Annotated in this window: 45 protein-coding genes, 2 tRNA genes and 2 pseudogenes (2 of these 49 running past the window's edge); 25 read left to right on the forward strand and 24 right to left on the reverse strand. The window is 34.7% G+C overall.

The annotated features are described in order from the left end of the window. The 3 genes in view from CL818_RS04825 to flxA are tightly spaced (at most 35 nt apart) and all read right to left on the reverse strand, a layout consistent with a single transcriptional unit that may run on beyond the window. On the reverse strand, positions 1-51 hold the 5' portion of the coding sequence (locus CL818_RS04825) for a beta-ketoacyl-[acyl-carrier-protein] synthase family protein (RefSeq protein ID WP_286971958.1). The gene continues 1,179 nt to the left of window position 1, outside the view; the window shows 51 of its 1,230 coding nt (coding positions 1-51); the start codon lies at positions 49-51; its stop codon lies off the left edge, out of view. Between the two features lie 18 nt (positions 52-69). Beyond that, positions 70-813, reverse strand: coding sequence for a flexirubin biosynthesis SDR family reductase FlxB (gene flxB, locus CL818_RS04830; protein ID WP_013186547.1), 744 nt, complete (start codon positions 811-813; stop codon positions 70-72). Between the two features lie 35 nt (positions 814-848). Next, positions 849-2,384: a flexirubin biosynthesis tyrosine ammonia-lyase FlxA gene (gene flxA / locus CL818_RS04835; protein WP_272972768.1), complete on the reverse strand. Its 1,536-nt coding sequence runs from the start codon at positions 2,382-2,384 to the stop codon at positions 849-851. A 98-nt stretch (positions 2,385-2,482) separates the two neighbouring features. On the opposite strand from flxA, the gene CL818_RS04840 reads away from it, so the two are divergent. Then, positions 2,483-3,730, forward strand: a complete 1,248-nt coding sequence (locus CL818_RS04840) for an NAD(P)/FAD-dependent oxidoreductase (protein ID WP_272972767.1) — start codon at positions 2,483-2,485, stop codon at positions 3,728-3,730. An 11-nt stretch (positions 3,731-3,741) separates the two neighbouring features. On the opposite strand, the gene galE is transcribed toward CL818_RS04840, so the two are convergent. The 4 genes from galE to rseP all read right to left on the reverse strand — a co-directional run bounded on the left by galE (position 3,742) and on the right by rseP (position 8,577). After that, the gene (galE, locus tag CL818_RS04845; protein WP_272972766.1) at positions 3,742-4,764 is read right to left on the reverse strand and encodes a UDP-glucose 4-epimerase GalE; all 1,023 of its coding nucleotides are present in this window, start codon (positions 4,762-4,764) and stop codon (positions 3,742-3,744) included. A gap of 88 nt (positions 4,765-4,852) precedes the next feature. Then, positions 4,853-6,919 carry a M13 family metallopeptidase gene (locus tag CL818_RS04850; protein ID WP_272972765.1) on the reverse strand — a complete coding sequence of 689 codons (2,067 nt, stop codon included), beginning with the start codon at positions 6,917-6,919 and terminating at the stop codon, positions 4,853-4,855. 152 nt (positions 6,920-7,071) lie between these two features. Next, positions 7,072-7,145: transfer RNA gene (locus tag CL818_RS04855), tRNA-Asn, on the reverse strand. Between the two features lie 115 nt (positions 7,146-7,260). Next, on the reverse strand, positions 7,261-8,577 hold the full coding sequence (gene rseP / locus CL818_RS04860) for an RIP metalloprotease RseP (protein ID WP_286971966.1): 1,317 nt from the start codon (positions 8,575-8,577) through the stop codon (positions 7,261-7,263). A 146-nt stretch (positions 8,578-8,723) separates the two neighbouring features. Here rseP and CL818_RS04865 point away from each other — a divergent pair, with 146 nt between their 5' ends. The 4 genes from CL818_RS04865 to CL818_RS04880 all read left to right on the forward strand — a co-directional run bounded on the left by CL818_RS04865 (position 8,724) and on the right by CL818_RS04880 (position 11,968). Continuing rightward, entirely contained in the window at positions 8,724-9,395 is a 672-nt protein-coding gene (locus tag CL818_RS04865; protein WP_283642602.1) for an SCO family protein, read from the forward strand. 84 nt (positions 9,396-9,479) lie between these two features. Next, complete coding sequence (locus CL818_RS04870; RefSeq protein WP_013186562.1) at positions 9,480-9,710, forward strand: FeoA family protein; 231 nt, start codon at positions 9,480-9,482, stop codon at positions 9,708-9,710. Then, positions 9,710-11,809, forward strand: a complete 2,100-nt coding sequence (feoB, locus tag CL818_RS04875; RefSeq protein ID WP_013186563.1) for a ferrous iron transport protein B — start codon at positions 9,710-9,712, stop codon at positions 11,807-11,809. Before CL818_RS04870 ends, feoB begins: the two co-directional genes overlap by 1 nt. A gap of 12 nt (positions 11,810-11,821) precedes the next feature. Further along, positions 11,822-11,968, forward strand: coding sequence for a hypothetical protein (locus CL818_RS04880; protein WP_013186564.1), 147 nt, complete (start codon positions 11,822-11,824; stop codon positions 11,966-11,968). Here the strand turns inward: CL818_RS04880 and CL818_RS04885 are convergent. From CL818_RS04885 to CL818_RS04900, 4 genes are all read right to left on the reverse strand, one after another. Next, positions 11,965-13,572, reverse strand: a complete 1,608-nt coding sequence (locus CL818_RS04885) for a S41 family peptidase (protein ID WP_013186565.1) — start codon at positions 13,570-13,572, stop codon at positions 11,965-11,967. The genes CL818_RS04880 and CL818_RS04885 overlap by 4 nt on opposite strands. Before the next feature lie 10 nt (positions 13,573-13,582). Beyond that, on the reverse strand, positions 13,583-14,014 hold the full coding sequence (locus tag CL818_RS04890) for a deoxycytidylate deaminase (RefSeq protein ID WP_286971973.1): 432 nt from the start codon (positions 14,012-14,014) through the stop codon (positions 13,583-13,585). Between the two features lie 60 nt (positions 14,015-14,074). Beyond that, complete coding sequence (locus CL818_RS04895; protein WP_272972761.1) at positions 14,075-14,656, reverse strand: HupE/UreJ family protein; 582 nt, start codon at positions 14,654-14,656, stop codon at positions 14,075-14,077. 143 nt (positions 14,657-14,799) lie between these two features. Further along, positions 14,800-14,881, reverse strand: a tRNA-Leu gene (locus CL818_RS04900). Positions 14,882-15,018: 137 nt separating this feature from the next. Between CL818_RS04900 and CL818_RS04905 the strand changes: the two genes are divergently transcribed. The 5 genes from CL818_RS04905 to CL818_RS04925 all read left to right on the forward strand — a co-directional run bounded on the left by CL818_RS04905 (position 15,019) and on the right by CL818_RS04925 (position 19,606). After that, complete coding sequence (locus CL818_RS04905; RefSeq protein WP_013186568.1) at positions 15,019-15,960, forward strand: ribose-phosphate pyrophosphokinase; 942 nt, start codon at positions 15,019-15,021, stop codon at positions 15,958-15,960. 27 nt (positions 15,961-15,987) lie between these two features. Continuing rightward, complete coding sequence (locus CL818_RS04910) at positions 15,988-16,641, forward strand: 50S ribosomal protein L25/general stress protein Ctc (protein WP_013186569.1); 654 nt, start codon at positions 15,988-15,990, stop codon at positions 16,639-16,641. Positions 16,642-16,710: 69 nt separating this feature from the next. After that, positions 16,711-17,340 carry an aminoacyl-tRNA hydrolase gene (pth, locus tag CL818_RS04915; protein WP_272973099.1) on the forward strand — a complete coding sequence of 210 codons (630 nt, stop codon included), beginning with the start codon at positions 16,711-16,713 and terminating at the stop codon, positions 17,338-17,340. Between the two features lie 2 nt (positions 17,341-17,342). Further along, the gene (locus tag CL818_RS04920; RefSeq protein WP_272972760.1) at positions 17,343-18,266 is read left to right on the forward strand and encodes a bifunctional riboflavin kinase/FAD synthetase; all 924 of its coding nucleotides are present in this window, start codon (positions 17,343-17,345) and stop codon (positions 18,264-18,266) included. Continuing rightward, positions 18,263-19,606, forward strand: coding sequence for an HTTM domain-containing protein (locus CL818_RS04925; RefSeq protein ID WP_272972759.1), 1,344 nt, complete (start codon positions 18,263-18,265; stop codon positions 19,604-19,606). The genes CL818_RS04920 and CL818_RS04925 overlap by 4 nt, the downstream gene beginning before the upstream one ends. On the opposite strand, the gene CL818_RS04930 is transcribed toward CL818_RS04925, so the two are convergent. The 4 genes from CL818_RS04930 to pyrH form a co-directional block, all read right to left on the reverse strand. Further along, positions 19,596-22,007 (reverse strand): efflux RND transporter permease subunit, encoded by a 2,412-nt coding sequence (locus CL818_RS04930; RefSeq protein WP_272972758.1) that lies wholly within the window; start codon positions 22,005-22,007, stop codon positions 19,596-19,598. The genes CL818_RS04925 and CL818_RS04930 overlap by 11 nt on opposite strands. 58 nt (positions 22,008-22,065) lie before the next feature. After that, positions 22,066-24,510, reverse strand: a complete 2,445-nt coding sequence (locus CL818_RS04935; RefSeq protein WP_272972757.1) for a DUF5686 family protein — start codon at positions 24,508-24,510, stop codon at positions 22,066-22,068. 111 nt (positions 24,511-24,621) lie between these two features. Beyond that, positions 24,622-25,179, reverse strand: a complete 558-nt coding sequence (gene frr / locus CL818_RS04940) for a ribosome recycling factor (protein ID WP_272972756.1) — start codon at positions 25,177-25,179, stop codon at positions 24,622-24,624. A 48-nt stretch (positions 25,180-25,227) separates the two neighbouring features. After that, the gene (gene pyrH / locus CL818_RS04945) at positions 25,228-25,935 is read right to left on the reverse strand and encodes a UMP kinase (protein ID WP_013186576.1); all 708 of its coding nucleotides are present in this window, start codon (positions 25,933-25,935) and stop codon (positions 25,228-25,230) included. A gap of 149 nt (positions 25,936-26,084) precedes the next feature. Between pyrH and CL818_RS04950 the strand changes: the two genes are divergently transcribed. Continuing rightward, positions 26,085-26,819: a spondin domain-containing protein gene (locus tag CL818_RS04950; RefSeq protein ID WP_272972755.1), complete on the forward strand. Its 735-nt coding sequence runs from the start codon at positions 26,085-26,087 to the stop codon at positions 26,817-26,819. 25 nt (positions 26,820-26,844) lie between these two features. Here the strand turns inward: CL818_RS04950 and CL818_RS04955 are convergent, their stop codons facing one another. The 6 genes from CL818_RS04955 to rplM form a co-directional block, all read right to left on the reverse strand. Beyond that, complete coding sequence (locus CL818_RS04955; RefSeq protein WP_272972754.1) at positions 26,845-27,501, reverse strand: DUF6705 family protein; 657 nt, start codon at positions 27,499-27,501, stop codon at positions 26,845-26,847. A 69-nt stretch (positions 27,502-27,570) separates the two neighbouring features. Continuing rightward, entirely contained in the window at positions 27,571-28,212 is a 642-nt protein-coding gene (locus CL818_RS04960; RefSeq protein WP_272972753.1) for a DUF6705 family protein, read from the reverse strand. Positions 28,213-28,374: 162 nt separating this feature from the next. Beyond that, complete coding sequence (gene tsf / locus CL818_RS04965) at positions 28,375-29,340, reverse strand: translation elongation factor Ts (protein ID WP_013186579.1); 966 nt, start codon at positions 29,338-29,340, stop codon at positions 28,375-28,377. A gap of 114 nt (positions 29,341-29,454) precedes the next feature. Beyond that, the gene (gene rpsB / locus CL818_RS04970; RefSeq protein WP_013186580.1) at positions 29,455-30,252 is read right to left on the reverse strand and encodes a 30S ribosomal protein S2; all 798 of its coding nucleotides are present in this window, start codon (positions 30,250-30,252) and stop codon (positions 29,455-29,457) included. A gap of 179 nt (positions 30,253-30,431) precedes the next feature. Further along, on the reverse strand, positions 30,432-30,818 hold the full coding sequence (rpsI, locus tag CL818_RS04975) for a 30S ribosomal protein S9 (RefSeq protein ID WP_013186581.1): 387 nt from the start codon (positions 30,816-30,818) through the stop codon (positions 30,432-30,434). Further along, entirely contained in the window at positions 30,819-31,274 is a 456-nt protein-coding gene (gene rplM, locus CL818_RS04980; RefSeq protein WP_272972752.1) for a 50S ribosomal protein L13, read from the reverse strand. Positions 31,275-31,446: 172 nt separating this feature from the next. Between rplM and CL818_RS04985 the strand changes: the two genes are divergently transcribed. The 6 genes from CL818_RS04985 (at position 31,447) to CL818_RS05010 (ending at position 40,073) form a co-directional block, all read left to right on the forward strand. After that, on the forward strand, positions 31,447-31,989 hold the full coding sequence (locus CL818_RS04985) for a DUF5004 domain-containing protein (RefSeq protein WP_272972751.1): 543 nt from the start codon (positions 31,447-31,449) through the stop codon (positions 31,987-31,989). A gap of 14 nt (positions 31,990-32,003) precedes the next feature. Continuing rightward, positions 32,004-34,358, forward strand: a complete 2,355-nt coding sequence (locus tag CL818_RS04990) for a TonB-dependent receptor (RefSeq protein ID WP_286971991.1) — start codon at positions 32,004-32,006, stop codon at positions 34,356-34,358. Between the two features lie 2 nt (positions 34,359-34,360). Further along, the gene (locus CL818_RS04995) at positions 34,361-35,635 is read left to right on the forward strand and encodes a DUF4374 domain-containing protein (protein WP_272972749.1); all 1,275 of its coding nucleotides are present in this window, start codon (positions 34,361-34,363) and stop codon (positions 35,633-35,635) included. Between the two features lies 1 nt (position 35,636). Then, a complete protein-coding gene (locus CL818_RS05000) occupies positions 35,637-36,659 on the forward strand; it encodes a T9SS type A sorting domain-containing protein (RefSeq protein ID WP_272972748.1) in 1,023 nt (340 codons plus the stop codon). Between the two features lie 199 nt (positions 36,660-36,858). Beyond that, entirely contained in the window at positions 36,859-39,492 is a 2,634-nt protein-coding gene (locus tag CL818_RS05005) for a DUF5916 domain-containing protein (RefSeq protein ID WP_272972747.1), read from the forward strand. An 11-nt stretch (positions 39,493-39,503) separates the two neighbouring features. After that, positions 39,504-40,073 carry a hypothetical protein gene (locus CL818_RS05010; RefSeq protein ID WP_272972746.1) on the forward strand — a complete coding sequence of 190 codons (570 nt, stop codon included), beginning with the start codon at positions 39,504-39,506 and terminating at the stop codon, positions 40,071-40,073. On the opposite strand, the gene CL818_RS05015 is transcribed toward CL818_RS05010, so the two are convergent. Then, positions 40,070-40,969: a histone deacetylase family protein gene (locus tag CL818_RS05015; RefSeq protein WP_272972745.1), complete on the reverse strand. Its 900-nt coding sequence runs from the start codon at positions 40,967-40,969 to the stop codon at positions 40,070-40,072. The genes CL818_RS05010 and CL818_RS05015 overlap by 4 nt on opposite strands. A gap of 18 nt (positions 40,970-40,987) precedes the next feature. Further along, positions 40,988-43,060 (reverse strand): methionine--tRNA ligase, encoded by a 2,073-nt coding sequence (metG, locus tag CL818_RS05020; RefSeq protein WP_272972744.1) that lies wholly within the window; start codon positions 43,058-43,060, stop codon positions 40,988-40,990. An 85-nt stretch (positions 43,061-43,145) separates the two neighbouring features. Here metG and CL818_RS05025 point away from each other — a divergent pair, with 85 nt between their 5' ends. The 5 genes and pseudogenes from CL818_RS05025 to CL818_RS05045 all read left to right on the forward strand — a co-directional run bounded on the left by CL818_RS05025 (position 43,146) and on the right by CL818_RS05045 (position 51,403). Next, positions 43,146-44,048: a S66 peptidase family protein gene (locus CL818_RS05025; protein ID WP_286972000.1), complete on the forward strand. Its 903-nt coding sequence runs from the start codon at positions 43,146-43,148 to the stop codon at positions 44,046-44,048. A gap of 75 nt (positions 44,049-44,123) precedes the next feature. Next, the gene (gene dgt, locus CL818_RS05030; protein WP_286972239.1) at positions 44,124-45,461 is read left to right on the forward strand and encodes a dGTP triphosphohydrolase; all 1,338 of its coding nucleotides are present in this window, start codon (positions 44,124-44,126) and stop codon (positions 45,459-45,461) included. A gap of 100 nt (positions 45,462-45,561) precedes the next feature. Continuing rightward, entirely contained in the window at positions 45,562-48,225 is a 2,664-nt protein-coding gene (locus tag CL818_RS05035; RefSeq protein ID WP_286972003.1) for a T9SS-dependent M36 family metallopeptidase, read from the forward strand. A 396-nt stretch (positions 48,226-48,621) separates the two neighbouring features. After that, positions 48,622-51,078 (forward strand): annotated as a pseudogene (locus tag CL818_RS05040) (T9SS-dependent M36 family metallopeptidase). Positions 51,079-51,082: 4 nt separating this feature from the next. Next, a pseudogene (locus tag CL818_RS05045) lies at positions 51,083-51,403 on the forward strand (T9SS type A sorting domain-containing protein). Between the two features lie 54 nt (positions 51,404-51,457). Here the strand turns inward: CL818_RS05045 and CL818_RS05050 are convergent. Beyond that, a complete protein-coding gene (locus tag CL818_RS05050) occupies positions 51,458-53,233 on the reverse strand; it encodes a 1-deoxy-D-xylulose-5-phosphate synthase (protein WP_286972006.1) in 1,776 nt (591 codons plus the stop codon). Positions 53,234-53,306: 73 nt separating this feature from the next. On the opposite strand from CL818_RS05050, the gene CL818_RS05055 reads away from it, so the two are divergent. The 3 genes from CL818_RS05055 to CL818_RS05065 all read left to right on the forward strand — a co-directional run. Then, entirely contained in the window at positions 53,307-53,756 is a 450-nt protein-coding gene (locus tag CL818_RS05055) for a nucleoside deaminase (RefSeq protein WP_286972010.1), read from the forward strand. Positions 53,757-53,891: 135 nt separating this feature from the next. Beyond that, positions 53,892-54,509 (forward strand): TIGR04282 family arsenosugar biosynthesis glycosyltransferase, encoded by a 618-nt coding sequence (locus tag CL818_RS05060; protein ID WP_502692212.1) that lies wholly within the window; start codon positions 53,892-53,894, stop codon positions 54,507-54,509. A gap of 62 nt (positions 54,510-54,571) precedes the next feature. Then, positions 54,572-57,671: the 5' portion of a SusC/RagA family TonB-linked outer membrane protein gene (locus tag CL818_RS05065; RefSeq protein ID WP_286972014.1), read on the forward strand. Its footprint extends 116 nt past the window's final position; the window shows 3,100 of its 3,216 coding nt (coding positions 1-3,100); it begins with the start codon at positions 54,572-54,574; its stop codon lies off the right edge, out of view.

Consider the following 57,671-nt stretch of genomic DNA (forward strand, 5'->3'; position numbering starts at 1 on the left):
TTTACCGATACAAGAATAAATACCCATACCAGTGATGACCACGCGTTTCATAATTTTAAATTTCTTGCATTATGAATAGATACCGCCATTAATATTAATGACTTCTCCGGTAATATACGAAGCATTTCTTGAAGCTAAAAAGGAGACTAAATGCGCAACTTCTTCTGCTTCTCCAAACCTATTGGCAGGAATTAACTTTTTAAGTTCCTTTTCATTAAGCTCACTTGTCATATCTGTATTTATAAAACCAGGAGCTACAGCATTTACGGTAACATTTCTTTTTGCCACTTCTTGTGCTAAAGCTTTAGTTGCAGCAACTACAGCACCTTTAGCGGCAGAATAATTGGTTTGGCCAGGTGTACCTTTTACGCCAGATACAGATACCATATTTATAATACGACCGTATTTATTTACCAATAATTGCTTAATAAGATGATTGGTGACATTAAAAAACCCATTTAAACTGGTATTTATAACACTGTTCCAATCTTGAGTTGTCATCCACATAAATAAGCCATCTTTATTTATACCTGCATTATTAACTAAAACTTCTATAACAGCTTCTGGGTTGCTTTCCTGCCAAGCATCTAAAGATTTTGATACACTTTCTGCATTGGCAACATCAAATTTTAAAAGTTCAGCTTTATTGCCTTCAGCTTCTACAGCAACTTTTGTCTCATTTGCTGCAGTTTCATTGCTATTGTAGTTTATAAGGATTTTATAATCACTGTCTTTTGCTAGTTGAATGCAAACTGCTCTGCCAATACCTCTTGAGCCACCTGTAACCAATGCATATTTTGTTTTTTCTGACATATATGTAGTTTCTGTTATACAACAAAAATAGAGTGTTAGTTTTGCTCTATTTCAGTTTCAATAATAAATGATTTTACCTTATTAACATAAGGATACATAACCACATCTTCTTTAAAAGCGGGAACTATTTCTCTTATTTGATCAAAGAAAACTTTTGTTTTAGAAGATACTTTGTCTTTTACATCTAAGAACTCAATGGCTTGAACAATAGTTATTAATTCAATAGCTACAACTTCAAAAGCATTTTCAATTACTTTCTTAGTAATTAAGGCAGCATTTGTGCCCATACTCACAACGTCTTGGTTGTCATTGTTGTTAGGTATGCTATGTACATACATTGGGTTAGAAAGCATTTGATTTTCTGCAGTTGTAGAAGTTGCAGTAAATTGAACACCTTGCATCCCAAAATTTAAACCAAGTTGTCCTAAATTCACAAAAGGTGTGAGAATATTATTTAGTTTAGAATTAAGCAGGTAATTAAGCTGTCTTTCTGCAAGCATACTCAACTTAGCGACTACAATTTTTAACTTGTCCATCTCTAAAGACACATAGTCGCCGTGAAAATTACCACCATGATATACTTGTTTATCTTTAACGTTTACAATAGGGTTATCATTTGCAGAGTTTACTTCTTCAATCAATATTTTTTCGACCATATTTAAAGTGTCTAACACAGGTCCTAATATTTGTGGAACACAACGTAAAGAATAATATTCCTGCACTTTTTCTTCAAAGACAGTAACGTTCTTGTTGTCCTTATACAGGTGATGCTCTCTTTTTCGAGTTAATTTACTATCAGATAAATGGTTGCGCATCATTTCTGCAATATCACGTTGCCCAACATGCTTTTTTGTATTATTAAGCTCAAAAGATAAATGATCATCATAAGCTTGTACAATTTCATTTATAGCAGAAGAACAGGCAACCATCCAATGTAAAAGACGTCTTGTGTAGAGTGTGTTTACAATGCCAATACCTGTCATAACAGAGGTACCATTCATAATAGCTAAACCTTCTCTCAACTCTACTTTAATAGGATTTAAATTGTCTTTGGTAAACACATCTTTGGTTAATAAGCGTTGGCCTTTAACAAAAACTTCGCCTTCACCTATTAAAACAAGAGCCATATGTGCAAGTTGTACTAAGTCTCCACTCGCGCCAACACCACCATGCTCATAAATTAAAGGTGTAATATCTTTATTTATTAGTTCTGCCATTAAAGCTACAACAGATTTGTGAACGCCAGAATTTCCTAAGCACAATGTGTTTAGTCTTGCTAACATTGCTGCTTTTACATAACGTTCTGTTAGTGGGTTGCCAGTTCCAGAAGCATGACTTCTTATTAAGTTGTATTGTAATTGTATGCGTTGGGAGTCTTCAATCTTATATTGTGCCATTGGGCCAAACCCAGTATTTACACCATAAATAACTTTATTTTCAGAAAACGATTTTAAAAAATTGAAGCTTTCTTCAACAAGCTCTGTAACAGATTTATCTATGGTAATCTGTTCTTTATTAAAAACAACTTGGTAAAAATCTGAGATTTCTAATTTACCCTTTAGTGTAAACATGTATTATAATTCTTAGTGTTCTATTCGGGAAGAATAAATTTTAAAAATAATTTGAGCTACAAATGTATACTAAAACTAAGTATCTGTAATTTTAGGGCATGAAAAATATAAAAACAGATGTTCTTGTTATTGGAGCAGGACCTTCTGGATGTGTTGCATCTGCATATCTACAGGCTAACAACATAGATGTGTTAGTTGTTGAAAAAAGTAAATTTCCAAGATTTGTTATTGGAGAAAGTCTTCTGCCTAGATGTATGGATCACTTCGAAGAGGTAGGACTTTTAGACTGTCTTAAGGCTGAGGGTTTTGAGGTTAAATCTGGCGCACGATTTATTAAAGGAAATAAAGTGTGTGATTTTGAGTTTGATAAGAAATTTAGTCCTGGTTGGGATTGGACATGGCAAGTGCCTAGAGCAGATTTTGACCACGCCCTAACAAACGAATTACAACGAAAAGGAGTTTCAATATATTTTGAACATGAAGTTGTAGACGTTGAATTTTATATGGATGGAAGCTCTAAGACTTCACTTAAAGACAGAAATGGTGTTATTACTGTGGTTGAAGCTAAGTTTGTAATAGATTCAAGCGGTCATGGCAGAGTTTTACCAAGATTATTGGGTTTAGACAAACCATCAAAAATACCTAAGCACTCGTCTTTATTTACCCATGTAAAAGATTTAAGAAGACCTTCTTCTGTAGAGGGAACAAGAATAACGTTTGATGTTATTAATAAGGATGTTTGGCTTTGGGTTATTCCTTTTTCTAATGGAATAACTAGTTTAGGTTTTGTAGGTCCTACAGATTACTTTGAAGATTTTAAGGGAACTACCACTGAAAAACTACAACAATTAATGGCACTTTCAGATTTTTATAATCCTAGATTTAAAGATATAGAATACGAGTTTGAGCCAAAAATGATTAAAAACATCTCAAAATCTGTAACACAATTATATGGTAATGGGTTTGCATTAACTGGTAATAGTGCAGAGTTTTTAGACCCAGTATTTTCATCTGGAGTTACTTTTGCTACAGAGTCTGGGCTTTTAGCGGCTAAACTTGCAGCTAAAGAGATTACTGGAGAGAAAGTTAATTGGGAAACAGACTATAAGGATTACATTCTTTCTGGCGTCACGGTATTTTCAACTTATGTAAGTGAATGGTATACAGGTAATTTGCAAAAAATATTCTTTTATGATAATATAAGCCCTAGTGTAAAAGCGCAAATTTGCTCTGTCTTGGCTGGTTATGTTTGGGATACTACAAACCCTTTTGTGAAAAACCATCATAGACTTGTAAAAACATTGTCTAAGGTCATAGACTTAGAAACTGAAGGCAATACAGATTAAACAATCTAGTCTTACTCTTTCTTGCTAAGGGCTAGTTCCCATTCCCAAGCACTCTTTAAAGCACTTTGTAAGCTGTATTTTGGTGTCCAGCCTAATACAGTTTTACTTTTAGTAGTATCTGCGTATGCTGCAATCACATCTCCTTTTCGTCTTTCTGCTATTTTGTAATTCAAAGATTTTTGATTTGCAGATTCAAAAGCATTTATAACCTCTAATACAGAATTTCCGGTTCCAGTTCCAATATTAAAAACTTCATAATTGTCTTTGCTTTTTTTATTAAGAAGACGCTCCAAAGCTACAACGTGAGCTTCTGCTAAATCCATAACATGAATATAATCTCTTATACATGTACCGTCTTGAGTAGGGTAATCATCTCCAAACACAGAAAGTTCAGCACGCTTACCAATAGCTGTTTGAGTGATAAATGGAACTAGATTTTGAGGTACACCTATAGGAAGCTCACCAATTAAAGCACTGGAATGAGCACCAATTGGATTAAAATAGCGTAATGCAATAGCAGAGAAATTTGGATTTGCATTGCAAGTATCCTCAATTATTTGTTCTCCAACTTTTTTTGTGTTTCCGTAAGGAGATTCTGCTGGTTTTATAGGTGCATTTTCAGTGATAGGAAGTTTGTCTGCTTGCCCATATACAGTACAGGAAGAGCTAAAAATTAGTGGTGCAGACGCTATCTTTTGTAATTCTTGTAATAATGTGGTTAATGTGCCTAAGTTGTTTTCATAATAGGCTAGTGGTTTATTTACACTTTCTCCAACAGCTTTAGAAGCCGCAAAATGAATAACACCATTTATATCTTTATGTTTTTCAAAAAAAGACACGACGTCTTCTTTTTGTCGCATATCTATTTTTTCAAAATCTGGAGACTTACCGGTAATTTCGGTAATTCCTGCTAATACATCTAATGAAGAGTTGCTGAGGTTGTCAATAATTACAACGTCAAACCCTTTATTTTGTAAGGCTACTACAGTATGTGAGCCAATATATCCTAAACCACCTGTAACTAATATTTTCATAAAACAATTATACGATTTTCTTTATTGAAGAAAACAAAAAACCCTAGCGTTTATAGCTAGGGTTTTTTATATAAGTTCCGAAAAATTATTACCAGATTCTCACTCGTTTCTCTGGCTCTAAATACATTGCATCTCCTTCTTTAATATCAAATGCTTTATAAAATGCATCTACATTTAAAAGAGGTTGTGTAGCTCTGTAACGACCTGGAGAATGTGGGTCTGTCTTAATTTGAGAACGTAACGCTTCATCACGTTGTTTTGTTCTCCAAACAGTTGCCCAACTCATAAAGAATCGTTGTTCTGGAGTAAAACCATCAATATTTTCAGGGCGACCATTTTCTTCATAATATTTCTGAAGTCCGTCATAAGCACCTAATAAACCACCAAGGTCACCAATATTTTCACCAAGTGTAAATTTTCCATTTATGTAAACACTGTCTAACACCTCAACTTGGCTGTATTGTTCTGCTAAAGCATTACCGCGTTCAGTAAATTTATCTAAATCTTCTTTAGACCACCAGTTAACTAAATTTCCTTCTGCATCAAAACGAGAACCGCTATCATCAAAAGCGTGAGAAATTTCATGACCGATTACAGCGCCAATTCCACCATAATTTACAGCTTCATCTGCTTTGTAATCGTAAAATGGTGGTTGTAGTATTGCTGCTGGAAATACAATCTCATTGTTAAATGGATTAAAATATGCATTTACAGTTTGTGGAGACATTCCCCATTCTTTTCTATCAACCGGCTCATTTATTCTATCTAAGTTGTCTTTAATTTGCCAAGCAGCAACAGCAACCATGTTGTCATAATATGATTTGTCTGAAGAAACCTCCATTGTTGAATAGTCTTCCCACTCGTCTGGATATCCAATCTTAACAGTAAATTTGTCTAATTTTTCGATAGCTTTTGTTTTTGTGCTATCACTCATCCATTCTAACTTTTCAATTCTTTCTTGATATGCTTCAATAATATTAGCAATCATTTTTTCTGCTTTAGCTTTAGCTTCTGGCGGAAACTGCTTTTCTACATATAATTTTCCTACAGCTTCACCAACTGTGTTGTTTACTGTTGCTAGAGCGCGCTCATCTGCAGGACGTTGTTTTTTAGTTTCATTAAGATATTTGCTGTAAAAATCCCAATTTGCTTTTTCAATTTCTGTAGTTAAATAACCAGCAGATGTATTAAGTGTAGCCCATCTAAGTAACGTTTTCCACTCATCAATATTTCCAGTATTAAGTTTTTGCTGTACAACTTCCATATACTTTGGTTGCATAACAATTAAAGTATCTACATCTTTTTCTACTCCCATATCCTTTAACGCTTCTTCCCAAGAAATTGCAGGCACCATTTTTTGAACTTCAGAAATAGAACGAGGATTATTAAAGTTTCTGAAATCACGACTTGCAACCTTATCTAATCTTGGTGTAGCTAGCTCTGTTTCTAATTTAAGAATAGTTTCTGCTTGTTTGCGAGCTTCTTCTTCTGAGTCTCCTAAAAACTGAAGCATTCTTGTAATATGGTTAACATATTCTAATCTAATTTCCTTTGACTTAGAATCTGTATTTGTGTAATAATCTCTGTCCGGTAAGCCTAATGAACCTGGCGTAAGATATGCCGAGTTAATTGATGAGTTATTTGGATTAGAGAATGCTGCAAGTCCAAAGAAAGGTTGTGCAACTAATACCGCTTCTTCTGTAATTACTTTTTGAAAGTCTTCGGTAGAGTTTATGTTTTCAATTAATTTTAAAGCTGGCTGTAATGGTTTAATACCTGCTTCATCTCTTGCTACAGTATCCAGTTCAGATTCAAAAATAGTTAAAGCTTTTGCTTGGTCTGTGCTTGCATCATATTTGCCACTTTCTTTGGCTTCTGCTAAGATATTAAGTACATTTTTATCTGTTGATTTACGTAAAACACCAAAACCACCCCAACGTGATTGGTCGTCTGGAATTTCAGTATTCTTCATCCAATTACCATTAACGTAATTGTAAAAGTCGTCTTTAGGGTTTACTGTGGTATCCATGTTTGAGAGGATGATACCGTGTTCTCCTTCATCTGCCTTGGCAACATCTTTGTTGTCTTTGCAAGACACAGTCACTAATGCAACAGCACAAGTAGAGAGTAAGAAAGTTTTGAAGTAGGTTTTCATTATTCTGTAGTTTGGTTTAAGTTATTTAAGAAAAATAATTAATTGCGACGCTAAAGTTACAGAATTGAAGCGATTTAAGTATAATTATTATAACATTGTTTGTTGAAGTAAAAACAAAAAAGCCTTAACTAATAAAAGTTAAGGCTTTTGAGCTCCCCTTCTTGGACTCGAACCAAGGACCCTCTGATTAACAGTCAGATGCTCTAACCAACTGAGCTAAAGAGGAATGTATTTTAAAATTTTTACAATCTTGTTGCAAAAAAGAACTAATGTTTCTTTCAAAACGGATGCAAATATAAAACAATTTTTAAACTCTCAAAATGTTTTCTTTTATTTTTTTGCTATTCGAAAATAGCTCTGTAAATATCATTACCGTTTGCAAATAAAACTAACGCAATAATAATAAAGAAACCAACAAGTTGTGCGTATTCCATAAACTTATCTCCTGGCTTTCTTCCGCTTATTATTTCATAAAGGAGAAACATAACATGACCACCATCTAATGCAGGAATTGGCAAAATGTTCATAAATGCTAATATGATAGAAATTAAGGCTGTTGTCATCCAAAATGCCTGCCAGTTCCAAGCATCTGGGAATAAGTTCCCTATTGCTCCAAAACCACCAACTTGTGTTGCACCTTTGGCTGTAAACACATATTTAAATTGTGCTACGTAGTCCCTAAGTGTGTCATAACCATAGCTAAACCCTTCTGTTATACTTTGTCCCAATGTATATTGCTTAGTTTCAATACTTACGTTTTGCTTTGCAGACAAGCCTAGGTTCTCATCTTTTTCGGCAATTAAATTTAAAGTTTGTGTTGCTCCGTTTCTTATTACACCTACAGTAAACTCATTAGTTTCTAGGTTTGCTCTTTTTCTTTTAAACTCATTAAAAGAAGTAACTTTTTCTCCATTTATAGAAGTTAAATTATCTCCAACCAGAAACCCTGCTTTATCTGCTTTTGTGTTTTTTCCTATACTATCTAAAGTTACAGTTACTAGAGGTTGTATAGGTGTTGTAAGACCAGACTGCCAAAGTGTGTCACCAATATCTTCAGGGATATTTAATGTTTCCCTTGTACCGTCACTGTGTAACACTGTTATAGTATTTACATCTCTTAGCATTAAGTCTCTGTTAATCGCTAAAGAGTTTTCGTAGTCTTTGCCATTTACTTGTAAAATTTGATCTCCATTTTGAAATCCGTATTGCTCAAACTCTTCAGCAACATATAAGCCGTCTGGCATTTGTTCTGGGCCAGTATAACCGCTTCCCCAAACAAATAAAACCATCATATATATTAAAAATCCTAATACAATATTTACAACAACACCACCAACCATAATAATTAGGCGTTGCCAAGCTGGTTTTGAACGAAACTCCCATTCTTTTGGTTCTTGGGCCATTTGTTCTTTGTCCATGCTTTCATCTATCATACCAGAGATTTTAACATAGCCTCCAAGTGGTAACCAACCGATACCATAAACTGTCTCGCCAATTTTCTTTTTGAAAAGAGCAAACTTCACATCAAAGAATAGGAAAAACTTTTCTACTCGAGTTTTAAAGATTTTAGCAGGAATGTAATGTCCAAATTCATGTAGGACAATTAATAGTGATAAACTAAGTAATAACTGTATAGCTTTTATAAAGAATGGACTCATTTCCATAGGGTTGTCTAAATTTTAGTGTGCAAAAGTAAACTTTTCAGAATTTATGTCTCTTTTAAAGACATTTAATTAGTAAAGATTTAGCAATCTGTGTTACAAAATATGTTGCTGGATTGTAATTTTGCACAAATAATTTTCAGATGCTTCAGTTTTTTTCAAAATACAAGTGGTTTTTTGTGGTGATGTTTGTGCTTTCAGCAATTATTATCTACACATTTTATACCGTTTTAAAACCAACAAAAAAGCTGCCAATTTATCAGCCTGCAGATGTTAATGTTGAGTTGGTAGATACTACTGTACAGTATGTAAGGAAGTATCATAAAATAAAAGATTTTGAGCTCATAAATCAAAACGGAGATATAGTTACTCAGCAGGTCTTTGCAAATAAAATTTATGTAGCAGATTTTTTCTTCACTACCTGTCAAACTATTTGCCCTATAATGACAGATCATATGGCTAACCTTCAAGAAGAGCTACTTAACAACGATAATGTTTTGCTGTTGTCACATACCGTACAACCTGAAGTTGATAGTGTGCCTCAATTAAAAAAATACGCAAAAAAGAAAGGTGTTATAAATTCTAAATGGCATTTAGTAACTGGTAAGAAGAAAGACATTTACGATTTAGCCAGAAAAAGTTATTTGGCAAGTAAAACAGATGGCAACGGTGGTCCTTATGATATGATACATACCGAAAACTTTGTTTTGGTAGACCAGCAAAGGCGTATACGTGGCTTTTATGATGGGACTAAGCCAGAAAGTATAACTGAGATTTTAGAAGATATTAAGATTTTAGAACGAGAAGTAGAGTAGTTATAGAAGTTTATCTCATTATATTTTCCAAACCACTATAAATCGACTACTTTTGCTTATCTAAATTCAATCTAAATAAAAAAGTTGAAAGTAACTGTTGCTCATTTAAAACGCGGCCAACGCGGTATCATAAAAGATATTTCTGCAGAGGTTATTCCTTTAAAGCTTCTAGAAATGGGATGTTTGCCTGGCAATGAAGTAACATTGGTACAAACTGCGCCATTTAAGGATCCTATGTATCTTAATATAAATGGGAGCCATTTGGCTATAAGAAAAGAAACAGCTTTAAATATTGAAATAGATATTATCTCGTAATGCCCAAAAACATCAACGTCGCTCTTATTGGAAACCCAAACACAGGAAAGACATCTGTCTTTAACCATTTAACGGGTTTAAATCAACAAGTAGGAAACTATCCAGGTATTACTGTAGAAAAGAAAGAAGGTATTTGCAAATTGCCACGAGGCCTTAAAGCCCATATTTTAGATCTTCCAGGTACTTATAGCTTAAACGCTTCATCCTTAGATGAAAATGTGGTAATTGAGTTGTTATTAAATAAGAACGATAAAGATTACCCAGATGTTGCGGTAGTAGTTAGTGATGTTGAAAACCTAAAGCGAAATCTATTACTTTTTACACAGATAAAAGATTTAGGTTTACCAACAATTTTAGTGATTAATATGGCAGATCGTATGAAACGAAAAGCCATTAGTCTTGATATTCCTCTTTTAGAGAAACAGCTTAAAACTAAGATTGCTTTAGTTAGTGCCCGTAAAAAAGAAGGAATAGAAGAACTTAAAGAGTTAATCACAAATTTTAAACATATATCCGACGAGCCCTGTGTAAATGCATCTGTAATAGCTCCAGATTATTTTGACAGGTTAAAAAAAGCATTTCCTAACCAATCCCTTTATAAGTTATGGTTGGTAATTACACAGGATGTAAATTTCGGAAAGATAGATAGAAAAAGGCCAGATGGTATTGCCTCTTTTAAAACCGAAAACACGAGCACTCTTAAACGGCTTCAGCAAAAAGAAACCATTTTAAGATATCAATTTATAAATGGCGTTTTAAGAGAAGGTTTAACTGTAGACAAAGAGAACGCTAAAGACCTTCGAGCAAGACTAGATAGGATATTAACCCATAAGGTTTGGGGGTACCTTATTTTCTTTGGAATCTTGTTGTTAATATTCCAAGCTATTTACGATTGGTCTAGCTACCCAATGGATTTTATTGATGGCACATTTGCCTCTTTGGGCGAATGGGTTAAACAAGTATTACCAGCTGGAGCATTTACTAACCTTATAAGTGAAGGAATTATACCTGGCTTAGGAGGTATTATCATATTTATACCTCAAATTGCCTTTTTATTTCTCTTTATTTCTGTTTTGGAAGAAAGTGGGTATATGAGTCGAGTGGTCTTTTTAATGGATCGAATAATGAGGCGATTTGGCCTTAGTGGTAAAAGTGTTGTTCCATTAGTTTCAGGTACTGCTTGTGCCATTCCTGCTGTTATGGCATCACGAAATATAGAAAGTTGGAAGGAACGGTTAATTACAATTCTTGTAGTGCCATTTACCACGTGTTCTGCGCGGTTGCCTGTGTATCTTATAATAATTGCTTTGGTGATTCCTGAAGAGAAGTTCTTATTCTTCAATTTACAAGGGTTAACCTTAATGTTGCTTTATCTCTTAGGATTCGGGATGGCTATATTTTCTGCATTTATCCTTAATAAAATTCTTAAAATTAAGAGTAAAACTTACTTTGTTATAGAAATGCCAAACTATAAGCTGCCAATGCTTAAAAATGTGGCTATTAATGTAATAGAAAAAACCAAATCTTTTGTTGTGGGTGCTGGTAAAATTATACTAGCAATTAGTATTGTACTATGGGTATTAGCTAGTTATGGTCCTGGCGAAAAGTTTGAAAATGCAGAAACCTACGTTACTGAAAATATAGCTGCAGCAAATGCTACACAAGATGAGATAGATAAACACGTTGCCTCTTATAAACTTGAAAATTCTTATATAGGAATTATGGGTAAGTTTATTGAACCTGCAGTAAGTCCTTTGGGTTATGACTGGAAAATAGGAATAGCTATTGTAAGTTCTTTTGCAGCAAGAGAAGTATTTGTAGGAACATTGGCCACAATTTATAGTGTTGGTAGTGATGAAGAAGAAACAATTAAACGCCGTATGGCTGCAGAAGTGAACCCAATTTTAGGAGGACCTTTATTTAATCTTGCAAGCGGAATAAGCTTGTTGTTATTCTATGCTTTTGCCATGCAGTGTATGAGTACCTTGGCAATAGTTAAAAGAGAAACCAATACCTGGAAATGGCCGGTATTACAACTAGGTATAATGACAGCTATTGCTTACGTTGCAGCATTGGTTGCTTTTCAATTATTAAAATAGTAAATTAAAGAGATGGAACAATTGCAGAATATACTCGTAATAATCACAGCTAGTTTAGCTGTAATGTATTTAGTGGGCAAGTTTATTTGGAAACCAGCTTTTTTAAAGCCAAAAGCATCTAAAGTTGGTTGTGGTGAAAATGACTGTGGTTGCCACTAGTCTAAAAATCGACTAGCATCTTCGGTAGATATCTTAATTACCTTCTTTATAAACGCATCATCTTCATTTACTAATTTCTCAAAAGCATTACTGCCATATAATTGTTGTGCCATTGTTGCTTTTAGGTAACGTTTTAGATCTGGTAAATGATTTTTAACTTGTAGCCTATAACCTTGGTTTGCCGTATAGTTTATAAATTCTTGAGCTGTAGCATTTGTAATAAGTTCTTTCTCTACAAATTCATTAAAACTTAAACTCGTATAAAAATCTCTGTTTTTTTCTAGAAGATTAAACACAAACCTGTTCATAAAGCCGCTTCGTAATAAAAAACGAATACTTTCACTTTCATATGAGGTGTCTTTAGGTATAAATATATCTGGTATAATACCGCCGCCACCATAAACAATTTTACCTTTTGGTGTTCTAAACTTTAAAGAATCTGCAACTGTTATACTGTCTTGGCTAATTAGCTCGCCATTTTTATATCTGTTTAAGTAATCACTAAAGTAAGCGTCGTTCCCATTTTCATAAGGTTTTTGGATGCTTCTTCCGGTAGGCGTGTAATAACGTGCAATGGTAAGGCGTACAGCGCTACCATCCCCTAGTGCCATTTCGCGTTGCACTAATCCTTTACCATAAGACCTGCGTCCTATAATTAATCCTCTATCGTTGTCTTGTATGGCTCCAGCTATAATTTCTGATGCAGACGCAGATGTTTCATCAATAAGCACATAAATACCACCATCTTCAAAGTTTCCGCTTCTTGTAGCGTAGGTGTTTTCTACCTTGCCCTTTTTGTTTTTTGTGAAAAGGATAAGCTTATCGTCTTCTAAAAATTCATCTATAATTTTAGTGGTTTGACCAATATAACCTCCAGGATTTCCGCGTAAATCTATAGCCAGTTCTGTGGCGCCTTGTTGTTGTAGGGTTGTAAGTGCCTGCTTAAATTCTGTATAGGTGCTTTCTGCAAAGCGGTTCATTTTTATATAACCCAACTCATCTGTTAGCATATAAAAGGCATCAACACTTTTTAGGGGAACATCACCTCGTTTAATTGTGGTTTTGAAGGTTTTGTCTTCACTAGGCCTATAAACCGTAAGCGTTACATTTGTATTTCTTTTCCCTTTTAGAAAATTTGAAAGAGAATCGTTAGTTACATTATTTCCAAATAGCTTTATATTGTCTGCATAAAGTATTCTGTCTCCGCCAACAATACCACTTTTTTCACTTGGGCCACCTTCAATAGTATTTATAACAGAAATTGTATCTCTTATGGTGTAAAAACTAACACCAATCCCTACAAAGTCTCCTTTCATATTTTCGGCAACTGCTTTGTATTCGCTTTGAGGTATATATGTTGAGTGTGGGTCTAAATTTTCTAAGATGCCATCTACAGTAACATCTACAATACTATCGGTATTAACTTGGTCCACATACTCATAGTCTATATAATCTATAAGTCTGTTTAGTTTTTCTTTTTTAGGGTTAGAGGCAAAAAGGCTTTCGCTTCCGTTAGAGAAGTTAAGTTTTGCGCCTAGAAATATTCCAAAAGCACAGGCTATGCCTAAAAAAAGTGGGAGATAAGATTTTTTGTAAAATTTCAAGTTGTTTGTGTTAGTCGTCTGGATTAGAAATATGTTCTATAAGGACGCCAGCTTTTTCTAAAAATTTCAATCCAGAGTTATCTTTATAGTCGTGTTGATATACAACGCGTTTTATACCAGATTGGTGTATGAGTTTGCTACAATCTTTACAAGGAGACATTGTTATGTATAATGTTGCGTCCCTACAGGATTGTGTGCTTCCGGCAACTTTTAAAATGGCATTAGCTTCTGCATGCAATACATACCATTTTGTGTAGCCTTCATCATCTTCACAATAATTTTCAAAACCAGTTGGGGTACCATTGTACCCATCACTTATAATCATCCTATCCTTTACAATAAGCGCGCCAACTTGTTTTCGTTTACAATGCGACAGCTGTCCCCATTCTCTAGCTATGCGTAAATAGGCTTTGTCGTATTTAAGTTGTTTTTGTTGAGACATTTAAGTGGGTTTAATACTTTTTAAAAGTAATAGATTTATTATAAAAAAGAATTTAAGAGCTTACCAAAGCCAGTTTTCAAAAAGTATTGGTAAAACTATACCTATTACTATAGAAGAGGAAACAATAATCCAATCTCTGCGACTTATGCTTAATAAAGACTGGCAAACAAAACTAATTCCTAGAACGGCTAATACTACAAGAATTTGAGATACTTCTATTCCAGCTGCAAACCCTACTAATGGCAAAACTTTTTGATCTCCAGTAGCTATCATTTTAAAATACGTTGAAAACCCAAAACCGTGTATTAACCCAAAGAAAAGCGTCGCAATGTATTGACCATAATGTTTTCTGACAGTTGTGTTATTATCCGCAATCTTTAAATTGTAAACAGCTGCTAGTATAATGGTTACGGGTATTAAAAACTCTATAATTGAGCTGTCAACCGTAAAAATACCGAATGATGATACTATTAATGAGAGTGTGTGTCCAATTGTAAACAGTGTAACCAGAGCAAGAACTTTTTGCCATTCCTTAAATGAATACACAGCTACTAATACAATAAAGAACAATACATGATCGTAGGCGTTAATATCTAAGACGTGAGTTAAACCAAGCTCAAAAAAAAGCTGTAATTGATTCATTGTTTTTAATAGTTTAATTGGAGCTTATAAAGGTACTTAATCTATAGAAGATACGTTAACAGCTATTTCTGAAGAATGATTAAAAAGTACTTTTCAATAAAAAACCCATAATAACAAATAGAATTTGCTGTTATGGGTTTTCGTACTCAAGGCGGGAATCGAACCCGCACAACCGAAGTTACTGGATTTTGAATCCAGCGCGTCTACCAGTTCCGCCACTTGAGCATTAATGGACGGCAAAATTAACAAATTATTTTATAGGTAACCTTAAATTTCACCACATTCTTTTACCTTAAACTCAAAGAATTACCTATTTTTGCACCTCATTTTGAAAACTTAAGCTTAACCAACTCAAAATCAATATGCCAGAGGTTACTACAGAAGCAAAAATCTTTGCTTGTACACAAAGTAAAACACTAGCTGAAAACATAGCAAGCCATTACGGTGTGCCAATTGGTAACGTTATAACATCAACTTATAGTGATGGTGAATTTCAGCCTTCATTTGAGGAGTCTGTAAGAGGTACAAGAGTTTTTATTATTGGGTCTACAAATCCTGGACCTAATAATTTAATGGAAATGTTACTTATGCTTGATGCTGCTAAACGTGCATCTGCAAGACATATAACTGCAGTATTGCCATATTTTGGATGGGCAAGACAAGACAGAAAAGACAAACCAAGAGTGCCAATTGCGGCAAAATTGGTAGCAAAAATGCTAGAGACTGCTGGAGCAACACGTATAATTACAATGGATCTTCACGCAGACCAAATACAAGGCTTTTTTGAAAGGCCAGTAGATCATTTATTTGCTTCAACAATTTTCTTGGAGCAAATTAGAGATTTAAACTTAGACAATCTTATGATAGCTTCTCCAGATATGGGAGGTTCTAAAAGAGCATATGCATACAGTAAAGCTCTTGAAAGTGAGGTTGTTATTTGTTATAAACAACGTGCCAAGGCCAATGTTATTTCGCATATGGAGCTAATTGGTGATGTTACAGGCAAGAATGTCATCCTTGTAGATGATATGGTAGACACTGCTGGAACATTAACAAAAGCTGCAGATTTAATGATGGAGCGTGGCGCAAAAAGTGTACGAGCAATATGTACACACCCAATTTTATCTGGGAATGCTTATGAGCGTATAGAGAATTCTAAACTGGAACAATTAATTGTTACAGATTCAATCCCTCTAACACAAAAAAGCAATAAGATAAAAGTGGTGTCTTGTGCTAAACTCTTTGCAGAGGTTATGACAAGAGTACACCACAACAAGTCGATTAGTTCGACATTTGTAATGTAATTTATTAATTAATCAAAATAGACTAATATGAAGTCAATTACGATTTACGGATCGAAAAGAGAAAGCCTAGGGAAGAAGGCAACTAAAGCCCTACGTAATGCTGAAGCGGTTCCTTGCGTATTATACGGAGGAGAAAAACCTGTACATTTTTCAGCAGAAGAAAAAGAGTTCAGAAACCTTATCTATACGCCAGATGTACACACTGTCGTAATTGAGTTAGATAATGGAGAAAAGTACAACGCAATTGTACAAGATCTTCAGTTTCACCCAGTATCAGAAGCTATCTTACACGTAGATTTCTACGAAATTGTAGATGGTCGTCCTATTACTATGGAAATTCCTATCCACAGTGAAGGTGTAGCAAAAGGTGTTAAGAATGGTGGTGTTTTACGTTTTAACCTAAGACGTTTAAAAGTTAAAGGTTTAGCTAAAAACTTACCAGATTATATCGTTGCAGATGTTACTAAACTTAAAATTGGTAACAAGTTATATGTAACTGAAGTTGCAAATGACGATTACAAAATCCTTCACCCAGATAACACGGTAATTTGCCAAGTTAAAACATCTCGTAACATTACAGCTCTTGATGATGAGGATGATGAGGATGAAGTGGCACCAGGAGATGTTCCAGCTACAGAAACAGACGATGTTGCTGCAGTTAAAGAAGGAACAGACGAATAGTCTTAAATCTCATAAGCAAATCATAAAACATCCGTCCATATGGCGGATGTTTTTTATTTTTACAGAAGTATGTTAGCATTCTTCGGAAGACTTTTTAGTAAACCAAAAGACGCTTCACCAGAAATTGACCCTATGCGAAAATTTTTGATTGTAGGCCTAGGTAATATTGGGCCAAAATATCACAATACAAGACACAATATTGGTTTTAAGATATTAGACCATTTAGCAGAACAAGAAGATCTTGTTTTTGAACCTAATAAATTAGGAGACACTGTAACCTATAAATTTAAAGGACGCACCTTTATACTGCTTAAGCCATCTACATTTATGAACTTAAGTGGAAAAGCTGTAAATTATTGGATGCAGAAAGAAAAAATTAGAACCAGTAATTTACTAATTATAACAGACGACTTAAACTTACCATTTGGTACTATACGTTTAAAAACTAAAGGAAGTGATGGTGGTCATAATGGATTAAAAGATATACAGGCACAGCTAAAAACAGTTGGTTATCCTAGGTTTAGGTTTGGGATATCTAATGAGTTTTCTAAAGGAAGGCAGGTAGACTACGTTTTAGGTGAATGGAGTGAGGAAGAAGAATCACAGATGAAAGAACGCTTAGATACCTCTGTAGAACTTATAAAATCTTTTGGCACTGCAGGCGTATCTATCACAATGAATACATTTAACGGCAAATAATTTTGGAGCAACACACAAACGCTAATACATTTTCAGGTTCTAAAAATACCGTTGTAACAATTGGTACTTTTGATGGTGTACACATAGGGCATCAAAAAATAGTAAATCGTTTGGTTAATCACGCTGAACTAGATTCTGTTATCCTTACATTTTTTCCGCACCCAAGAATGGTGTTACAGCAAGACAACACAATAAAGTTGTTGCATACCATAGAGGAAAAAACTTCAGTATTAGAGCAATTAGGTTTAGATCATTTAGTTATACATCCTTTTACAAAAGAGTTTAGTAGGTTAACGGCTCAACAATTTGTAGAAGACATTTTAGTGAATCAACTAAAAGCAAAAAAAATTATAATAGGTTATGATCATAGGTTTGGTAGAAATCGTACCGCAGATATAAGCACTTTAAAAGACTTTGGAGAACAGTATGGATTTGTGGTTGAGGAGATTACAAAGCAAGATGTTGATGATGTTGCTGTGAGTTCTACCAAGATAAGAACTGCGTTGCAAAAAGGTCATATAGAGAAAGCAAATGCTTTTTTAGGACAACCATATATGTTAACCGGTACTATTGTAAAGGGTAAAGGAATTGGTAAGACCTTAGGCTATCCCACAGCAAACATTCAAATTGAAGAAGCCTATAAGCTAATTCCTAAAAATGGAGTTTACATTGTTAAAACAAACTTTAAGGGAATCACATACTTTGGAATGATGAATATTGGGACTAACCCTACAGTTGGCGGTAAATCTCAAACAATAGAGACCTATTTCTTTAATATGGATACTGATTTGTATGGAAGTAAAATGACCATACAAATGCTTAAGCGTATTAGAGATGAAAAGAAATTTGCAAGCGTAGATCAACTTATTGAAGCGATGCAGAACGATGAGAAAATATCAATCAATTATATTGAAACGTTATCATGAACCTCAATAAACTCCTTTTTAAGCAAATAGACAACAGTGCACTTATCGTCTTTAGATGGATATTTGGGCTACTCATTACGTTAGAAGCTTGGGGAGCAATTTTTACAGGTTGGATAAAGCGCACCTTAATTGAACCACAACAAACCTTTAATTTTATCGGCTTAGATTTCTTACAGCCTTTACCTGGAGATGGCATGTATTATTACTACGCATTAATGGGACTTTTTGGGGTGTTGGTAATGATAGGTTATAAGTATAGGTTTAGTATGTCTTGCTATACAGTTATGTGGGCGTGTGTATATTTAATGCAAAAGTCTTCATATAACAACCATTATTATTTATTAATGTTGTTGTGCTTTATAATGATCTTTTTACCTGCAAACAGATGGGCTAGTGTAGATGCTTGGAAAAAACCTAGCATTAAGAAGATTAAAATGCCAAGATGGGTTGTACTATTTATAATAGTACAACTTTGGATTGTTTACACCTACGCATCAGTCGCTAAACTTTACCCAGATTGGCTAAACGCCACGGTAGCAGAAAACTTAATGAGAGGTAAGAAAGACTATTGGTTGGTAGGAGATTTTCTTCAACAGGATTGGGTACATTATTGTATTGCATATACCGGTATATTATTCGACTTACTTGTTATACCACTATTGCTAATTAAACGTACACGTTGGTTTATAGTTATTGCGAGTGTATTTTTTCATTTGTTTAATAGCTTTGTTTTTCAAATAGGTATTTTTCCTTATCTCTCATTAGCATTTATTTTATTTTTCTTCACGACAGAAACGATAAACAAAAGATTTTTAAAAGGAAAACCTCATTATTCTGAAGGTGAAATTATTATACCTAACTATAAACCAATCCTTATTGGTATTACTGGAGTTTGGTTTATTATTCAGATAGGGTTGCCATTAAGGCATTGGGTAATACCAGACAATGTTTTGTGGACCGAAGAAGGCCATAGACTTAGCTGGAGAATGATGTTGAGAAGTAAATCAGGAAGCACTTCTTTTGTGGTTGAAGAAAAGGATACAGGAAAAAGAACCCGAGTAAATTTAGAAGACTACTTGACTAGAAAACAACTTAGGACAGTGTCTTCCAAACCAGATTGTATGTGGCAATTTGCACAACGTCTTAAGAGTGAATATGCTTCCAAAGGCAAGGATATAGCGGTGTATGTAAATTCTCGTGTAAAAGTAAATGGTAGGCCTTTTCAGCAATTTACAGACCCTAATGTAGATCTTGCAAATACCAAATGGGATTATTTTGGACACGCCACTTGGATTATGCCAAGTAAATTAGAAGAGGTTAAACCTATGCTTAAGAAGTAGATTTTTCATTCTCTACATCTTCCATATCTTCTTCTTCTGCAATTATCCTTAAAGATGGTTCTCTCATAACCTCTTTATTTGCAATCACTTTTTCTAAAGATAGTAATAGCGCAGGCAATAAAATAAGGTTAGAAAGCATAGCAAAAAGTAGCGTAGCAGAAACCAAGCCTCCAAGCGCTTTTGTGCCTCCAAAATTACTAATCATGAATATTGAAAACCCGAAGAATAATACAATTGATGTATAAAACATACTTACACCGGTTTCTTTTAAAGCTGCATAAACAGACTTCTTAATACGCCAGTTATTTGCTTTAAGCTCTTGCCTATATTTTGCCAAGAAATGAATAGTATCATCTACAGAAATACCAAATGCGATACTAAATACTAAAATTGTTGATGGTTTTATAGGGATGCCTAAAAAGCCCATCATACCAGCTGTTACTAATAATGGTAATAGGTTTGGTACTAGTGATACAAAAATCATTCTAGCAGACCTAAACATCCAAGCCATAAAAACAGCTATTAGTAAAATGGCTAATGATAGTGAAAGGACAAGGTTGTTTACTAAATACGTAGTTCCTTTTTGAAAGATTAATGCACGACCTGTAAATGTTACATCATACCTGTCTTCTGGAAATATCTTATTAATTTGAGGCCATAACGCTTCCTCTATGCGCTCCATTTTTTCTGTGCCAATGTCTTTCATAAACGTAGTCATGCGGGCATACTGTCCTGTGGAGTCTACATAAGTGCTTAATATATTACCGTTAGCAGATGAGTTTTTGGTATAGGGTAAGATGAAGTTGCGCTCTTGAGAGGTTGGCAATTGGTAATACTTAGGATTACCATTGTAATATGCCTGTTTTGTATACTTTACCAAACTCACTACAGAGAGTGGTTTAGAAAGTTCAGGAACATCAACTAAAAGCTCTTGAAGTTGATCCATACGTTTAAGTGTGGCAGCTTTTAAGACTCCATTTTTGCGCTTAGTATCAATAAGAATTTCTAATGGCATAACGCCACCAAATTCATCTTGAAAAAACTCAATGTCCTTAAAAAAGCTAGCTTCCTTAGGCATATCCTCAAGTAGGCTTCCTGATAATTTTATGGTATAAATTCCTATAATACTTGTAACTAAGAGAATTATAGAGACTATATAAATCATTATACGTTTATGGCGCACAATGTTTTCTATCCAATTTACCCAACCTTCAACCCAACGTTTATTCAAATGCTCTAGGTGCTTTTCTTTAGGCATTGGTAAGTAACTATACAGTATAGGTATAATTAAAAGACTTAACAGGAAGATGGCTAATATGTTTATTGAAGCCACAACACCAAACTCTTTAAGAAGTGTGCTGTCTGTAAGTATAAACGTAGCAAAACCAGAAGCTGTAGTTACGTTTGTCATTAAAGTTGCATTACCAATTTTAGTAATTACACGTTGTAAAGACTTTGCTTTATTACCGTGATTTTTAATTTCTTGTTGGTATTTATTTATAAGGAAGATACAGTTTGGTATTCCTATAACAATGATTAATGGTGGTATTATGGCCGTAAGAACAGTAATTTCATAACGCAGTAGGCCTAAAAATCCAAAAGCCCACATAACACCTATAAGCACAGTAATCATAGAAATTAAAGTGGCTCTAAAGCTTCTAAAAAAGAGGAAGAAAATCAAGGAGGTTACAAATAATGCACCACCTACAAACAATCCAATTTCATCAATAATGTTTTGTGAGTTTAGGGTCCTTATATAAGGCATACCAGAGACATAAACATTAATGTCTTGGCTTTCTTCAAACTCCTCAATAATTGGAATGAGTTCTTTTAGTATAAAGTCTTTACGGGCTTTTTTATTTATAATAGCCTTGTCTAAATACAGTGCGGTTTGTACTGTATTGGTCTTCTTGCTATATACCAAGCCTTCATAAAATGGAAGCTTGTTAAATATGGTAGTTTCGTAGTTTTTTAATGAATCTGCATTTAAAACTTTTGGTGCAGCATCAACAAGCTCGAACCTGTTTGGGTCTGAAAATTTTTCTAACCTCTTAAGGTTGTCAACTCCAATTGTAGATTCTACTTCGCTGTAAGTTCTTAGTTTTTTGGTAAGAGCGTTCCAAGCTTCAAATTTCTTGGGTGTAAATAATGTTGAGTCATTTGTGGCAATAACAATAAGATTACCTTCTTCTCCAAACTTGTCTAAGAATTTATTGTACTCAATATTTATAGGGTGATCATCTGGTAGTAAATTGGCTTCAGTAAAAGAAAACTGCATGTGTTTCCATTGTGAACCAAGAAAAACGGTAGCACCAATTACTGCAATTAATATTAATAGACGATTTCGAAGTATAAATCGTGCAATTGTATTCCAGAACCCAAAACTGAATAGTTTAGCCATCAACTCAAATTAAGAGCTGCAAAGTTAGGCATTGTTAGGAATACTAAAGGATTATAACTTACAATTTAAGGTAAAATGTAAATTTAATAGAAAGGTTGTCTGTCCAGTCTGATAAATGGTAGGCACCATACCTATAAGCAAAGCTAGTTCCGAACCCTAAAAACAGTTTGTTTATCTCTAAACCGGCTTCATTATAACCGTGATTTAGTGTGTTGTATGGCCTACTGTGGTTCTCTTGGTTACCACTATCACCAATAGCGTGACGTGAAATAAGCACAACTTCTGGCTGAAACTTAGTTGTAAAATTAAGCGGTCTTAATGTGTGTCTTATTTGTAAGGTTGCAAGTTTATCACTAAAAAACTCACTAAAATACATAGTTTCAAAACTTCGTCTTCCGGCTACTGAAAAGCGTTGAAAAACAGTTTCTTTAGTTGGTGCGTTAGGGTAGGCGTGAAATAAATGCGTTAGTGGTATGTTACCAAAAGAATAATCTCCTTCTAGCAAAATAGCTGTGTGGCTTTTATTTAAGCGTTTTATCTGATAGTCTATTTTGGCGCCAATTTTTGTGTAATTGAAGTCACCTTCTAAAACACCATCAAAACTTTGAACTATTTGAGCAGAAAACTTAGGGAAATTTTCCTCAAACTCTATCGTCTTTCTCGGTCCTCTCAAAAACTTACTAAAAGGGCTCCATCTTACTGCAAAAACAGCTTCTGTTATGCGATAATCATTGTATAGCACGCCATCATCTAAAAAGCGGTATCCTGCTGTTTGGAAAATATGACTTCTCCTGAACATAGTTTCAGTAAGAAGCTTGGGAGTAAATTTATGTTGTAAGCTTGTACGCCACGTTTTATGCTGGTAGTAAAAATCTATATTAACCAATCTTGGTTCAAAAAGAGAATACACCAGCTTATCTGTGAGGTAAACAAAGCTACCAACCTCTGCAACATCACTTGTATAATTTACATTAAACCAAGAAGAAGACTCTTCTCGAAGCAGCACACCAGCACCAAAGCTATATTTAAAGGTGTGATCCTTAAAACCATACACACCGTAACCCTCTAGCCTAAAGTCTTTTGAAAATTTTTGATTGGTAATACCGCCAGTTCCCAAACGCATACCTTCGTAATTATTATATTTTACAAGGGTTCTTAAATCTACATCCCAAAAACCGATAGGGTAATAACCTTCATTAAAGTTTTGAATAACATCTATACGGCGTTCAATATTTTCTGCTTTAACTATACTGTCTACGCGTTTAGAGGTTGCTTTGTCTCTATCTGTAAATGGTTCTGACCTGTAAGTTTCCCAAAACGATTCAGGTTTATCTATTGCTTCTGGTAAGATTTCAATAGCGTAATTACCACGGCTAAGCGCTAAATCTGGATTTAAAATAACATCTGAAACTGTAGATGTTGAGCTTAAGTATAGCTTGTCTGCATCTATACCGCTTATGGTGTCATTTTTTTTAGTGTTTTTTCTTTGTAATTGCCCTACAGAAATATTTCCACCAAAAACAGAGATAGATTTACCTCCTTTTCCAGGTTTTATTGTCACAGATGACGACTCTGGAAACCACACATCTTGTGAGTCTAGATAACTAAACTCTTGTGTGGTTTCAATATTTACAACACCATTTAATTGTCCTATTGCTTTTTGAAGCGCTAAAGACTCTGTGTCTAAATAAAGAACTCCTTCTAAACCTGCAACTGCTCGCTGTCGTTTTGGCTTAAAGTAAATTACATAAGCTGGCCTACTACCAGTTGTGGTGTCTAGTATTTTATACCTGTAATTATTAAAGGGCTTTTTTGAAAGTGGGCTAGCATAGTCGGTTTCAAAAACAGTATAGTCTTCTTTATACCACGAGAGTGACTGTAGTTGTAATGCTAAAAGCTCATAAACTGGTTTCTCAAAGCCGGCAGTATTAGTACCCTTAACAGTTTCTTTTAATCCCTTTTCCTTAGAGTACTCGTAAGTACTTACCTTTTCTGAAAGATAGGCTCTACTTGAATTTAAAAGTGTTTCAATTTCAAAATTAGCAGAATCTACGTCAACTTTAAAATCTTCATTATCTATAATAAACTTATTATAAGAGGTGTATTTATAAGAAGACAGTTTTTGATCTGGATCGTTCTGAGTTTTATTTTTAATAGCTAATGCTATAATCTCATTTGCAGGATTATTTTGCTCTGTAAGAACAACCTCATTAAGCTGTTCTTGAGATGCTTTAAGGACAATGCTATAGTTAAATTTTGAGTCTTTTAGCTTAATAGTTTTTGGAGCAAAGCCAATATAGCTAACTGTAAACTCTTTAGCATAAGTAGAGTTTGTGAATTCAAAAACCCCATTAATATCTGTTAGGGTAACAGGATTATTGTTTATGCTTATTTGCGCAAATGCTAAAGGCTCTTTTTGTGTTGTAACTGTTCCTGTAATAAATTGTTGAGCAGTTCCCGTTATAGAGAACAAGCAACAAACAAAAACAAGCAGTCTTAGCATAACAATTTATTTAAAAAAAGACTGCCTAAAACATAAAGACATTCTTAATGATAACCATTAAGACAACGCATTAATGTTTTAGGCAGTATATAATGTCTAAATGAAAAATAGTTAGACTTTCATAATTTCAACCTCTTTTGCAGCATACACTTCATCTATTTTTGCAATGTATTTATCTGTAAGGTTTTGTACGTCTATCTCTGCGTTTTTCTTAAGATCCTCAGAAGCGTCTTCTAACTTCTTAATTTCTTGGTTTGCATTTTTACGGTCATTTCTAACCCCAATTTTAGATTCTTCGGCTTCGTTTTTAGCTTGTTTAGCTAATTCTTTACGACGCTCTTCTGTTAATGGTGGCACGTTTATAATTACGCTCTCTCCATTGTTCATAGGATTAAAACCTAAATTGGCATTCATGATAGCTTTTTCAATCTCCTGGATCATAGATTTTTCAAAAGGCTGAATAGATATTGTTCTTGCGTCTGGTGTATTTACATTACCAACTTGATTAAGAGGTGTTGGAGACCCATAATAGTCTACCATTACTCCAGATAACATTGCAGGACTAGCTTTTCCTGCGCGTATATTTATAAGTTGCTTTTCTAAGTGCTTTATGGCTTTCTCCATATCTTCCTTAGTGCTGTCTATTATAAATTTTAAATCGTCGTTCATGATATTTATAGTATTTTAAAAAAACTCAAATCAAATGTTGCGCCAAAGTTACATATTAACTTTGGTTCCAATAGTTTCTCCAGAAACCACTTTTAGTAAATTACCTGGTGTATTCATATCAAATACAATTATAGGTAATTTGTTCTCTTGGCTTAATGTAAATGCCGTTGTATCCATAACTTTCAAACCTTTTTTAAGGACATCATCAAACGTTATGTAATCAAACTTAGTAGCTTCTTTATCTTTTTCTGGATCTGCTGTGTAAATACCATCTACACGAGTTCCTTTTAAGATTACATCTGCTTCAATCTCTATAGCTCTAAGAACTGCAGCAGAGTCTGTAGTAAAGTAAGGATTACCTGTGCCTCCACCAAAAATAACCACGCGTCCTTTTTCTAAATGGCGCATAGCTTTACGCCTAATAAAAGGCTCTGCAACTTCATTTATTTTTATAGCGGTTTGTAAGCGTGTCTGTATGCCAGCATCTTCACAAGCACTTTGTAGTGCCAAGCCATTAATTACTGTGGCTAGCATACCCATATGATCGCCCTGTACGCGATCCATACCTCTACTAGCTCCAGCAACACCTCTAAAGATATTGCCACCACCAATAACTATTGCAACCTCTACACCTTTATCTATAATAGTTTTAATATCCTGTGCATACTCTGCTAGGCGATCTGGGTCTATCCCGTACTGGCGGTTTCCCATTAAAGCTTCACCAGAAAGTTTGAGTAAGATGCGTTTGTATTGCATAGGTAGATATTAAGTAATGTGAAATTTTGCACAAAAATAATCAAAAAAACTCAGTGTGCTTAGGATATTAAAACTAGTGTATTAGTTTTTACGTTAGTATGTAAGATACTTTATTTATTTTCGACCTAATAGTTTAATATTCAGTAGTTATGACCTATTCCTTTAAGCCCTTTTTATTAGTGTTATTTTGTGTGTTTATATCTTGTAATGTAGATGAAGATGCTAACAAAAATAACGAAGACAATAATTTTAATACAGTTAATGAGGTGCCAGAAGAACCTAATGACAACAGTCCCTTAACGGCAACTTATACTGTTGAGTTTATAGGTGAGTGGACCGCAGAAAGTCATCCTAATATGTTTCCTAATGATGACCATTTTTCTAAAACCATACTACTTACGCATAATGCTAATGTGACTTTATTTACTGAAGGCGAATTGGCTAGTACAGGTATTGAAGATATGTCTGAAATAGGCGACAATGACAATTTAGAAGTTGAAATGCAAACGTTAATATCTGCTGGAGAGGCAAACCAATATAAAATTGGACCAGCAAGTATACCAGGCAATGGCACAGATTTACTTACTGTTGAAGCGACTCAAAATTTCTCTAAGTTAAGTTATGTGGCTATGATAGCGCCAAGCCCAGATTGGTTTTCTGGAGTATCATCTGTATCATTATTTGAAAATGGTTCTTGGGTAAACACTGTTGAAATTGATGTAAAGGCCTATGATGCTGGTACAGAAAACGGAAATACATTTAGCTATGATAATGCTGAAACAATACCGCAACAACCAATTACCCAAATATCCGACGCACCTTTAGGTGATGGAACAACAGTATCACCACGTTTAGGTTATTTAAGAATAACGTTACAGGAGTAATAACTAGCATTTTTGTTTTGAACGCTTACTCCACTTTATTTAAAGTATAAAAGCCAAGGCGAATGCGATCATCGCCAGGCTCGCCTAATGGGTACGTGAATGTGCCAGAAACCCTTATAACAAGCTTAATCTGCTCCACAGGATTACCTTGGCTGTTGGCAGGGATGTGCTGGATGTACATTATATAGGGTATGTAATCCCGCTGCGGATCATCTATATGTAATTTGACTGCCAACTCGTTTGTGCAGGTCTCACACAACTCGGTATTATTAATATTTGTGATATAGTTTCCCTTTATGAGATGATCGAAAGGATCGACAGACGACTGCAAATCTGCCAGAGAGTTAACTAGCGCTTCACTTTCTTCGTTTGTATACTTGTATTCTCCGTAGAGAAAGTCTTGGTCAAACTGCAAACCAGAATATGATAGGTTGGTATGGTGTTGTTCTTTTAACACTAAATCTATTTCGAGGGTTTCAGCACCATCAATGAATCTCCACTTACCAACTAATCTGCCTAGATCATTACCAAAGTCCTTAAAATATGTATTTGCTGTGGCAGTACGCCATTCGTTATTGGAGTATAACGGTTTAGTGTCTTGTACAACCTGTGCTTTGCAAGACACTAAAAATGTCATAACAATGCAAAGACTTAAATACTGAATGTTTTGTTTGAACTTCACGAGATTAAAGGTATAAAAAAGGCCTCTCATTTTTGAGACGTCTTTTTAAAATTTTTAACAAAGCTTAAATTACTCCACTTTATTTAAGGTGTAAAAGCCAAGACCAATGCGGGTATCTCCAGGCTCACCAATGGGATAGGTAAACATGTCTGTGATAGAAATAAATATCTTAATCTGCTCCACAGGATTGCCTTGGCTGTTGGCAGGGATGTGCTGAATGTACATTCTATAGGGTATGTAATCCCTCTGCGGATCCTCTATATGTAATTTGACCGCCAACTCGTTTGTGCAGGTCTCACACAGCTCGGTATTATTTATGTTGGTTATGTAATTTCCATTAATGAGGTGTTCATAAGGGTCTGTCGAGGATTGTAGCTCCCCTAAAGAGTTGACAAGCTCTTCACCTTGTTCATTATTATATTTATACTCACCATAGAGCATATCTTGATCGAACTGGGCATCTGTAAATGATATGGATTGGTGTTTTTCTTTAAATTTCAGTGAGAGCTCAAGAGTTTCCGAACCATCAATAAATCTCCAGGTTCCAACCAATCTACTTAAGTTATCATCATAGTCCTTGTAGTAAACATTCTCTTGCGCTATTTCACGCCAGTTGTTGTTACTGTAAAGTGGCTTGGTCTCCTGTACAAATTGCGCCTTGCAGGATAAGATTGATAAAAATAATAGGCATAATGTAAAATTTTTCTTCATGAATATGATTTAGTTGCAGGTGTTAGAGGTATCCAGTGTATCATTGTCGGCCAAGCCTAATGTAGTCCAGTTAGAGGTTTGCTCTATAAAATTAACTTTTTAAAAACAAAAAAAGGCCTCTCATTTCTGAGAAGCCTTTATATAGTAAAGTGTTTTAAGATATTATCCTAAAGTAACACGTTTAAACGCTACAACATCTGCATCGCCTTGGCTAGCTACATATTGTGCTACGTTTTTGCTGTCATCCATAATAAAGCGTTGGTCTAGCAATGCTTTTTCGTGGTCTAAAGTTGTGTTGTCTGCAACAAAACGCTCAACCTTACCTGGTACAATTTTGTCCCAAATTTTTTCTGGCTTTCCTTCAGCTTTTAATTCTGCTTTAATATCTTCTTCTGCCTTAGCCATAACTTCTGGAGTTAACTGAGACATAGAGATGTATTGAGGAACATTCTTTTGAGTTTTTCCTAAACGGCCTAACTCAATGTTTTCCTTTTCAATAGCAGCAATACGAGCATCTGTTTCAGAAGCAACGAAATCTGCATCAAAATCTTTATAAGATAATGTAGTTGCACCCATAGATGCTACTTGCATAGATACGTTTTTAGCAACCTCAGCAGCATTGTCTATTTCTTTAGACAAACCAACTAATGCTCCAATTTTGTTACCGTGAACATAAGAGCCTACAAATGGTGCTTCTAAAACTTCAAAACCACCAATTTCAATCTTCTCACCAATAACACCTGTTTGCTCAATAAGTTTTTCGGCAACAGTCATACCATCAAAATCTGCAGCAAGAAACTCTTCTTTAGAATTTGTGTTAATTGCAATATCTCCCATTTTGTTAGCCATTTCTACGTAAGAATCGTTCTTAGCAACAAAATCTGTTTCACAGTTAAGAGAAACAACCACACCTTTAGTGTTGTCGTCGTTTATTTTAGCAACAACAGCACCTTCACTAGAGTCTCTGTCTGCTCTCTTTTCAGCAATTTTCTGTCCTTTTTTACGTAAGATGCTAATTGCAGCGTCGAAGTCACCTTCTGCTTCAACTAAAGCTTTCTTACAGTCCATCATACCGGCACCGGTAGCTTTTCTCAATTTATTTACGTCTGCAGCAGTTATTTTTGCCATTGTATTTATATTTTATAATTTAAAAAAAGTCGTCAAGCTAATTTTTGCTACTACTCAGCCAGCAGAATGCAAAGAAAAACTCAACGACTTTAAATTGTATTACCTAATTGTTATTTATTCTTCTTCGCTAGATGCTACAGCTTTTTTAGCAGGAGCTTTCTTTGCTGCAGGTTTAGTCGCTTTTTTAGCGTCTTTTTCTGCTTTAGATTGCTCTTTGTCTGCCTTACGCTCGTTTAATCCATCTACGATAGCATCTGTTACGTAAGAAATTACTTTCTTAACAGATTTAGATGCATCATCATTTGCAGGGATTGCGAAATCTACTTCTCTAGGATCACTGTTGGTATCTACCATAGCGAAAATAGGAATGTTTAATTTCTGAGCTTCTTTTACAGCAATGTGCTCACGAGTAATATCTACTACGAATAGTGCACCTGGAAGACGCGTCATATCTGCGATTGAACCTAAGTTTTTCTCAAGTTTTGCACGCATACGCTCTACCTGTAACTTCTCTTTCTTTGATAATGTATCAAAACGACCATCTTTTTTCATACGATCTACAGAAGTCATCTTCTTAACTGCCTTACGGATAGTTACGAAGTTGGTAAGCATACCACCAGGCCAACGCTCAGTGATATAAGGCATGTTAGCCTTTTCTGCTTCTTCAGCTACAATTTCTTTAGCTTGTTTTTTAGTTGCTACAAAAAGGATCTTACGACCGCTAGCAGCAATTTTACTAAGTGCATCTGCAGCCTCTTGCATTTTAGCAGCACTTTTGTAAAGGTTTATAATGTGAATCCCGTTACGTTCCATATAGATATATGGAGCCATATTTGGGTTCCAACGTCTTGTGAGGTGACCAAAGTGGACACCAGCATCAAGGAGTTCTTTAACTTCTATGTTATTTGCCATTTTATTAAATAGTTTACGTTCTGTTTGGACTTAGCAATACTCAGGTGGTCACTTGCGTTCGCCGAGAGTATTTAGATGCTAAACTAACTTTCGATACCAGATCGAAGTACAGCACTATAATGTTTATAATTTTATGAAATTCCTCAAGAAACTTCGCCAACCAAAGGTTAGCAGAAATATTAACGTTTCGAGAATTGGAATTTTTTACGGGCTTTCTTCTGACCGAATTTCTTACGCTCAACCATTCTTGGGTCTCTAGTAAGTAAACCTTCTGGCTTAAGAACCAAACGGTTCTCAGCATCTAGCTCACACATAATTCTTGAGATAGCCAAACGGATAGCTTCTGCTTGTCCAGTAATACCACCACCAAATACATTGATACTTAGGTCATACTTGCCTTCGTTCTCTGTAAGCATTAATGGTTGTGCTACTTTATACTGAAGTGTTCCGGTTGTAAAATAGTCGTTAACGTCTTTTTTATTTACAGTAATGTTACCGCTACCGTCTTTAAGGTAAACTCTGGCAACAGCTGTTTTTCTTCTACCAATTTTGTGAATTGTTTCCATTTACACCAAGTCGTTAATGTTAATTACTTCTGGTTTTTGAGCGTCAAGCGAATGCTCTCCACCAACAAAAACTCTCATGTTTCTAAACAACGCTGCGCCTAATTTGTTCTTAGGTAGCATTCCTTTTACTGCATTCTCGACAAGACGCGTTGGGTCTTTTTCGAATAATTGCGTAGCCGTAAGACTGCGTTGTCCTCCTGGATAACCGGTGTAACGTTGGTATTCTTTGCTAGTCCACTTTTTACCTGTAAGGTTGATTTTTTCTGCATTAATAACAATTACGTTATCTCCACAGTCAACGTGAGGTGTAAAGTCTACTTTGTGTTTACCACGTAACATTCTGGCAACAACAGAAGACAGCCGTCCAAGGCTCTGTCCCTCAGCATCCACAAGCACCCAGTTTTTTGTAACTGATGCTTTATTGGCAGACACTGTTTTGTAGCTTAATGTGTTCACACTAATAAATTTTAATTATACAAATAGTTTATTTCCGTCTAAAAAAACGGAGTGCAAATGTACAACTATTTATTTATTCGGCAACACCTGATTTTGAATTAATTCTGAAGTGCTTAACTCCTTAATTTTAATGGTTTATATTTGGCAAGCTTAATCTTTAAAACAATACGTTATGCACCTCATTAAATACATCCTGAAATCTACTTTATATATAGGTGTTCTATTTCTGTTTTTTAGCTGTGCTAATGATGACAGTTCTTCAAATTTAATTGAGCCTACTCCAACTCTAAATGGCACCTACATACTTACAACATTAAACGCAGATGTTCCAGTTGATTTAAATAACGATGATATTACTAACACAAACTTATTAGAAGAGACCTCTTGTTTTGATATTATGGAAGTCAACTTTAATACTGATGGCTCTTTTAGTGCTATAAACTCTAAACTTGATTTTAATGGTGGTGCAAGTGGTAATGAGGTTACTTGTACAACGAGAACAGATAGCGGTACTTGGTCTTTAACCGAAAATGAACTTACATTATCTGTTATTATTGCAGGCACTACAATTACAGAGACTAAAGAAATTTCACTTACAGATACTACATTTTCATTTAATGTTACAGAAAGTGAAATAGATGCTTATGTTGAAGACACTTCAGAAAGCTCTGCTAGTAGTATAACAGAATTGTTTTTAGAATACACTAAACAGTAATCTTTCTAAATTAAATGAAACATATTGCGTTGTTTCTTTTTTTATGCACATCATTTATTCAAGTGATGGCACAAGATATTACAATACGTGGTAATGTTATAGATTCTGAAGGTAATCCTATACCTTTTGCCACCATAAAATGTTTAAATACTTCACTAGCAACAACGACATCCTTAGAAGGTGTTTTTTCACTTCAACTAGATGAGCCAGCTGTATACAAATTAGAAGTTGCAGCAGCTGGATTTAAAACTTTTTATGAGACTCTGGATGTAACAACGGGCTCTAAAACTGTAAGGATTAATTTGCAAAAAGATACAGAGCAGTTATCGGAGGTCATTGTAAAATCGCCATCTAAAATTAGCTTATTAAACCAGCAGGCTTTAGCTATTTCAACTTTAGACTTTTCATTAAGTCAAAATAGCTCCCAAGATGCTTTAGATATTTTAAATAGAGCAAATGGCATTAGGGTAAGACAAACTGGAGGTATAGGTAGTGATATTAATATTTCTATACAAGGAGCTCAGGGTAATGCCATAAGACGTTATTATGATGGGCTACCTTTAAAATATCTAGCGTCTGGAATAGACATTAATAATTTTCCCGTAAACCAAATAAGCAGAATTGACATTTATAAAGGTGTAACACCATTACAGGTTGGTACAGACGCTTTAGGTGGAGGTATACATATAATTCCAAAGACATTTTATACCTCTTATATAGAAGCCAATTATCAAATGGGAAGTTTTAATACTCACAAAGCTTCAGTTAATTTGTTCACACTAAATGAAAACAATATGTTTTTAGGGTCTAACATGTTCCTTAATTATTCAGACAATACATATAGGATTGATGCGCAAGATTTTAATGAAGAGACTAGACAAGCAGAACATGTTATAGAGGTAGAGCGTTTTAATAATTTATACAGATCCTATTATGCAGATGTTTCTGTTGGATTACGTGATAAACATTGGGCAGATGAACTTAAATTAAACCTAGCTTACACCAATACATTTAAAGAAATACAAACTGGAGTTTTGTTTAACCCTGTAAGACCTTTGGGAGATGTGTTTACTGAAGATGAAGGTGTTAGCGCAACTTTAAGTTATAATGTTAACCTTTTAAATGATAAATTGACGATTGTTAGTAAATCTAATTTGGGTATTTATAAAGAAAAAGTGACAGACTCTACTTCTAATTTTTACAACTGGTATGGAGAGCCATTAACAATCACAAATACTATTGGTGCCGAATTATTTAGTGAGCCATCCTTAATAGAGATAGACAAAACTATTTTTTTGCAGCGACTTACAGGAATCTATACCATAAATGATAAGCATAGTCTAACGGCAAGTAATCTATATATTCATCAATTCAGAACAGGAAAAAATGCACTTATAGCTGCTGAAAATGATGTGTTACAGTTTACTTCTAGATTAAACCAGAATTTTGCAGGAATTGAATGGAAAGGAAGCTTTTTTAAAAATCATATTGAAACAGTTGCTTCATATAAAAACTACCATTATGCAATACGTGGTACTAGTAATGAAAATGCAATAACTAATGAGTTTGTGGAGCAAGATGTATCAAAAAACTATAGTGGAGGAAATCTTGCCCTAAAATATACGGTGTCACCAAAATTGTTTTTTAGAGTGTCTTATGAAACAGCATATAGGTTGCCTGAAGATACAGAGGTGTTTGGAAATAACACTACCATACGTGCCAATCTAAACTTAGAACCAGAACAAAGTAACAATTATAATTTTGGAACATCATTTAAGTCCTCATTATTTAAAATACCATTTTCTGCTGAACTAAATGGATTTTACAGAAAACAGAAAGACAGAATAATCTTATTGGCTTCAGGATTCGATTTGGCGCAATATTTTAATGAAGAAGAAGTAGAAATAAAAGGAATTGATGGGTTTGTAACTTTTAAACCATTTAAAAACTTTCAATTAAATATGTCTGCTACATATCAAGATGTACGCATACAGAGTGCTTTGGTAGCAGCAGATAATAATCTTATAGGCACACGAGTGCCTAATTTACCATCATTTTTTGCCAACGTAGATGTAGGTTATACTTGGGAAAAACTAATACACGAAGAAGACCAGTTTAAATTAAACTATTACTATAATTACGTAGAAAAATTTTCTTCCATTCGCGAAGCCAATGCTTTGCAAAACATTGCTAACTTTGTTCCTACTCAACATATTAGCAGTCTAGAAAGTATTTATTCTGGAAAGCACGAAAAATATTCAATAGCATTGAGAATTAATAATATGTTTGATGATGATGCTTATGATAATTTTAGAGTACAACGACCTGGTCGTAGTTACACTATTAAATTAAGGTATGTGATAGATTGATTATGAAGAACATTTTACCAAATCTTATTATCGTTTCTTTTTTAACTATTGTTCTTAGTTGTGCAACAGATGATGCTATACCTGTTGCAGAAAACACTACAACACCAAATCCCACAGAAGATCCTACCGAAGACCCACAACAGCAATATGATTATATGCTTTATACAAGAAGTGGCTCATCTTCTAATGGGTTTATTACAGGATTTGACACCTTCCCGGAAGGCGATTTAGATATCCCAAACTTACCAACAACATTGGCCTATCCTTCCATATCTGGAGGTGTGTCTTACAACCGTTACACAGTTAATCAACAAAAATTGTTTGGTGGAGCTGGCTATCAAAGAGTTATCTTAGATGAAAATAAAGTGCCAAATGAAGGCGAGATAATTGAAACTTTAGGTGGAGGCTCAAGTGTAGTTATTCTTAATGACACCAAAGGATACTACACAGATTTTAATACGCTAAATATTCAGATATTTAATCCTCAAACTTTTCAAAGAATAGGTGAGATAGATATGAGTGAAGCTTATAGTATTCCAGAAAACGATGCTAATTATTACAATTCACTATATGTTGTTGGCAATACACTTTATGCGTGTTTGTATACTGGTCGTTCCTTTCCGCCATTTATATACGAAAGTAATGTAGGAAGTATAGTTGCTATAATAGATACTACTACAGATACATACCAGTCTAACATTTTTAGGGAAGAGACTAAGTATCCTGGACAACCCTTTTTAAGATTTAAAAACAGCACTGTAGATGAGCAAGGTAATTTATATTTACCAACACAAGGTGGATTTGGTTTAGAGGAAGACCCAGAAATTCCTGTTTTTGCAAAACTTACACGAATATCTAATGAGACCTCAAATTTTGATGATTTTGAGTTTATTCCTCAGTTAAGCATATCTTCATCTACCGCCGAAACCGTAATAAATGCAGGGTTTTTATATGTAGGTAACGGTATAGCCTATACGAATGTGTTAATGGAGGATCCAGAAACTTCATCAGATTTGGTAAACAAAGCATTAATGCGTTGGGTAAGGTTAGATCTAATATCGCAAACAGCTCAATTAATAGAAGGCATACCTAGAAATGCAGGCCTTACAACCGGAATGGCATATAATTTTAATAACAAAGTACAGCTTCCTGTTTATGACCCAGAAACAGGAGAAAGTGCTATTTACGAAACAGATCCTTCTAGCACGCTAGGTACAAGAGTATTTAATGTTACCGCTGGCGGAATAATTTATGGATTTTACCAAGTTGAAGAATAATATGAAACCTACATTTTACATAACCTACATATTGCTTTTAGCTGTTGGCTATTTGCAAGCCCAAACTTTATCTAATGGAGATTTTGAAACGTTTGGAGTTCAAACTACACAACTTTATACACGAGATGGTGGCGCCTATAATGGAGAAACCTGTATGATAGATGGTGGTACTATTCAGGAAGCTGGTACTTATGAAGGCGTTGGAAGACCAATAGGATTTACAACTACAGATGATGCTTTTGAGCAATCACCTAGCACAGTAGAGCAAACTACAGACGCCAATTCTGGCGCTTCTGCAATACAATTAACAACAAACGGTTTTGATGTTATTGGTTTGGTAGGTTTATTTGAGCCAGAAGTACTTAGGCAAGAATTAATACCTGTTGCTTACCCATTTACTGCAGTACCAACATCTATAGATGGGTTTTATAGACATATGAGTGGCGTGCCAAGATCATTTCCTCCAGGAACTTGCACAAGCGATGGGCAGTTAGAAGAAACAAGGACATACACTGGCGCTTTTAAAGTATATGCAGTTATGACTAAGTATAACGAAACCACCGAGGAAGATGAAATAGTAGCCACCGTAAACTCAGAATTTCCTAATGCTACAGATTATACGGCTTTTTCTGCACCTGTAACAGTTGTGCAACCTGGTATAATTCCAGATAAAATTGTGTTTGTAATGTCTTCTTCTCCAGAATTTATAAGCCCTAATCCTGTAGCTATTGTAGGCTCTAGGTCTTTTGTAGATGACGTAGATTTTATATTTCCAGTTTTAAGTGTAGAAGAAACTATTGATAAAACAACAAATTTTTCTGTTTACCCAAATCCAGCAACATCTCATTTTTCTTTAAATACAGAAGTTCCAAATCTTGAATTCAAATTATATAACATTTCTGGAAAATTAGTAATGCAAGGGTTTGCAGGTTCTAAGAATCACCAGGTAAATATTTCTTCATTAACACCTGGAATGTATTTTTTAAACACCAAATTAGGTGCTACTAAGTTAATTGTTAACTAACTAAGTCTTAGTAAACCCTGTATAATATTTATTAATGATATGTCTTCTAAGGGAAACTTAAAAAGTTAAGGTTTTCCCAAAATACATGGTACGCTGTAACAAGATGATAAAATGATGAGTCTTTAAAGTACATCAATCAAAATAATCATCAATCAATTCTAAGTTTCTAACTGCTTAGAAATCAAAAACCAACCAATCCATGAAGACACTATCCTTAAGTCTTTTAGCCCTTTTATTATCCTCATCTATATTCTCTCAAGATTCTACAAAAGTTGAAGTTCCTAAGCGTATTTATACAACGGCTAGTATCTCGAGTTATAGTACACCAGAAATAGATGGTATCTTAAATGATGATGCTTGGAATGCTGTAGAATGGACTACAGATTATATAGAAAATCAACCAGATGAAAACACACCGCCAACCGAGCAAACTAAAATGAAGATTGCTTATGACGATAAGAATATTTACGTGGCATTTAGATGTTATGATGCAGAGCCAGAAAACATTGTAAAGCGCTTGTCTAGAAGAGATGGCTTTGAAGGAGATTGGGTAGAAGTAAACTTTGATAGTTTTAATGATGATCGCACAGGGTTTTCATTTACAGTAACTGCAGCAGGTGTAAAAGGAGATGAATTTATCTCTAACAACGGAAACTTTGATGGTAGCTACAACCCAATATGGTATGTAAAAACAAATATAGACACAGAAGGTTGGACAGCAGAAATGCGTATACCATTAAGTCAACTTAGGTTTAGCGCAGATCAAGACCAAGTTTGGGGGTTGCAAAGTACACGTAGATATTTTAGAGCAGAAGAACGCTCATTGTGGCAAAGACTTCCTGCAGATGCTCCAGGTTTTGTAAGTGAGTTTGGTGAGCTAAGAGGTTTGGTTGGCTTAAAACCACAAAAACAATTAGAAATTCAGCCCTTTATTTTGGGGCAACAAGATGTGTACGAAGAAGAACGCGGCAACCCTTTTAGAGATGGTGCCGACACTAAGTTAAATGCAGGATTAGATGCTAAGATAGGTATTACTAATGACCTTACTCTAGACCTAACTATTAATCCAGACTTTGGTCAAGTAGAGGCAGATCCTGCGGCCATTGCACTGGATGGTTTTCAGTTGTTTTTTCAAGAACAACGTCCTTTCTTTGTGGCCAACTCTAACATTTTCAACTATTCCTTAGATAATTTTTCGCCGGGCAACTTGTTTTACTCAAGACGAATAGGGCGAAGCCCTCAAGGTTTTGCGCAAAGTGATAATATTCAATATACAAATCAACCAAACAATACTACTATTTATGGTGCAGCTAAGTTTAGTGGTAAAACTAAAAATGGATGGAGTTTAGGAGTTATTGAAAGTGTGACGGCTAAAGAATTTGTAGAAATTATAGATTTTGATAACCAAACCACAGAGCAAATTGTAGAGCCGCTCACTAATTACTTTGTGGGTAGAGCCCAAAAAGATTTTAATGACAGAAATTCTTATATAGGAACCATGTTTACTGCTACTAACAGAGATTTAGAAGATGGTCAATTTTTAAATTTTCTTAGACGTGATGCTTATTCAGCAGGTATTGATTTTAAACACAACTGGAAAGATAGAAAGTATTATTTAGAAGGAATGGCTTACGGTAGTCATGTTAAAGGAAGTAAAGAAGCAATTGCACGAACACAACAATCATTAACACATTTATTTGGAAGAGTAGACGCAGGTCATGTTGAAATAGACACAACTAGAACATCCCTATCAGGAACAGGTGGCCGTTTAGAAATAGGAAAAGCTTCTGGAGGAAATTTTAGAGCACACCTAGGTGGAACCTGGCGCTCTCCAGAGTTGGAGCTTAATGATATAGGCTTTTTAAGACGTGCAGATGAGATTAGACAGTATGCAAGATTAAGCTACCAAACATTAAAACCCTTTGGAAATTTTAGAAGAATAAATGCACAATACAGACATTACAATTCATTTGATTTTGATGGAAATTATAATGTAGCAGAACATCGCTTAGATGGTTTTGCACAGTTTAAAAATAACTGGGGAATTGAAACTGGTTTTATTCATAAACCAAGAAACTATAATGTGAGTACATTACGAGGAGGACCAAGGTTTAGATTCTCTAAAGAGAATATTAACTACTTTTTTATAGGGTCAGACTCTCGTAAAAAATTTGTGTACAGTGGTGGTTATGTTATTTCTGAAGCTGTAGATAAGCAATTTACCTATTTAGAGTTAAGTGCAAGGATGTCTTACCAACCTACAGATGCCCTAAACCTTTCTATAAGGCCTGTATATTCTAAAAACCCTAACCAAACACAATATGTTGCAACACGAGAAGTAAATGGTAAATCTAGGTATATTACTGCAAATATTGAACAGCAAACGTTAAGTGCACAGTTTAGATTAAACTATACATTTACTCCTAACTTTTCACTTCAGTTTTATGCACAGCCATTTGTATCAACAGGACGCTATTCTAATTTTAACTATATTACAGATGCAACTGCAGATAATTTAGCAGATAGATTTCAGCTGTATAATGACAACCAAATAAGCTTAGAAAATGGAACCTATAATATAGACGATACAGAAAATGGAACTACAGATTATAGCTTCTCAAACCCAGACTTTGCATTTTCTCAATTGAACACAAATTTGGTGTTGCGTTGGGAATATATACCTGGTAGCGAGTTATTTTTAGTGTGGTCCTTAAATGGTAATGCTTTTGAGCAACCCGACAACCACATAGCATCTATATTAACAGATTTTGTAACAGAATCCAGACATAGTAATACATTTCTATTAAAAGCAACTTATAGGTTTGTTCTTTAAAACTTCCAACTATGAAAATATTAGTCACGTTAATCCTTTCTATTCTTACTACATCTTTAGCAGTTGCTCAATATGATTTTGAGCCTACCGCAGAAAATCCCTTTGGGCAACCTCATCCAGATGCTCCACAACAACTAAAAGATTTTGAGCCTATGATAGGTATTTGTGATTGCAAGTCGATGAGCAGAATGCCTGATGGTTCTTGGAGTGATGCTGTTGATATGCAATGGACATTTAAGTATATTATGAATGGTATGGCGGTGCAAGACGAAACTTTAAAGGCAGACGGCAAACACTCTGGTAGTATAAGACAGTTTATAGCAGATAGTAGCAAATGGTATGTGCACTATTATTCAAGCAATGCGCCAAGCTTAGTGCTTCCTACTTGGGAAGGTAAAAAGAAAGATGGTGCAATAGTGTTATATAGAAATCAAAAATCGCCTAATGGCATAGACGGATTTTATAGACTTACTTTTTATGATATGACTAAAACAGGTTATAAATGGATAGGTGAATGGGTTAGTAAGGATGAAAGTATTGAATACCCTACTTGGAAAATAGATTGTGCCAGAAAAATTTAAAAGAAAATATCTTGAGCCAACCTATAAGTGTTCGCGTGAGCTTCAATAATTTTTTTTATGTCTTTGGAATAGCCGCCACCCATACTAACTTCAACAGGAATATTTAAATCTTTACAAAGCTGAAGCACAAACCTGTCACGTTCTTTACAACCTAAGATACTACAGCTTAATTTGCCGAGTTTATCGGTTTCTAGAATATCTACGCCACTTAAATAAAAAATGAAATCTGGGTTAACATCAGAAATTAGCTTAGGTAGTGTTTCCTTTAGTAGTTTAAGATAATTATCATCAGTTGTGTGAGATGGTAATGCAATATCTAAATCTGATGATTCTTTTTTAAAAGGGTAATTTTTTTCACCGTGCATAGAGAATGTAAAAACAGAGGTGTCGTCTTTAAAAACCTCTGCTGTACCATTGCCTTGATGTACATCTAAATCTACAATTAAAACTTGCTTTACTTTGTTTGTGTGCTGTAAATACCGAGCACCGATAGCTTGATCATTAAACATACAAAAGCCTTCACCTCTATTGGTATAAGCATGATGAGTGCCTCCAGCAATATTCATAGCAATCCCATACTCTAATGCAAAATCACAAGCTTTAATAGTGCCGTCTGCAATAATAAATTCACGCTCTACCAAAGCACTGTTAAGAGGAAATCCAATTTTTCGAGCAGCTCGCGCGTCTAGCGTTAAGTTTTTTAAATCTGAAATATAATTTGTGGTATGTACCAGGTCTACATAGGTTTCAGAATAAACAGGCTCAAAAAAGTTATCAGGCTCACAAGTGCCTTCGTATATTAATTGCTTAGGTAAAAGCTCATATTTTTCCATAGGAAATCTATGTCCTTCTGGAAGCGGAACTTTATAAATAGGATGATATGCTATTTTAAGCATAAGCTGTTAGGCTTCTATTTAGCTAATAGATTTACCGTTAGGGATTCCTGTAGCATCTGGATTTACAAAAACTAAATTCCCGTTGGCATCTTCTGTCATTAAAATCATTCCTTGACTTTCTACACCTCTTAGTTTACGTGGTGCCAAATTAACTAATACAGTAACTTGCTTGCCTATTATATCTTCTGGTTTAAAGCTTTCTGCAATACCAGATACAATTGTTCTTACATCTATTCCTGTATCTACCTTAAGAACTAAAAGCTTTTTAGTTTTTGGCATTTTTTCAGCTTCTAAGATAGTACCTACACGAAGATCCATAGAAGTAAAATCTTCAAACTGCACGGTCTCTTTTTCTGGATCTACAACAGCATTTTCAGCTTCATTAGCCTTTTTGCTTGCTTCTAGCTTGTCTAATTGTTTTTGTATGTGTTCATCTTCAATCTTACTAAATAATAATTCAGCTTTATTAATTTGATGACCAGCTGGCAATAATGCATTTTTACTCGAGATGTCATTCCAGCTATTTTTCTCTGCAGAATCTTGGGAAGTTAAATTAAGAATGTCTTTAAGTTTATTTGAAGTAAACGGCAAAAAAGGCTCACTTAATGTAGCTAAAGCAGCTGCGATTTGTAATGCTACGTACATTACAGTTTTTGTGCGCTCTGCATCTGTTTTAGCAGTTTTCCAAGGCTCTTCATCTGCTAAGTATTTATTACCGAGTCTTGCAACATCCATTAAAAGCTTTTGAGCTTCTCTAAAACGGTAGCGTTCTAAAGAACTTGCAATAACATCTGGATATGTCTTAAGTTCGGTTAATGTTTGTTCATCTATTTCATTATACGTAGATGGTTCTGGAACATCGCCGCCATAATACTTATTGGTAAGTACAACAACACGATTAATAAAGTTGCCAAAGACAGCAACTAGTTCATTATTATTGCGGGCTTGAAAATCTGCCCACGTAAAATCATTGTCTTTTGTTTCTGGAGCATTTGCTGTTAAAGCATAACGCAAAACATCTTGTTGCCCTGGAAAATCTTCTAAATATTCGTGAAGCCAAACTGCCCAATTTTTAGAGGTAGACAACTTGTTGCCTTCTAAATTTAGAAATTCATTTGCTGGCACATTATCTGGCATAATGTAAGAGCCTTCTGCTTTAAGCATACTCGGGAAAATTATACAGTGAAATACAATATTATCTTTCCCTATAAAGTGAAGTAATTTGGTGTCTTCATTTTTCCAATATGGTTGCCAGTCTTTTCCATTTGCTTGTGCCCATTCTTTTGTTGCAGAGATGTAGCCTATAGGAGCATCAAACCAAACGTATAGTACTTTGCCATCAGCACCTTTTACAGGAACAGGTATGCCCCAATCTAAATCTCGTGTTACAGCTCTAGGTCTTAGGCCATCGTCTATCCAAGATTTGCATTGTCCATACACATTAGTTTTCCAGTCTTTTTTATGGTCTTTAAGGATCCAATCCTTTAAATAATTTTCATATTGGTCTAATGGTAAAAACCAGTGTTTTGTTTCTTTTAAAATTGGCTTAGCTCCAGAAATAGCAGATTTAGGGTTAATTAAATCTGTTGCGTTATGAGAAGTTCCGCAACTTTCACATTGGTCGCCATAACTTTCTTCATTACCACATTTTGGGCAAGTTCCTACAACAAAGCGGTCTGCGAGAAATTGATTGGCTTCTGGATCGTATAATTGTTCTGTAACCTCTTCAATAAACTTATCATTTTTATAAAGGTTCTCAAAAAACTCCGATGCAGTATCGTGATGTATTTTAGCTGACGTTCTTGAGTAATTATCAAAAGAAATTCCAAAGTCTTCAAAGCTTTTTTTGATGATGGTGTGATACTTATCAACCACATCTTGTGGGGTCACACCTTCTTTTTTCGCTTTTATAGTAATTGGCACACCGTGCTCATCACTACCACAAACAAACAACACATCTTCACCTTGCATACGTTGGTAGCGTGCATAAATGTCTGCAGGAACATAAACACCTGCTAAGTGTCCTATATGTATTGGCCCGTTTGTATAAGGTAAAGCCGCTGTAATGGTATATCTCTTTGGAGTAGTCATAGTCTATTTTTGAAGATGCAAAGATAACAAATCTCAACCGCTTGTAATACCTATGTTTCCCTCATAAAATCTTTATATTTGAGGCATGATAATTCCGCCATATTTAAAAGAAGGAGATACTGTTGCAATTGTGTGTACAGCTCGAAAAATCTCAAAAAAAGAGCTAGATCCAGCTATAAAGTTATTAACGCATTGGGGATTAAAAGTTAAGCTAGGAGATACTGTAGGGAAAGGAGATCATCAGTTTGGAGGTACAGATGTACAACGTGCAGAAGATTTTCAAGAGATGTTAGATGATAAAGAAGTGCAAGCCATTTGGTGTGCCCGTGGCGGATATGGTACTGTAAGAATGATAGATGAGGTTAATTTCTCTAGTATTGAAACAAACCCAAAATGGATTATTGGGTATAGTGACCCTACTGTATTACATTGCCATATACATAATTTAGGAGTTGCAACCATACATGGTCAAATGTGTTTAGAAATTGAAAACAAAACTGAAGCTACAAGAGACACATTAAAAAATATATTATTTGGAAATTATGATGCTATTAAATTTGCTTCAGACTTTAATTTAAATAGAACAGGTCATGCTAAAGGACAACTAATAGGAGGAAATTTATCTGTGCTATCTAGTGTTTTAGGTAGTAAATCAACAATAAAAACAGAAGGTAAAATTCTATTTCTTGAAGATTTAGATGAGTATTTATACCACATAGACCGTATGGTACATAACATAAAACGTAACGGCTTTTTTAAAAACCTAGCAGGATTGGTTATTGGTGGCTTAACAGATATGCATGATAATACAANCCCTTTTGGTCAATCTGCAGAAGAGATAATTGCAAATGCTGTAAAAGAATTTAATTTTCCTGTGTGTTTTAATTTTCCTGCTGGACATAGTAAAGATAATCGTGCGTTAATATTTGGAGCAGAAACAGAATTAATCGTCACAAAAGATAATGTGGTTTTAAAAACCGAAGCTTAAAATTATACATTGTGATTTTAGCACTTTGTTGTTACATAACTAACCTCTAATCACAAAAATACTTAACCAACTATGATGAATTGGGAACAACTATTATCTCTTAAGCGTTTTGGAGATACAAATAAGCGTTTAAGAAAAGAACAAGACGATACACGATTGGGCTTTGANGTAGATTACGATCGTATTATATTTTCCAGCTCTTTTAGGAGTTTGCAGGATAAAACTCAAGTTATCCCATTGTCTAAAACAGATTTTGTGCACACTAGATTAACACACAGTTTAGAGGTAAGTGTTGTGGGGCGAAGTTTAGGACGAGTTGTTGGTAAGAAGCTTTTAGAAAAACACCCACATCTTTCNGAGACGTATGGGCATCATTTTAATGATTTCGGGGCTATTGTTGCTGCAGCATCTTTAGCACACGATATTGGAAATCCGCCGTTTGGTCACTCTGGCGAAAAGGCTATAGGAGACTTTTTTAAATCTGGAAAAGGAAATAGATTTAAAGACTCTCTTACAAACGTTCAATATCAAGACCTTTGTACTTTTGAAGGTAACGCNAACGGANTTAAGCTTTTAACNGAAACAAAAAACGGAGTNACTGGCGGTTTAAGGTTATCTTACTCAACCTTGGGTGCTTTTATGAAATANCCAAANGCNTCGTTACCNTATAAACCAACAACTCAAATTCACCATAAAAAATATGGTTACTTCCAAAGTGAGCAGGAAGTCTTTAATGATGTAGTTAAGGATTTAGGATTAATTTCTGAAACTGTAAAAGATTCAGAAACTTACAAAAGACATCCGTTAACGTTTTTAGTTGAAGCCGCAGATGATATCTGCTATACAATTATAGACTTTGAAGATGGTATAAATTTAGGTTTAATAGATGAGGAGTTTGCTTTAGAATATCTAATTAATTTGGTTAAGGATAAGATAGACACAAAAAAATATCATCAACTCGTTACCAAATCTAATAGAGTAAGTTATTTAAGAGCATTAGCTATTGGAGTGCTTATTGAAGAGGCAGCTTCAATTTTTATTGCAAATGAAGAAGCTATACTTAAAGGTGACTTTAGTTCTGCATTATTAGATAAGTCACAGTACACGGCACAAATAGATGATATTATAAAAATTAGCATTAACAATGTATATCAATCTCAAGACGTCTTAGAGAAGGAGATATTGGGCTACCAAGTAATCGGAACATTATTGGAAGTTTATACAGATGCNGTGTTTAGTAAGAAAAACAACACAAATACAAACTTTAATTCATTGATTTTGAAAGGTTTTCTTAAAGAATTCGACTTAAATCAAGATGATTATTCTATTTTAATTGAAATTTCTTCACTTGTAGCCTCTTATTCAGACAGTGAAGCCCTTAGAATTTACCAGAAAATTAAGGGCATGTTATAGATATCGAATAATCTAAATATTAGTTATTTAGTTAATTATTTATTAAGAAAAAATTACTATTTTCGACAACTCGCTATTTTTTAAGTTTAAAACACCCAATATGAAATTGAAACTACTATTATTTTTATGCTGTTTAAGCTTTGTAGGCTTAAATGCACAAACCACAGAAACACTTATTCAAAACTATCTAGAAAGAACACATGAATCTTTAGGGGTCACTCTAGAAGACGTTCANAACATTAAGATTGTTTCTGATTATGAAACNCAGAAAACAGGTTTACAACACGTTGTTGTACAACAAACCGTAAATGAAATTCCTGTTTTTAATGCTTTTGCAACAGTAACTATTAAAGACAGCTCTGTAATTTTTGTTGGTAATAGNCTTATTGCAAATATTAACTCATTAACAAATACTAGTGCTCCTAGTTTTAATACAGAGGCTTCAATTTCTAAAGCTGCACAAGGTTTAGAAATCAATGTACCTTCTGGCTTAGAAATNATAGGTAGTATAGATGGTGGCGTACTTTTTAATTCAGGAAGTATTTCTCAAGAAGACATCCCTGTAAAACTAGTATACCAACCAACAGCTAATAATGATCTTAGGTTAGCTTATGAGGTNACAATCTTAACTGTTAAAGGCGACCACTGGTGGAACGTAAGAGTAGACGCTCAAACAGGAGAAGTTATTTCTAAGAATGATTGGATTGTGTCTTGTAATTTTGAAAGTGATGCAAAAACATCANACNCNCCAATTTCTCATAAGGCTCACAATCACACAAAAGCATTTGGTTATGCTGAAAACACAATGATGGTAGATGGTTCTCAATATGAGGTGTTTCCGTTGTTAATAGAATCTCCTAACCACGGTGCTTCTCAAATAGTATCTGAACCTGCTGCTGCTAATGCTTCTCCTTTTGGATGGNATGACATTAATGGTGTTGCTGGTCCAGAATATACTATTACAAGAGGAAACAATGTTTGGGCACAAGATGATAAAGATGCAGATGATGCTCCAAACGGATATTCTCCAGACGGTGGTGCAACTTTAGATTTTTCTGGTTACAATACGAACACAGACCTTAACCCTTTAGCTACTACAGATTTTGCAATAACAAACCTNTTCTTTTGGAATAACTTAATGCATGACATTTGGTACCAATACGGTTTTGATGAAGCGAGTGGTAACTTCCAAGAAAATAATTATGGTAATGGAGGTTCAGGATCAGATTATGTAAATGCAGATGCACAAGATGGCTTTTCATTAAACAANGCAAACTTTGGAACACCACCAGATGGCGGAAACCCAAGAATGCAAATGTTTTTATGGTCTGCAACTGGCCCAGTTGGAGCACCTTTAACAATAAACAANCCAAGTAGTNTTGCTGGAGCTTACGAAGCTACAGAGCCATTATATTTTGGTTCTGGTTTATCAGATACTCCAATAATTTCAGATATCGTATTTACTACAGATATGACATCAACTGAAACAGATAATTTTGGTAANCCATTAGAAACATCTAACACAGATGCAAATGACGGTTGTGGAGTAATAACAAATGTTGCTGAGGTTAATGGTAATATTGCTATTATTAGAAGAGGAACTTGTCCTTTTGTATCTAAGGTTAAAAACGCTCAAGATGCTGGAGCAATTGCTGTTATTATAGTTAATAACGTTGCAAATGATCCTTTAGTTAACATGGCTGGTACAGATAATACTATTAACATTCCTTCTGTATTTATCTCTAAAGAAAATGGAGATCCAATATTTACACAGTTGCAAACATCTAATGCAGTTGATGGTCAATTATTATCGCAACCATCTCAACGTATAGATGGAGATTTTGACAATGGTGTTGTAGCACACGAGTACGGTCACGGAATTTCTAACAGATTAACTGGTGGTCCTAGTGCTGCTTCTTGTTTAGGTAACCCAGAACAAATGGGTGAAGGTTGGAGTGATTTCTTCGGTCTTATGTTAACACTTAAGCCTGGAGATCAACCAGAAGATATTAGAGGTATTGGTACATATGTAACAGGACAGGAAATAGATGGTGTTGGTATTAGAAATGCACCTTATTCTACAAGCTTTGCTATAAACGACTTTACTTATGCAGATACAAATAATGAAGCTCAAGTTTCTGTGCCACACGGTGTAGGTTTCGTATGGGCAACAATGCTTTGGGATATGACTTGGGCATTAATCGATGAGTATGGTTATGATGCAGACCTGTATAATGGTACTGGTGGTAACAATATTGCGATGCAATTAGTTATAGATGGTCTTAAGATGCAATCTNGTAATCCTGGATTTATAGATGGTAGAGATGCAATATTAGCTGCAGATATGGCTGTAAATGGAGGNGCAAACCAATGTTTAATTTATACTGCATTTGCACAAAGAGGTTTAGGATTTAGTGCAGAACAGGGAAGTAACTTTAGTAGAACAGACCAAGTTGAAGCATTTGATATGCCTCCTACTAATGTTTTAGATTGTTCTAACCTTTCTGTTGCAGAGAATACACTTAGTCAATTTAAAGTNTATCCTAATCCAGCAACAAATGTTATAAACATTAGCCTAAACAAAACGTTAGCTAATGATGTAAATGTTAGTTTAACAGACCTTCAAGGAAGACAAGTTCTTAAAACTAAAATNGGAACAGCAAGTACAACTTCTATAGATGTATCTTCTATTTCTAATGGGGTTTATATTCTTTCTTTAGAGTCTAATAACAAAACATATTCTCAGAAAGTAATTATTGAGTAAGCCGTAAAGGTTTAACCAAAATTCATATTCATATTAAAGCAGAGCTATTTTATAATAGCTCTGCTTTTTTTTATTAATACTACAAGTATTTTAAGGTGACGTTACTAATAGTTTGTTGTTGAGCTAGTCTAGGTGTTTATTGCCTAACAAAAGACAGCTATGGTAGAGAATTGCGAAATTCTGTGTAGGACTTAAAAGGTTGAAATGCAAAAATTATAGCTAAAATTACATTGTTGATTTTCATAAAGTTAAAGTAGTAACAAAAGAATAAGGATAAATTAAACTTTACGACTCATTTATTATGTTCGCTATCTAATATCATGCAATTTGTCATGATTTAGAAACTATTTTACTTAAAAAATACATAATATGAAAAACAAGTACACATCAAGTTTTATGGTGCTTTTTTTAGCCTTAGTATCCTTTATAGGTACTGCTCAGGATAATCAAAGTATCATTAGCTCTTATTTAGCTAAAAATGCTCCTTCACTAGGATTAAATTCGTCAGATGTTTCAGAATTTACAATTACTAGTGCAACAACTCTTTCAAACAAAGAAGTAAAAGTTGTTTACTTATTACAACGTATAAATAATGTAAATGTTTCTGGTGCTAGTGCAACAGTTGTTATTAAAAATGGCGAAGTGCTTAGCTTTAAGCACGGTTTTGTTTCAGACCTATCAGCAAAAACAGATATTTCTTCAGCAAGCCTTTCTCCGGTACAAGCAGTAAATTCTGCTGCAAATCATTTAGGCCTTCAAGGTGAATCAAATGTAATGGTAACAGACTATAAATCTCGTGAAGATTTATTAATAGAAAATGCTACAGATACTAACTATGAAGCACCACTTTATTACGAAATTTCAGATAATGACAGGTATATACTAACCTATGAGGTTATAGTAAAAGATCCTAAAGGTGCTTGGTGGAATGCAAAGGTAAACGCGAGCAATGGTCAACTTTTAAATAAAGTGAATATGACTATTACTTGTAATTTCGACCTTCCTTACGAAACAGATGCTGTAATAAACAACCATAAATCTCATTCTCATACAGTAGAGAAAAATGGACAATCTAATTTGGTAGATTCTTACTCTAAGATTTCACCATTTAGTGCTTCTGCTTCATCTGCATTAGTTTCAGACGGTGCAATTTATAATGCCTATCCACTACGTGTAGAGTCTCCATTACATGGTGATCGCGTAATATTAAATGACCCTTCAGCTGTAACNCCAGATTTAGATGGTTTAGTGCCTTCTCCTTTTGGATGGCATGATGTTGATGGTATGGCAGGTGCAGAATTTACAACTACACAAGGAAACAACGTTTCAGCTTACTTAGATACAATGGATAATGATGCGCCTACTGGCCCAGAAGTATTTGTAGATGGTGGAGCAAACTTATTATTTGATGATGAAATTGATTTTAGTTTAGAACCGTCAGAATACAGACCTGCTGTTATTACAAACTTATTTGTTTGGAACAACTATATGCATGATGTTTGGTACAACTACGGTTTTGATGAATCTAGTGGAAACTTTCAAGAAGCAAATTATGGTCGTTTTGTAGATGATGGTAGTGCATTTGGACCAGATGGAGATTCAGTTAATGCTGAAGCCCAAGATGGTAGTGAGCTAGCAGCACCAACGTTAAACAATGCAAACATGGCAACCTCTATGGATGGTTCTAATCCTAGAATGCAAATGTTCTTATGGGGAGCTGCGCCATTTGGCGATTTCTTAGAAGTAATCTCTCCTACAGATGTAGAAGGTTCATATTTCGCATCTCGTTTTCCTTTTGTTGATATTCCAAGAATTGAAAATGGTGAAGATCAAATTAGAGCTAATATCGTAGTAGTGCAAGATGATGGTACTCCATACTTAGGAGATGATGGTGGTACACCTGGCGCTAGTACAGAATCTAATGATGGTTGTACTGCATACTTAAATGCAGCAGATATAGACGGTAACATTGCAATTGTAAGAAGAGGTGTTTGTGCCTTTGCTACAAAAATTAGACGTGCTCAAAATGCGGGTGCTATTGCTTGTATTATAGTTAATAATGTTGAAGGTGAAGGCCCAGTTAATGGTGGTGGTACACCAGATGAACCTATTACAATACCTGCTATCTCAATTGGACAAGTACAAGGAGATGCTATTATCGATATAATTGATGCTGGTGGTACAGTAGATGGTCGTGTTATTGACAGAGGACCATTATCTGCAACTGTTATGAAAGATGGTGATGTAGATCAAGGTATTATAGCTCACGAATATGGTCACGGTATTTCTACTCGATTAGTTGGAGGTAGAGACCAATCATTATGTCTTTTAAGCTTAGCTGTTGAAGAGCAAATGGGTGAAGGTTGGAGTGACTGGTTTGCATTAGTTATGACACAAGAATTAGATGATACAGCAGTACAACCAAGAGGTATTGGTACATATGTTTTAGGACAAGACCAATTAGGTTCTGGTATTAGACCAGCACGTTACTCTACAGATTTTGCAGTAAACGATTATACCTATGGAGATCTTCCGAATGATGAAATAACTGTACCGCACGGTGTTGGATTTGTTTGGTCTACAATTCTTTGGGATATGTATTGGGCATTTATAGANGANTATGGNTTTGATGCAGATATNTANAATGGTACTGGTGGTAACAATATGGCTATGCAANTNGTAATNGATGGTCTTAAANTANTGCCTTGTGCACAACCAGGTTTNGTNACAGGNAGAGATGCTATTTTAGANGCAGANNANNTGTTNTATGATGGTGNAAACGAATGTTTAATTAGAAAAGCATTNGCAGATCGTGGTGTNGGNGCATTAGCANTACAAGGTNCTAGCAAATAGNAGAATGGANCAANTTGAAGACTTTACAATAAGTGANCCGCTAGGAACAGATTGTGATGCGGTATTAGCTACTAANNATGTNGATANNACAATNTTNNCAATNTANCCTAATCCNTCTAACGGAAACATAAATATTAATTCAAACAAAAANAANGGCTTAGCNAAAGTTGANATGTTTGATATTAATGGTCGTAGAGTTTTAANTACTCAGATAGACCTTACAAATACNGGTAATGTNAATGCTACNCANTTAACANCTGGTATTTATGTNATTAAAGTTAGTACAGANANNTCTGTACACACTCAAAAATTAGTAATTAAGTAAGTAGTTTGATAGTTTAGTTNTAAAAAGNGGAAAGTGTAATGCTTTCCTCTTTTTTTATAATAAAGAAAGTATNTTNTCTTTAATATGATGTGGTGTTAGACCACAAAGTGCATATAGCTNTTCTACTTTTCCATGATGTATAAAAGTGTCTGGAACGCCTAAAACTTTAATATTAGTATTGTAAGAATGCTCGTTTGCAAACTCTAAGATGGCAGAGCCAAAACCACCCGAAATTGTACCGTCTTCAATAGTTACCAAAGAGTCGTAANTTTTAAAAATGGAATGTAGTAACGTTTCATCTAAAGGTTTTACAAAACGTAAGTCATAATGACCAACGGCAGCTTTATGGTTTTCATTTAAACTAGANATAGCCTTGGTAACCTGCGTAGCAATAGCTCCAATTGAAAGTATAGCAATTGTTTTACCTTTTTTAAGCTGAACACCTTTACCGATAGANATCGGATTAAATTCTGTTTTCCAGTCTAATGTATTTCCTCTGCCTCTAGGGTATCTTATTGCAATTGGTAGGTCTAAACCTAAGGATGCAGTATATAATATTTGTCTAAGCTCAATTTCATTTCTAGGAGCAAAAATTATAAGATTTGGAACAGCTCTTAAATAAGCTAAATCAAAAACACCGTGATGTGTAGCACCATCTTCTCCTACAAGTCCAGACCTGTCTAAGCAGAACACAACTGGCAGCTTTTGCAAAGCCACATCATGTATAACTTGGTCATACGCTCTTTGTAAAAATGTTGAATATATATTGCAAAAGACAATAAATCCTTGTGTTGCCATTCCTGCAGAAAGCGTAACAGCGTGTTGCTCTGCAATACCGACATCAAAAGCACGATCTGGGAAGGCTGTCATCATATACTTTAAAGAACTACCTGTTGGCATTGCTGGAGTAATCCCTATAATTTTTAAATTTTCTTTGGCTAACTCTACTAAAGTAAGTCCAAAGACATCTTGATATTTTGGAGGTAAGATAGCATCGTCTTTTGGGAGTAAGTCTCCAGTATGCTTATCAAACTTTCCTGGCGCATGATATTTAACTTGGTCTTCTTCTGCTTGTTTTAGGCCTTTGCCTTTGGTTGTAATTACGTGAAGAAATTTAGGTCCTTTTTTCTTTTTTAGTGTTTCAAAAGCAGTTAATAAAGCATCAATATCATGACCGTCTATAGGNCCATGATAATTAAANTTTAAAGCTTCAATAATATTATCTTGTTTAGGTTTTTTNCCAACTGTNGCTCTNGTTAAGTAATTTTTTAAAGCACCTACGCTAGGGTCAATACCTATTGCATTATCATTTAAGATTACTAATAAATTNGCATNAGTAACACCAGCATGATTTAAGCCTTCAAAAGCCATGCCGCTAGCTATAGAAGCATCTCCTACAACTGCAATATGTTGTTTTTCAAAATCACCTTTAAGATTTGAAGCAATAGCCATACCCAATGCTGCAGATATAGCTGTTGAGCTATGTCCNACACCAAATGTGTCANATACACTTTCACTNCGNTTTGGNAAGCCACTTATNCCACCTATTTGTCTATTGGTGTGAAAAACCTCTTTTCTTCCAGTTAAAATTTTATGTCCGTANGCTTGATGGCCTACATCCCAAACNAGTAGATCTTGTGGTGTATTAAATGCATAATGCAAAGCAATGGTAAGCTCCACCACACCAAGACTTGCACCTAAGTGTCCTTCTTTGGTTGCAACAACATCAATAATAAACTCACGTAATTCTTTTGCAACTTGTGGGAGTGCATTTGGTTGAAGTTCCCTAAGGTCTTCTGGTAAATTTATTGCAGTTAAATACTTAGACATATGTGCAAATTTAAGATATATAAACACAGTTTAGCAGCGTAGTAGTCCAAATTTAAAATCCTATTTTTGATGTATGTTACAACCATTTGACGATACTTATTTTATGAAGAAAGCCCTTCTTGAAGCAGAAGAGGCTTANGAAAAAGGTGAAATACCTGTTGGCGCAATTGTGGTTGCAAATAATACAATTATAGCAAGAAGCCACAACCTTACAGAGCTTTTAAATGATGTAACNGCACANGCNGAAATGCAAGCAATAACATCTGCAGCAAATCATATTGGTGGTAAATACCTTACAGATTGTACTTTGTATGTTACTTTAGAGCCTTGCCAAATGTGTGCAGGAGCGTTGTATTGGTCACAAATTTCAAAAATTGTGTTTGGCGCAGAAGATACTCAGCGTGGCTACAGAGTTATGGGGACAAAGTTACACCCAAAAACCAAAGTATTATCCGGAGTTTTAGCAGAAGATGCATCATTACTTCTCAAGCGTTTTTTTATTGAGCGTAGAAATTTAAATTAGTACAACTCTAATTTTATTAACGTATCTTTAACAACTACAGTTTACGTTTTATAGTAACTATAGTTAATAATGCAGGGACAAACAGCAATTTTAATCTTCGCAAACTCATCTCAGGTAGATTTGGGAAGAAAAGGTATGTTAGGTGATAAGGGTTTATTTAACACCTTAAATGCACATACACTATCAATTGTAAAGTCTACAAAGCTTCCGTATTTTCAGTTTACAGAACATGAACAAGTTGGAAACTCTTTCGGTGAGCGATTTACTAATGCTATAAAGTGGGTATATGCTAAAGGATTTGACAATGTTATTACAATTGGAAATGACACACCACATTTAACTGCTAAAACACTTTTAAATACTCACANACTTTTAGAAAACAANACTTGTGTTCTAGGACCATCAACAGATGGTGGTTTTTATTTAATGGGACTTCATAAATCTCAATTTAATGAAGGNCTGTTTACAAAACTACCGTGGCAAAGTAGTAAGCTATCAAAAAGCATAACGTTACTGCTGTCTGCNTTTAAAGTTGAGGTTATAAGACTAGAAACTTTGCAGGATATAGATGCTGAAGAGGACATAAAAAATGTCTTACGTTTTAGCAGAAGTTTAAACAAGCACATATTAAATTTACTAAGGTCACTTATACCTTATTTTATGCAAATTTTCAGCACGAAAAATTTGCAAATAAGTCATTTTCACTCGTACTCATTTTACAATAAGGGTTCACCATTTGGATTGTCAATTTAGTAAAGCCTTCAATTTTGTTGGAGCACCATTAAATAAACCAATCTTTTTAGAATCCAAAAACAATGAAACAACTTTTCATTGGCTTTGCGTTATTGCTTTCTGCAATGAGCTTTGCCCAAACTACTATTACCGGAACTGTTACAACCACAGCTTCTGGAGAAACAGTGCCATTTGTAAATGTTATTTTAAATAATAGCACGACAGCTACAACTACAGATGATAATGGCCGCTACAGTATCGACATAAATTCAGAATTAGATGTCCTTAAATTTTCTNCTTTAGGCTTTATTTCTCAATCTATAACAGTTGGTAACAAGACCATAATAAATGTAGCANTANAAGAATCTACAACAGACCTAAATGAAGTTGTAATTACGGCTTTAGGATTTAAACGAGAAACCAAAGAGTTAGGATATGCCGTACAAAGTTTAGGTAGTGATGATATTCAAGAAGTTAAAGCTGTAAATTTTCTAGATAATTTAAGCGGAAAATTAGCAGGTGTTACTATAAGTCAAGGAGCAACAGGTGTTGGTTCTACTTCAAAAATAACAATACGAGGTGAGGCTTCATTTTCTAATAACAATCCCTTATTTGTTGTAGACGGTACACCTATTAATAATAATACGGTTTTTAATTTCACAAATGAAGCAGCAGCAGGTTTTCAAGAAGTAGATTTTGGTAATGGTGCTATGGAGGTTAATCCAGATGATATCGCTTCGGTTTCAGTATTAAAAGGGCCAAGTGCAGCAGCACTTTATGGTACTAGAGCATCTAACGGCGTTATTGTTATAGAAACTAAGAATGGAGCAAACAAAAAAGGCTTAGGAGTAAGTTATAATACNAGCCTTTTTATAGATACTGCATTTAGGTTGCCAGATTTTCAAAATGAGTANGGCCAAGGAAATTCTGGAGAGTTTGAATATGTAGATGGCTTAGGTGGCGGTATAAACGATAATATAACATATTCTTGGGGNCCAAGGTTAGACCAAGGCTTACTCATACCACAGTTTGACAGTCCTGTTGTACTTGCTAATGGNACAATTGTAAGAGGTGGCGATACTTCTGTTTATGATGGNCAACNAATAACTCCTACAGCATTTAATTCAAATCCTGATAACCTTAAGGATTTTTATGAGACAGGTGTAACAACAATTAANAACCTATCAATAGCTACTGGNTTTAATACTGGAGATTTTAGGTTATCTCTTACAGACTTAAGAAGTGATGGTATTATTCCTGGCGTTAACTTAGACAGGCAAACCATATCTACAAAGCTAAATTTTACACCAACTCAAAAAACAAAAATCACNTCTAACATAAGTTATGTAAACTCTCAAAGTGATAATAGACCATCAAATGGATATGGTAGTGAAAATGTAAATTACTCTTTAGTAGCTTGGGGACCAAGATCTTTAAATATAGATAGCTTAAGAGATTACTGGCAACCTGGTTTAGAAGGTGTACAACAATACTCTTTTAACTACACCTTTTTTGACAATCCATATTTTATCCTTTTTGAAAACAGAAATAGTTTTAATAGAGATCGTGTTTTTGGAAATGTTTCTATCAAACATAATTTTACAGAAAAGCTAAGTGTTGCAGTAAGATCTGGAATGGATTACAGTAATGAAAAACGCCAATTCTTAAGAAACTTTAGTTCAAATAGATTTAAAAATGGNGCGTACGCAGAGCACGATGTTTTTTTTAGAGAAATAAATACAGATATCTTAGTAAACTATCAAGATATTGTTGGAGACCTTTCTTTTGATGTGTCTTTAGGAGGAAACAGATTAGATCAAAATGCATCTACCAAACAATCTCAAACAACTAATTTAGCACAACCTGGTATATTTAGTCTTAACAATGCAGCTTCTCCTATTGAAGTGTTTCAGTTTGAGTCTCAAAAGCGAATCAATTCTATTTATGGCTTGGCAAAATTTGGGTATAAAGACTANCTATTTTTAGACATTACAGGAAGAAACGATTGGTCTAGNGCATTAGCAACTCCTTTTTCGGTAGATGGNACATCTTTCTTTTACCCTTCAGCTTCAGCAAGTTTTATATTGTCTGAGGTAGCAACGCTTCCAAGCATATTTTCTTACGCTCAGCTAAGAGCAAGCATAGCACAAGTAGGTAATGATACTAACCCATACCAAACCTCAGGAACGTTTGTCTCTCAAACCCCATTTAATAGTCAACCTACATTTAGCAATCAGGATTTAATTCCAAATGCAAACCTAAAGCCAGAAAGCACCACATCTTATGAGGCAGGTTTTGATGTTCGTTTTTGGAGAGATCGTCTTAATTTAGATTTTACNTATTATAATGCATTAACTAAAGATCAAATAATATCATTACCNATTGGTATATCCTCAGGATATAACCAACAGGTAGTTAACGGAGGAAAAGTTCGAACANAAGGTGTTGAAATTATTGCAGGCTTAACACCAATCATAACAGATAAATTTAGGTGGACAACCACATTTAATTTTAGTAAAAGTGTTGCAACTGTTGAAGACTTACCACAAGATGATGGTCGCCTAACTTTAGGCTTAAGTAGAATTTATGACAGTGCTAACCAAACGGTTTTCTTTCAAGTTGAAGAAGGTGGTCGCGTAGGTGATTTTTATGGAACAGGCTATCTTAAAAACGAAAACGGCGATTTTATCCTAANCGATGANGGAAGATATATTGCAGATAATAATTTACAGAAACTTGGAAACTATAATCCAGATTTTATGCTAGGATGGAACAACCAATTCTCCTACGGTAACTGGAATTTGAGCTTCCTTTTTGATTGGAGACAAGGTGGCGAAATTGTATCTAGAACTAGAGCTTTAGGTAATGTAGGTGGACAATTGGCAGAAACTGCTTTTAGACCTGAAGGCGGCATTATAGCTCAAGGTGTTGTAAATACGGGTACTGCAGAAAACCCTAACTATGTTCCTAATACAACTGCAGTAACTGCCGAAAGCTACTACCGTCAATTTTATGACAGAAACCACGAAGAAAATAATATATACGATGCCTCTTATTTAAAGCTAAGACAGTTTTCTGTGGGTTATACCTTTAAATTAAATGATGGATTTATAGGACTTAAGGAAGGTGTAGATGTAAACCTTTCCTTAGTTGGAAGAAACTTATTTGCTATTACAGAAAACC

Source organism: Croceibacter sp. (genome assembly GCF_002716225.1).
GTDB lineage: Bacteria > Bacteroidota > Bacteroidia > Flavobacteriales > Flavobacteriaceae > Croceibacter > Croceibacter atlanticus.

Coding starts and splice junctions, on each gene's coding strand:
- feoB (WP_013186563.1), top strand. CDS start 9,710: ATGCCCAAAAACATCAACGTCGCTCTTATTGGAAACCCAAACACAGGA.
- CL818_RS04850 (WP_272972765.1), bottom strand. CDS start 6,919: ATGAAAACCTACTTCAAAACTTTCTTACTCTCTACTTGTGCTGTTGCA.
- CL818_RS05015 (WP_272972745.1), bottom strand. CDS start 40,969: ATGCTTAAAATAGCATATCATCCTATTTATAAAGTTCCGCTTCCAGAA.
- CL818_RS04865 (WP_283642602.1), top strand. CDS start 8,724: ATGCTTCAGTTTTTTTCAAAATACAAGTGGTTTTTTGTGGTGATGTTT.
- CL818_RS04930 (WP_272972758.1), bottom strand. CDS start 22,007: ATGGCTAAACTATTCAGTTTTGGGTTCTGGAATACAATTGCACGATTT.
- CL818_RS04925 (WP_272972759.1), top strand. CDS start 18,263: ATGAACCTCAATAAACTCCTTTTTAAGCAAATAGACAACAGTGCACTT.
- flxB (WP_013186547.1), bottom strand. CDS start 813: ATGTCAGAAAAAACAAAATATGCATTGGTTACAGGTGGCTCAAGAGGT.
- flxA (WP_272972768.1), bottom strand. CDS start 2,384: ATGTTTACACTAAAGGGTAAATTAGAAATCTCAGATTTTTACCAAGTT.
- CL818_RS04950 (WP_272972755.1), top strand. CDS start 26,085: ATGACCTATTCCTTTAAGCCCTTTTTATTAGTGTTATTTTGTGTGTTT.
- pyrH (WP_013186576.1), bottom strand. CDS start 25,935: ATGCAATACAAACGCATCTTACTCAAACTTTCTGGTGAAGCTTTAATG.
- rpsI (WP_013186581.1), bottom strand. CDS start 30,818: ATGGAAACAATTCACAAAATTGGTAGAAGAAAAACAGCTGTTGCCAGA.
- metG (WP_272972744.1), bottom strand. CDS start 43,060: ATGACTACTCCAAAGAGATATACCATTACAGCGGCTTTACCTTATACA.
- CL818_RS04960 (WP_272972753.1), bottom strand. CDS start 28,212: ATGAAGAAAAATTTTACATTATGCCTATTATTTTTATCAATCTTATCC.
- CL818_RS05010 (WP_272972746.1), top strand. CDS start 39,504: ATGAAAATATTAGTCACGTTAATCCTTTCTATTCTTACTACATCTTTA.
- CL818_RS04880 (WP_013186564.1), top strand. CDS start 11,822: ATGGAACAATTGCAGAATATACTCGTAATAATCACAGCTAGTTTAGCT.
- CL818_RS04935 (WP_272972757.1), bottom strand. CDS start 24,510: ATGCTAAGACTGCTTGTTTTTGTTTGTTGCTTGTTCTCTATAACGGGA.
- CL818_RS04995 (WP_272972749.1), top strand. CDS start 34,361: ATGAAGAACATTTTACCAAATCTTATTATCGTTTCTTTTTTAACTATT.
- CL818_RS04840 (WP_272972767.1), top strand. CDS start 2,483: ATGAAAAATATAAAAACAGATGTTCTTGTTATTGGAGCAGGACCTTCT.
- frr (WP_272972756.1), bottom strand. CDS start 25,179: ATGAACGACGATTTAAAATTTATAATAGACAGCACTAAGGAAGATATG.
- CL818_RS04905 (WP_013186568.1), top strand. CDS start 15,019: ATGCCAGAGGTTACTACAGAAGCAAAAATCTTTGCTTGTACACAAAGT.
- pth (WP_272973099.1), top strand. CDS start 16,711: ATGTTAGCATTCTTCGGAAGACTTTTTAGTAAACCAAAAGACGCTTCA.
- rpsB (WP_013186580.1), bottom strand. CDS start 30,252: ATGGCAAATAACATAGAAGTTAAAGAACTCCTTGATGCTGGTGTCCAC.
- CL818_RS04910 (WP_013186569.1), top strand. CDS start 15,988: ATGAAGTCAATTACGATTTACGGATCGAAAAGAGAAAGCCTAGGGAAG.
- CL818_RS05000 (WP_272972748.1), top strand. CDS start 35,637: ATGAAACCTACATTTTACATAACCTACATATTGCTTTTAGCTGTTGGC.
- CL818_RS04890 (WP_286971973.1), bottom strand. CDS start 14,014: ATGTCTCAACAAAAACAACTTAAATACGACAAAGCCTATTTACGCATA.
- CL818_RS04895 (WP_272972761.1), bottom strand. CDS start 14,656: ATGAATCAATTACAGCTTTTTTTTGAGCTTGGTTTAACTCACGTCTTA.
- galE (WP_272972766.1), bottom strand. CDS start 4,764: ATGAAAATATTAGTTACAGGTGGTTTAGGATATATTGGCTCACATACT.
- tsf (WP_013186579.1), bottom strand. CDS start 29,340: ATGGCAAAAATAACTGCTGCAGACGTAAATAAATTGAGAAAAGCTACC.
- rseP (WP_286971966.1), bottom strand. CDS start 8,577: ATGAGTCCATTCTTTATAAAAGCTATACAGTTATTACTTAGTTTATCA.
- CL818_RS04990 (WP_286971991.1), top strand. CDS start 32,004: ATGAAACATATTGCGTTGTTTCTTTTTTTATGCACATCATTTATTCAA.
- CL818_RS05005 (WP_272972747.1), top strand. CDS start 36,859: ATGAAGACACTATCCTTAAGTCTTTTAGCCCTTTTATTATCCTCATCT.
- CL818_RS04985 (WP_272972751.1), top strand. CDS start 31,447: ATGCACCTCATTAAATACATCCTGAAATCTACTTTATATATAGGTGTT.